Source organism: Streptomyces sp. GMY02 (assembly GCF_019056675.1).
In the GTDB taxonomy this organism is placed as follows: domain Bacteria; phylum Actinomycetota; class Actinomycetes; order Streptomycetales; family Streptomycetaceae; genus Streptomyces; species Streptomyces odonnellii.
In genome coordinates, this window is sequence record NZ_CP077658.1 from 5,178,149 (window position 1) to 5,235,819 (window position 57,671).

The window sequence follows — 57,671 nt, forward strand, 5'->3', positions numbered from 1 at the left end:
CGGGGCTCGGCACGCGGTGGCCGCTGCGCCCCGTCCGGTCGAACAGCAGGCCGACCGCGTACTGCTGGTTGCGCAGCTCCGTCTGCTGCTCGCGCAATTCCTTCGCCTCACGCCGAAGGGTTTCCAGATCGGTGCGCAGGCCGGACGCGGAACGTTGGATGCGCTTGTCCACCAGGGCTGCGGCGGGGCGGAGTATCCGCCTCGTGAGCCGGTTGCTCAGTAGGGATGACATGCGCGGAATGTACGCCCGCGCCACCCTCTCCAGGCCATCTGCGGATGGTGAACAGATGAAGTCTTGATGAGAGGCGAGTGGATAAAATGTGGAGGTGTGGTCGCTGAGTCGCGCGAAAGTGGCTGTGCCACACTCCTGAGGTGACGGTCCGGGTCCAGCTCTTCAGATTCGCCCTGGTGGGCGTGGTGAACACCGGTACGTACTACGTGTGCTACCTGACCATGCTGATCCGGCTCCCCTATGTCGTCGCGCATATTCTCGCGTTTCTTCTGAGCATGGTCGGCTCATTCTTCCTGAACAGCCGATTCACCTACCGGACCCGGCCGACCTGGCGGAAGTTCCTGCTGTTCCCGCTGACCAACGCGGCGAATTTCGTGATCAGCACGAGCGGGGTCTATCTGCTGGTGGATGTCCTGCACCAGAACAGCCGTTACGCGCCCCTGTTCGCGGCCGCGGCCGCCGTCCCGGTCACCTTTGTGGTCTCTCGTACGATCATGCTCCGCCCGGAGCGGTCGGTGTGACCGGCCGCTGAAACGCGGCGGTCCGGGTGCGCGCCGCGGAAGCGCGTACCCGGACCGCGGTCGGACCGTTCGGACGGGGATGAGGCGGGGATGAGGCGGGGCTCAGGCGTGGAGCTGGTGGGGCTCAGGCCCGGGCGGGGATCACGTCAGGACTTGTGTCCGTACCCGGTCCGCCTGCTTTTTCATCGTCCGCTTCAGCCGCGGCCCGAATGGCTTCTCCACCAGCTTGTGGATCAGCCATGCCAGCGTCAGCATCGACAGGATCGTCGCGATGAAGGTCAGCCTCGGCTCCAGGCCGAAGTGCCGGTGCAGAATGCTGATCGCGAACCAGCCGAGATGCTCATGGACCAGATAGAAGGGGTACGTGAGCGCGCCCGCGAAGGTCAGCCAGCGCCAGTTCGCCCAGCGCAGCCAGCCCAGGGCCACGGCCGCGACCGCCGCGAACGCGAAGGTCACGATGAGCAGGATCACGTACGGCGAGCGCTCCTGGAAGGCGGAGGTCGCGTTCGGGCTCCACAGTGCGGTCGTCGAGTAGCGCTGGCCGAGCAGCCAGCTCGTGGCGACGATGCCCCAGAGCAGCAGATCGCTCCCGTAACGGTGGATCAGATAGAGCGCCAGCCCGCCGATGAAGAACGGCGCGTGGTCGCGCATCACGAGCTCGTCGGTGAGCGGGTTGTCGGCGACCCGGGCGAACACCCCCGCCACCGTCCACAGGCAGCAGAAGATCACGACCCGGCGGTAGGTGACGCCCTTCCACACCACGAAGAGCGCGAAGAGCAGATAGAAGCGCGCCTCGACCCACAGGGTCCAGCACACTCCGAGCACCCGGTCCACGCCCATGGGCTGCTGAAGCATGGTCAGGTTCACCAGCACCTCGTTGAGGCGCAGCGGTTCGATGACCGAGGGCAGGGCGACACACGCGGCGGTGGTGAGGACGATGGCCGCCCAGTACGCCGGGTAGAGACGGGAGACCCGGGAGCGGAAGAAGTCCCCGAGCGACCGTCCCCAACTGCTCATACAGATGACGAAGCCGCTGATGACGAAGAAGAGCTGGACGCCCAGGGCGCCGTAGGTGGCGACCGCCGACAGATCGGGGAACAGCTCCTTCGGCGACTGGCCCCAGGCATGGGCGGTCTGGCCCTTCCCCGCGTAGTGGAAGACGCAGACCATGAGGGCCGCCAGGATGCGCAGCCCGTCCAGGGCCCGCATCCGGTCCTGCTTCGGCGCGGAGTCCTTCGGGGGCGCGGGGCGGCTCTCCGGCTCGGATACCGGTTCCGGATCCGGAACCCGAGCCAGTGTCGCTTGAGACATTCCGTATGTTCCGTTCGTTCACACTGCGGCGGCGGGGTGGGCAGGAGCTGCTGCCTGCCGAGGACGGTGCGGGCGTTCGCCGTGCGCGTGGCCGCCCCGGGGCCGTCGGTACCGGTAGTGGGTCGGTACGTCCGGTCCATCGCTCGGGGCGGGGCTCAGAAGGCCTGGTGAGTGGCGGCGCGGCAGCCCTCAGCGGAGCGACCCTAGGCGGCGACCGGTGAACGGTGCGACATCCACCGGGTGAACAGAATGATCGAACAGATGACTGTTCAGTGAACTTCCGGTGCCGGGGTTGGACTGTGCTCCGGGCGGTGCGCCGGGATCGGCTCCGGGGTGTGCGTGGGAGCGCGCGTACCCCAATCTCGCCGTTAATCGTTGGTCGAACCAGTGGCCCAGGCCACGCCGACTGCCTACCATCGATCACTGCAAGGCCTTGTGCATCGACGCACAATCACCGGGAGGCCCCCTTTGCACCGCCGCCGTCGCACCGCGCTCTCCGTCTCCGTCGCGCTTCTCGCCGCGGCCCCCCTGCTCACCGCCTGCGGCAATGACGCGCATCCCGGAGCCGCGGCGGTCGTCGGGGGCGAGCGGATCGAGGTCTCCGCGATCCAGGCCCAGGTACGGGAGGTCCGGGACGCGCAGGAGTCCACGCCGGACGGCGCGCAGCTCGTCAAGAGCACCGGGCAGCTCAGCCAGGCCAAGCTCAACAGCATGATCTTCGACCGGGTTCTCCAGGAGGCCGCGGACGAGGCCGGGGTGAGGATCACCCGCAAGGAGATCCAGACCACCCGGGAGCAGGCCGCCGCGCAGTCGGGCGGCGAGAAGCAGTTCGCCGCGATGCTGCTCCAGCAGGGCGCGCTCTCCGCCGGGCAGATCGACTCGGCGATCCGCCGTGAGGTCCTGCTGAACAAGCTGGCGCAGGCGCTCGGCGCGAACACCATGACCCCGGAGGGGCAGCAGGTGGTGCTCGCCGATCTGACCAAGACCTCGGAGAAGCTCGGTATCGACGTCAATCCGCGGTACGGGAGCTGGGACTACAAGCAGGTCCGGCTCGGCGAGGCGAAGCTGCCCTGGATCACGCAGGTCACCCAGCAGGCACCGGAGCAGGAGCCGTCGGACGCCTGAGCCCTGAGCCCTGAGCCGGGTGGGCCGTCGGCGCCCTGACTTTCGGGCGCGGCCGTCCGGCTTTGAGGCGTTGGTCGGCCGGCTTTCGGGCGCGGGCCGCTCGGTTTGCTGGCGCGGGCCGCCCGGTTTGCCGACGTGGGCCGTATGGCTCGTCCCGGCTCTCTGGGCCCGGTACGGCCAGGGGCGCCCGGTGCGGGCCGTCCGGCTCACGGGAGCTGTCCGGCCGTCGGTCACGGGGCCGGTCCGGCCGGAGGTAGGTTCGAGTGGTGACTGACGAAGTTCCCGCCGCCCCCGGCCGTATCGTCCTGCTGACCGCCAGCCACCGGGTCGCGCCCGGGCTGCTGTCCTGGCCGGCCTGGCAGACGCTGCGTGCCGCCGACCGCGTGCTGTGCTCCGACCGCGATCATCCGCAGCTCCCGTATCTGCGCGAGGCCGGCGTCACCGTCGAGCACCCCGCCTCCGTCGGTGCCCAGGACCTGGTCGACGCCTGCGCCGGTGGCCGTACGGTTGTGGTCATCCCGTCCAGCGGCGGTGACGGCGGCGGCGCGGGCGACGGCACCCTGACCGACGGTCTCGCGCGGCTGGCCGGGTCCGGCCGCGTGCAGATGCCCGACCTGGAGCTGCTCCCCGGCTCGTACGACCTGCCGGGCGCCCGGCTCCTCGATCTCGTCCATGTCATGGACCGGATCCGCCGCGAATGCCCGTGGTCGTCGACCCGGACCCACAAGGAGCTGGCCAAGTACGGCATCGAGGAGGCGTACGAACTCGTCGAGGCGATCGAGGACGGCGACGCCGACGAACTCCGCGAGGAGCTGGGCGATGTACTCCTCCAGGTCGTCTTCCACGCCCGCATCGCGCAGGACGGGCTCGACGAGGGGAGCGAGCCGTTCTCCATCGACGATGTCGCCGCCACGATCGTGGAGAAGCTGATCCACCGTCACCCCCATGTCTTCGGCGACGAAACGGCGGAGACCCCGGAGGAGGTCAAGGCGCACTGGCTCCGTACCAAAGCGGTCGAGAAGCAACGTGATTCGATCACCGACGGCGTCCCCCTCACCCAGCCCGGCCTCGCCCTCGCCTCCAAGCTCGCGGGCCGCGTCCGTACGGCGGGCCTGAACGTCCCGCTCCCGACGGGCGACAGCATCGGCTACGACCTGCTCGCCCTGGCCGCACAAGCCGAAAAGGCCGGTACGGACCCGGAGACGGCCCTGCGCGCGGCGGCTCGTACATACAGGGACGCGATCCGCGCGGCGGAAGAGGCGGAGAAGGGCTTCACCGCTGAAGAGAGCCGCGCCACTGAGTAACGTTGCGGCAGCGGCGAGTTGACGCCGGGCGGGTTGCGGGACGCGGGGGACGAGCGATGGGTACGGGCGGGGACGGCGGGCCGGAGCCGGACGCGGAATCGGGCGAACTCGAAATGGCTATCAGCAATCTCGAAGCGGCCGCCGGCGGGTTCGGCATCGAACGGGAGCGGGAGCAGCGGCGCAAGTCCACCAGTAACACGGTCTCCGGCGGCACGGTTCACGGGGGTGTCGTGCAGACCGGATCCGTCGGGTCGGTCTATCTCGGCGTGGGAACCCAAGGAACCAGCCTGCCCACGCTGGACGACTGGCCCCGGATGTACGACCTGCTGCCGCTCGACCTCGGCGTACGGACCTCCCGTACCTTCCGCGAGGAAATCGACCTGACGCCGTACGCGGAGCGGGACGGCGACGCGCGGCTCCACGGCCTGGTCCGGGACTGTGCCGCCCGGGGCGGGCTGGTGCTGGTGACCGGCGAGCGGCTGTCCGGCAAGACCAGAACCGCGTACCGGGCGCTGCTCAACAGCCTGGGCCGGCGTGCGAGGGTCTTCGCTCCCGGCCCCGGTACGGACCTCCAGGGCCTGCCGGCGCTGCTGCGCGGCCGGGGAAGCGGACCGTACGCGGTGTGGCTGGACGATCTGGAGGGCCATCTCGGCGAGCACGGGCTGACGCCCGGCCTGCTCACCCAGCTCATCCGGCAGCGGATGCTCGTGGTGGCCACGATGAGCGACCACGAGTACGAGAAGCACCGCTTCGGCACCTCCGCGAGCGCCCGGGTGCTGGCGAGAGCGGAGCCGGCCGAGCTGGCCTCGCGATGGAGCGACGAGGAACTGTCGCGGCTCGAAGAGCTGTCGTCGCGCGACCTCCGGTTGTCCGGCGCGATCGAATGGCGCGGCGACAGCGGTGTCACCGAATACCTCGCCATCGGTCCCGACCTCTGGGCGGAGTGGCGGCACGCCCGCCGCCCGAGCGCCCACCCGCGCGGCCATCTGCTGGTCCGGGCCGCGATCGACCTCGCGCGGTACGGGATCAGGGAGCCGGTGCCGCAGGAACTGCTCCGGTCCGTCCACGAGCTGTACGGCGCCGGGGGCGCGGGCGTGAGCCTGGAGCCGTTCGAGGAGGCCCTCGCCTGGGCCACCGAGATCCGGAACGGTGTCAGCGGGCTGCTGGTGGCGGGTCCGGAGGCGGGCACCTGGCGGGCGTACGGCTCGCTGGTCGCCGACGCGGTCCGGTCCCCGGACGCGGTGCGGCTTCCGTACCGCGCCTGGATGTACGTCCTCTCGGCGCTGCGGTCCCGCGCACCCGGCGCGGACGCGGTGCTGGCAGCGGCCCGGACCGCCCTGCTGCCGGACGCGGAGGCGGGTGACGCCAAGGCCATGTACTGGCTCGCCTCGGTCTGCCACGAGCAGGACAGGGCGGAGGCCGCGCGCTGGTACGCCGCGGCGGCGGACGCGGATCCGCAGTACGCCTATGAAGCGGGGAAGTACCTGGCCGAACGCGGTGACGTCTTCGAGGCCATGCCGTACCTCCGGACCGCCGCCGAGGCCGACAGCCGGCTCGCCGCCGCCCTTCTCGGCAGGCTCATGCGCGATCAGGCCGAGCACTGGCTGCGGGTGGCGGCCGAGGACGGCGACGAAGAGTCGGCGCAAGAGCTGAGCGACCTTGTCAGCAGGCCCCGCAGGGCGGAGTGGGCCGTGGTTTATCAGGCAGCGCAAGATCTGGCGCGCGACCTCTAGAGGCACGTCAACGCGCGCCCGGCCCGCCCGGCCCGCCCAAGGCCGGCCTCCTCCGCCCGGCCGGTTACCGTCGACCGGTGACACCGACGCCCCCCGCTCCCACCCCCACCGCCCCCGAACTCTTCACCTGGGAGTTCGCCAGCGACCCCTACCCCGCGTACGCCTGGCTCCGTGAGTGGGCTCCCGTCCATCGCGCCCGGCTTCCCAGCGGTGTCGAGGCGTGGCTCGTGACGCGGTACGGGGATGCCAAGGCCGCCCTCGCCGACGCGCGGCTGTCCAAGAACCCCGTGCACCATGCCGAGTCGGCGCACGCCAAGGGCAAGACCGGGATCCCGGGGGAGCGGGACGCCGCGCTCATGACGCATCTGCTGAACATCGATCCGCCCGACCACACCCGGCTGCGGCGCCTCGTGTCAAAGGCGTTCACACCACGGCGGGTCGCCGAGTTCGCCCCGCGGGTGCGGGAGTTGACCGACCGGCTCATCGACGGATTCGCCGCGGAGGGCGAGGCGGATCTGATCCATGACTTCGCCTTTCCCCTCCCCATTTACGCGATCTGCGATCTGCTCGGAGTGCCGGCCGAGGACCAGGACGACTTCCGCGACTGGGCCGGAATGATGCTGCGCCATACAAAAGGGGGGAACGGCGCCGGGCCGCGCGGCGGAGTGGCGCGGGCCGTCAAGAAGATACGGGGATATCTGGCCGAACTCATCCATCGCAAAAGGGAGAATCCCGGTGACGATCTGATCTCCGGTCTTATCCGGGCAAGTGACCACGGCGAGCATCTCACCGAGAACGAGGCCGCGGCGATGGCCTTCATCATTCTGTTCGCCGGTTTCGAGACGACCGTGAACCTGATCGGCAATGGCGTCTATTCGCTGATGCGCCATCCCGAGGAGCGCGCCCGGTTCCAGCGGTCGATCGACGCCGGCGAGACGGAACTGCTCGCGAGCGGGGTCGAGGAACTGCTCCGCTACGACGGGCCGGTGGAGCTGGCGACCTGGCGCTATGCCACCGAGCCGCTGACGCTGGGCGGGCAGCCGGTCGCGGCGGGCGATCCCGTACTCGTCGTACTCGCCGCGGCGAACCGCGACCCCGAGCGGTTCGCCGGACCCGACACTCTCGATCTTGCCCGGCGTGACAATCAGCACCTTGGCTACGGGCACGGAATCCATTACTGCCTCGGCGCGCCGCTTGCCCGCCTCGAAGGTCAGACCGCTCTCGCGACACTGCTGACCCGCCTTCCCGATGTGCGGCTTGCCGTGGATCCGGTGGATTTGCGCTGGCGCGGCGGGCTCATCATGCGGGGATTGCGCACACTTCCGGTGCAGTTCACGCCATTGTCCGGCTGATGGACGGCTGCCGGTTTCGCCGCCGTACCGCGTCTCGTCAAGCCCGAATAACTGACGGGTCGTCAAGACTGTGACTTTCACGTGATCTCCGCTGCATCGACTTGTGACAGGCGTTCGAGTACCGCTACGTTCACCGACGACTCAGCAGCACCATCGCCGTAGTCGAAACGACAGTCACACGGAAGGCAATCGCATGCGCTCCGGGAACGGCCGACACCGCAGACCACGCCAGGCTCCCGCTCTGATCGTCGCCGCGGGGGTGACCGGTTCGGCCATCGCCATCCCGCTGTTCGCCGCCTCCGGTGCCAGCGCCGCCGACGGTTCCACCTGGGACCGGGTCGCCGAGTGCGAGAGCGGCGGCATGTGGAGCGCGGACCTGGGCAACGGCCACTACGGCGGCCTCCAGTTCACCCAGGAGACCTGGGACGCCTTCGGCGGCGGGGAGTACGCGGCCCGGCCCGACCTCGCCAGCCGTTCCCAGCAGATAGCGATAGCCGAGAAGGTGCTCTCGGCGGAGGGCGTGAAGGCCTGGTCGAGCTGCGCCCCGGTCTCCGGTCTGGTGGACGCCCTGCTTCCGGACATCGACCTCGGCGGCGACTCGGACCGCGTCAAGGCCCCGAAGGGCAAGGCGAGCACCGGTCCGTCGGACGGCCCCTCGGCCACTCCTGGCGGCACGTCCTCCCCGTCCGCCGGCGCGAGCGCGCGGCCGGGCGAGTCGGTCCCCTCCGGTTCGGCCGTCGCCCCCACGCCCGGAGCCTCCGCTTCCGCCGAGGGCACGGACGGTACGGAGGGTACGCCCGGCGCCGACGGCATCGAGAGCGCCCTTCCCGGCGGCCTCGGCGGCACGGCGGTCGGCGGCAGCGACTCGGCCACCGGCAAGCACCGCGGCCCGGCGGCCCAGGAGGACGCCGTACCGGACACCTCGGGCGAAGGCTATGAATACGGTCGTCATGCCTCACGGGGTGACGGACTGTCACGGAGTACGGATGTCCTGCCGGACGCCTCGGACGCCTCCGGCGCCGCGGACGCCGACCGGCCCGCCGAGCGCAACTGGCTCATCGCTGACGGTCTGAAGGTGCCCGGCGGGTGGCTGTGAGGTGAACGGGGGTGGGCGTCGCCCGCCCCCGGCCCGCCCCGGGCGGGCCATTAGCTCGACCCGCGCTCGTCCGCCGCTCGTCCCCGGCTCGACCGGCGGCCCGTATGCCCTGGTCAGGGTCCTGATCCGGATGTGAAACAGAAGCCGTTCGCCGGGGAGCCGGCCCGGCTGTCGGCGGGGCGGTTCGCCGCTCTATGTCCTCTTCTGCGCAAGTGAGACAAGCGTCTCTTTGCGGCAACTGAGGACTTTTGACCTGTGCGTTGCGCCGACTTAGGTCCTCACCAGCCGAAACGCCTAAACCTGGAAGGTCGTTAAGGGGATTTTTGTCCCCGATGTACTTCTTTGATGAACCGATGGGCCTGTGATTACGGTCTGAACCGCTCGCACCGCGGGCCCCGTCGACCGTCACGCCGAATCCTGCCGGCGGCCGAAGGGAAGTAGTTCGCGTCAAGCGCCGGAGGCAGGAGCGGGGGAACCACGGTTTGTGCCGGGCCCGGCCGTCGAGAGACGGCCGGCGACCGGCTCGGGGTGAAGCCGGGTGCGCCGGGTGCTGTCCGTGGGACAGGACCCGTCACACCCGGCCGGGCAGCTCACAGCCCGAACCCGACAGCTCACCTCGTAGGCGTCGGTGAGGAGAGTTCCATGCTGCGTGCCAGTCGTGTCAGCCATGTCAGCGATGTCAGCGAAGCCGGCCGGTCCGGCCGTTCCGGCAAGGGCAAGCACCGTCGTCCCGCCCGCTCCACGACCGCCCGTTACGCCGCGCTCGCCGGGATCACCGGTGCCGCCGTGGCGGTCCCGCTGATCGGCGCCACCTCCGCCTCCGCCGCGACCGCGTCCGAGTGGGACCGGGTCGCGCAGTGCGAGTCCGGCGGCAACTGGTCCATCAACACCGGCAACGGCTACTACGGGGGACTCCAGTTCAGCAGCTCCACCTGGGCCGCCTACGGAGGTACGGCGTACGCGGCCAGGGCCGATCTCGCCTCCAAGTCCCAGCAGATCGCCGTCGCCGAGAAGGTCCTCGCGGGCCAGGGCAAGGGCGCGTGGCCCACCTGCGGGGTGAACCTCTCGGGCGCGGCGTACGACGGCGGCTCGGCCGGCTCGGGTTCGGGCTCCGGATCCGGCTCGGCTTCCGGGTCCGGCTCGGGCTCCGGTTCCAGCTCCCGTTCCGGTTCCGGTACGGGCGATCAGGCCGCCCAGCAGCGGACGCAGCCCCGGCAGGAGTCCGCAGGCAGCGGAGCCCGTAGCGGAGCGCAGCCCGCCTCGCGCGGCGAGAGCCGGGCCGCCACCGGCACCGGCACGATCAAGAAGGGCGACGGCGAGTACAAGGTCAAGTCCGGCGACACCCTGTCCAGGATCGCCACGGTCCACCATGTCAAGGGCGGCTGGAAGAAGCTGTTCGACCTCAACAAGGACATCGTCCGCGACGCCGACCTGATCTACCCGGGACAGCAGCTCCACCTCCGCTGACCGCCGGCCCGGCGCGGAACGGACCGGCCCGGCGCGGCGGTATCGCCGTACCGGTCCGTTCCGCCCGGCCCTCATCGGCCACCCGACCGCCCCGGCCCGGCGCGTGATCCCCCGTACGCGCGCCGGGCCGGGGCCTGTCCAGGAGCGCTCGGGTACTCATTCCGTCCCAGCGGGCGGGCGCCGACGGGCCCGTACCCCGGGGACGGTTAGGCTCTTGCCGCAAGGCCAATGAGGCCCTGCACTCCACGCGTCACATCCCAGAAGGAGATGCTCGTGCCGTCCATCGACGTCGTCGTAGCCCGGGAAATCCTGGACTCCCGAGGCAACCCCACGGTCGAGGTCGAGGTCGGCCTCGACGACGGCAGCACCGGCCGTGCTGCCGTCCCCTCCGGTGCCTCCACCGGTGCGTTCGAGGCCGTGGAACTCCGTGACGGAGACCCCAAGCGCTACCTGGGCAAGGGGGTCGAGAAGGCCGTCCTCGCGGTCATCGAGCAGCTCGGCCCGGAGCTGGTGGGCTACGACGCCACCGAGCAGCGCCTGATCGACCAGGCCATGATCGATCTCGACGCCACCGAGAACAAGGGCTCGCTGGGCGCCAACGCGATCCTCGGTGTCTCCCTCGCCGTCGCGCACGCCGCCTCCGAGGCCTCCGACCTCCCGCTCTTCCGCTACCTGGGCGGCCCGAACGCGCACCTGCTGCCCGTTCCGATGATGAACATCCTGAACGGCGGCTCGCACGCCGACTCCAACGTGGACATCCAGGAGTTCATGATCGCTCCGATCGGCGCGGAGTCCTTCTCCGAGGCGCTGCGCTGGGGCGCCGAGGTCTACCACACCCTCAAGAAGGTCCTGAAGCAGAAGGGCCTCTCCACCGGCCTGGGCGACGAGGGCGGCTTCGCGCCGAACCTGGAGTCCAACCGCGCCGCGCTCGACCTGATCCTTGAGGCCATCAAGGAAGCCGGTTATGTGCCCGGCCGCGACATCGCGCTCGCGCTCGACGTCGCCGCGTCCGAGTTCTACAAGGACGGCTCGTACGAGTTCGAGGGCAAGTCGCGCTCGGCCGCCGAGATGACGGAGTACTACGAGGAGCTGGTCGCCGCGTACCCGCTCGTCTCCATCGAGGACCCGCTCTTCGAGGACGACTGGGCCGGCTGGAAGGTCATCACCGACAAGCTCGGCTCCAAGGTGCAGATCGTCGGCGACGACCTGTTCGTGACCAACCCGGAGCGGCTGGCGCGCGGTATCGAGGAGGGCTCGGCGAACGCCCTGCTCGTCAAGGTCAACCAGATCGGCTCGCTGACCGAGACCCTGGACGCGGTCGAGCTGGCGCAGCGCAACGGCTTCAAGTGCATGATGTCCCACCGGTCCGGCGAGACCGAGGACGTCACGATCGCGGACCTGGCCGTCGCGGTGAACTGCGGCCAGATCAAGACCGGCGCCCCGGCCCGCTCGGACCGCGTCGCCAAGTACAACCAGTTGCTGCGGATCGAGGAGATCCTCGACGACGCGGCGGTGTACGCGGGGCGCAGCGCGTTCCCGCGGTTCCGCTCCGCGTAGGGTCCGACGGCCCGCGCGAGACGGCTCACGCGAGCCGACTCACGCAGGGCTTCACGGCTCACGCACGGCTCACACAGGGCTCGCGCTCCGCGTGAGCGCCCGCTCGCGACAGGGCGGGGCGGGGCATGGCTGCCGGGGGCATCCCGCCGGTGCCCTCCTGCCCGTCCCGTACCGCCCGTCGTCGTACGTCCCCGGCCCCGGTCCCGTACCGTGTCCGGGGACGTACGTACATGACAGGGGAGGCGAGCCATGGCAGGGAACCGGGACCGGTTCTCCACCGCGACCAGGCTGCGGCTGCTCGGCGAGCAGACGGCCGCCCGTGTCTACCGCTCGCAGAACCGCCGCCAGGACCGCCGCTCCCGGCTGACCGGCCGGGCCGCCTTTCTCGCCCTGGTCATGTGCACCCTGGTGGTGGCGCTCGCGTATCCGACACGGCAGTTCGTGTCGCAGCGGAACGAGATCGCCGAGCAGGAGCGGCTGACCCGCGAGGCCCGGCAGCGGGTCGAGGAGCTGCGCGACGAGAAGGCGCGGCTCCAGGACGACGCGTACATCGAGCGGCTGGCGCGGGAGCATCTCCACTATGTGATGCCGGGGGAGACCGGATACACCATGATCGACCCGGACGCGGCGCGGAAGCACCAGGAGGGCCGGGAGGCGACGGACCGCCCCTGGTACTCGAATGTCCTGGACGACGTGGACAACGCGGACCGTCCGGAGCGGTAGCACACTCGTAGACACTCGGGTGACACTCAGGCCGTACGCGATCCGGGACCGCACGGACACCCGGGACCGCGGGGACATATGCGTAACCGCACCCGCACCCGCACCCGCACTCGTACACGTACGCACAATCGCACACACGCAAGAACCAAGGCAGGCATGGACACCCCTCCTCCGCAGACCGAACGCACCGAGCCCACCCAGGCGGACATCGCCGCGTTCGAGGAACAGCTCGGCCGCCCGCCGCGCGGCCTGCGCGCCATCGCGCACCGCTGCCCCTGCGGACAGCCGGATGTGGTCGAGACCGCGCCCCGGCTCCCCGACGGCACGCCCTTCCCGACGACGTACTACCTGACCTGCCCGCGCGCGGCCTCGGCCATCGGCACGCTGGAGGCGAACGGTGTCATGAAGGAGATGACCGAGCGCCTCGCGGCCGACCCCGAACTGGCGGCGGCGTACCGCGCGGCGCACGAGGACTATCTCGCGCGCCGTGACGCCATCGAGGTACTGGAGGGCTTCCCCAGCGCGGGCGGGATGCCGGACCGGGTGAAGTGCCTGCACGTGCTGGTCGGGCACTCGCTGGCGGCGGGCCCCGGGGTGAACCCGCTGGGGGACGAGGCGCTGGCGATGCTGCCGGAGTGGTGGGCGAAGGGGCCGTGCGTGACGCCGTGCGTGGCCCCGGGGGTTTCCCGGCACGAGCAGGAGGGGCGCGCGTGACCCGGGTCGCCGCCGTCGACTGCGGTACGAACTCGATCCGCCTGCTGGTCGCGGACGTCGACGCCGGTACGGGCGAACTGACCGATCTCGACCGGCGGATGAGGATCGTCCGGCTCGGCCAGGGCGTGGACAGGACCGGCCGGCTCGCCCCCGAAGCGCTGGAGCGCACCTTCGAGGCGTGCCGCGAGTACGCGGCCGTCATCAAGGAGCACGGCGCCGAGCGGGTCCGCTTCGTGGCCACCTCCGCCTCGCGCGACGCCGAGAACCGCGACGAGTTCGTCCACGGGGTCCTGGACATCCTGGGCGTGGAGCCCGAGGTGATCACGGGCGACCAGGAGGCGGAGTTCTCCTTCACCGGAGCCACCCGGGAACTGCCGGGGCGGGACAGCTATCTGGTCGTGGACATCGGCGGCGGTTCGACCGAGTTCGTGGTGGGCGACGACCGGGTACGGGCCGCGCGCTCGGTGGACATCGGCTGCGTACGGCTCACCGAGCGGCACCTCCTGCGGAACGGCGTCATCAGCGATCCGCCCGGCGCGGCCGAGATCGCCGCCATACGCGCGGACATCGAGGCGGCCCTCGACCTCGCCGAACGCACGGTCCCGCTGCGCGAACCCTGCACCCTTGTCGGCCTGGCCGGCTCGGTGACCACGGTGGCCGGTGTCGCGCTGGGCCTGCGCGCGTACGACACGTCCGCGATCCACCACGCCCGTATCTCCTACGAGCAGGTCAGGTCCATCACCGACCACCTGCTCACCGCCACCCACGCCGAACGCGCCGCCATCCCCGTCATGCACCCGGGCCGCACCGACGTCATCGGCGCCGGCGCCCTGGTCCTGCTCGCGATCATGGAACGGACATCCGCCCCGGAAGTCGTCGTCAGCGAACACGACATCCTGGACGGCATCGCCTGGGCGGCCGCGGAGGACGCGCCCGGTCAGAGACCGCGGTAGCCCTCGCGGCGGTCGTTGCGCACACGCGCTGCGGTGTCCGGGAAGTCCTTTCGCGGGTGGGGTTTCGGGGGTGCCGGGGCGTTCGGGGTGGGGGGCGGAAGAAAGTTCGTGAAGTTCTTCACAAGGAATTCGATCCTCTTGGGTGCCATCGGCGATCCATGCGGCCCGTCAAGGGCGTTGGAGGAGTGCCGGGGCCTTATACCGGGCGGTTCCGGACTCGTTACGGGCGGATGAACCGGACGGGTGGTTCGGGGGCCCGCGAGGGCGGAGGGCCAGCTCACAAGGGGTGAGCAACGACCGGGCGGGGTGCGTGGTTCCCCGGGGTCGACATGATGTCGATCACGTGAGCCGCGCAGTGTAGCACCATAGAGCGATGACCTTGTGAAGGGGCTCACGAGCACCCCCTCCGAGGGGGGTGGATACTCGATGGCATGAGCACCACGGAGCGTCCCAGGATCCTCGTTGTAGGCGGTGGGTACGTAGGCCTGTACGCAGCTCGTCGCATTCTGAAGAAGATGCGCTACGGGGAGGCGACCGTCACGGTCGTGGACCCGCGCTCGTACATGACGTACCAGCCCTTCCTTCCCGAAGCCGCCGCCGGCAGCATTTCGCCTCGGCATGTCGTCGTACCGCTGCGACGCGTGCTGCCCAAGGCTGAGGTGCTCACCGGCCGAGTCACCACCATCGACCAGGACCGCAAGGTCGCCACGGTCGCCCCGCTGGTCGGCGAGGCGTACGAGCTGCCCTTCGACTATCTGATCGTGGCGCTCGGCGCGGTCTCCCGTACCTTCCCGATCCCCGGTCTCGCCGAGCAGGGCATCGGTATGAAGGGGATCGAGGAGGCCATCGGGCTGCGCAACCACCTCCTGGAGCAGCTCGACAAGGCCGACTCCACCACCGACGAGGAAGTCCGCCGCAAGGCGCTGACCTTCGTCTTCGTGGGCGGTGGCTTCGCCGGCGCGGAGACCGTCGGCGAGGTCGAGGACCTGGCGCGCGACGCGGCCAAGTACTACACCAGCGTCAAGCGCGAGGACATGCGCTTCCTGCTCGTCGATGTCGCCGACAAGATCCTTCCCGAGGTCGGCCCGAAGCTGGGCACCTGGGGCAAGGAGCACCTTGAGAGCCGCGGTGTCGAGGTCTACCTCAAGACCGGTATGGACTCCTGCGTCGACGGCCATGTCGTGCTGAACAACGGTGTGGAGGTCGACTCCAACACCATCGTGTGGACCGCCGGTGTCAAGCCCAACCCGGCGCTCACCCGGTACGGTCTGCCGCTCGGCCCGCGCGGCCATGTCGACACCAGCGAGAAGCTCCAGGTGCGCGGCACGGACTACATCTGGGCCGCCGGCGACAACGCCCAGGTCCCGGACGTCGCCGCCCGCCGCGCCGGGGTCGAGAACGCCTGGTGCCCGCCGAACGCCCAGCACGCCCTGCGCCAGGCCCGGCTGCTCGGCGACAACGTCATCTCCGGTATGCGGGGCTTCCCGCAGAAGGAGTACAGCCACGCCAACAAGGGCGCCGTCGCCGGTCTCGGTCTGCACAAGGGCGTCGCGATGATCGTCATGGGCAAGATGAAGATCAAGCTTCGTGGCCGGCTCGCGTGGTACATGCACCGCACCTACCACGGTCTGGCCATGCCGACCTGGAACCGCAAGATCCGGGTCTTCGCCGACTGGACGCTGGCGATGTTCCTCAAGCGCGAGGTCGTCTCGCTCGGTGCGATGGAGACTCCGCGCGAGGAGTTCTACGAGGCCGCCAAGCCCAACCCGCCGGCCGTCGCCGCCGTCGCGCAGACCCCGGAGAAGGCCAAGGCGTCCTGACGCCGGATCCGGCGACCGCGCACGGCACAACAGCGCCAAGTCCTGCACAACAGCGCCAACAGCGCGTACGGCACGACAACTGGCATACGACTACAAGAAGGGCCGCCCGCCATCCGTGGTGCGGGCGGCCTTTCTCGTGTCCGCCTCGCGACCGTCTCGTCTCCGCCTCGGATTTGCCTCGTATCCGCCTCGCGTCCACGCGCTGCCGCGGGGGACAAACGGCGCACACCGCGACGAAAGTATGTGGTGGGTGCAGCCATTTTGCCCGCCCATTGCGAGCTGCCGGGACTGCATCCGTACCCGACCGGTGTTTACGTGGTGTTGAGCATGTCCGTATCCGCCACCACGGAGGTGTGCGCCATGGCCGACGCCGCGCTGCGGCTGACCACTCTCGCCGAGGAGTTGCTGGGGGCCCCGCTCCCGGTCCGTATCCGTGCCTGGGACGGCAGCGAATCGGGTCCCCCGGACGCCCCGGCCCTGATCATCCGTAACCGCCGCGCTCTGCGCCGGGTCCTGTGGAAGCCGGGCGAGCTGGGGCTCGCGCGCGCCTGGGTGGCCGGTGAGATCGATGTGGACGGCGATCTGTACGTGGTCCTCGACCGGCTCGCCGGGTTCCTCTGGGAGCGCGGCCCCCACTCCAAGGAGGCGGTCCACCCCGTGCGCGACCCCCGGATGCGTGCCGCCGGGGCCGAACTGCTGCGGATCGCGGGCCCCTGGCCGCCGCCCGCCCCGCCGGCCGAGGAGGTACGGCGGCGCTCCGGCGCCCTGCACACCAAGCGCCGCGACAAGCAGGCGATCAGCCACCACTACGACGTGGGCAACGACTTCTACGAGCTGGTGCTCGGCCCGTCCATGGTCTATTCGTGCGCCTACTGGGACAACGGCAGCGATGGCAGCAGCGGCGACGGCGAGGGCGCCGGCGGCCGGGAGTTCACCCTTGAGGACGCACAGCGCGACAAGATCGACCTGATCTGCCGCAAACTCGCGCTCACGGAGGGCCAGCGGCTGCTCGACGTCGGCTGCGGCTGGGGCTCGATGGCCGTCCACGCCGCCCGCGAGTACGGCGTCCGCGTCACCGGGGTCACGCTCTCCCGGGAACAGGCGACCTACGCGCGCAAGCGCGTCGCGGAGGAGGGACTGGCCGACCTGGTCGAGATCCGCGTCCAGGACTACCGGGACGTCAGGGACGGCCCGTACGACGCGATCTCCTCCATCGGCATGGCGGAACACGTCGGCTCCGTCCGCTACCGGGAGTACGCCGACGATCTCTACGCCCTCCTCAAGCCGGGCGGACGGCTGCTCAACCACCAGATCGCCCGCCGCCCGGAACCCGACGAAGAGGCCTACCACATCGACGAGTTCATCGACGCGTACGTCTTCCCCGACGGCGAACTGGCCCCGCTCGGGCGGACCGTGGCCACGCTGGAGGAGGCGGGCTTCGAGGCCCGCGACGTGGAGTCCATCCGCGAGCACTACGCGCTGACCCTGCGCCGCTGGGTGGCGAACCTGGAGAAGCACTGGGACCGGGCGGTACGGAGCACCTCCCCCGGCCGCGCCCGGGTCTGGCGCCTCTACATGGCCGCCTCCGCGGTCTCCTTCGAGCACAACAGGATCGGCGTCAACCAGATCCTGGCCGTGAAGACCCCGGAGAGCGGGGTCTCCGGGATGCCGCGGCGCGCCCGCGTCTGGGGGGCATAGCCGGAAGGGCCGGACCCCGCACGGGGATCCGGCCCTTCGTACAGCTCGTACGGCGCGCGGCCCGTCGGCGCCTCGTACCGGCCGCCGGCTGTACCGCCGATCCGCTGTTCCGTGCCTACTCGGTCTTGATCGCCGTCAGCATGTTCAGCTTCGCGGCGCTGCGCGCCGGCCAGAGCGCGGCCAGCACCCCCACGACCCCGGCCAGCACCAGGAAGATCCCGATCCGGTCCCACGGGATGACCAGGGCGTACCCCGGCACATCGTCCTTGAAGGTCTCGCCGATCGCCCAGGCCAGGAAGGACCCGAGCCCCACGCCGATCACCGCGCCGAAGAGCGAGATCACCACGGCCTCCAGCCGGATCATCCGCTTGACCTTGCGGCGGTCCAGGCCGATCGCCCGCAGCATGCCGATCTCCTGCTGCCGCTCGAAGACCGACATCGCCAGGGTGTTGACGACTCCGAGGACCGCGATGATCAGGGCCATGGCCAGCAGGCCGTACATGATGTTCAGCGCGGTGTTGATGAAGCCGCCGAAGGTGTTCCTGATGTCTTGCTGGTCCTTGAAGTCGATGCCGGGGTTGTCACCCAGCGCGTCCACCAGCGCCTGCTCGTGGGCGTCGCTCGCGCCCCCGTCCATCTTCACCCAGACCTCGGGTATGTACGGCTTGGTCTCGTGCGGGGCGATCAGATCGCGGGAGACCAGCAGCGGCGAGAGGAACTCGTTCGCCTGGTAGACCGCGCCGACCTTCAGCCGGGCGGACTTGCCGTCGCCGTAGGTCACTTCGACGGTGTCTCCGGCCTTCCAGCCGTTGGACTCGGCGGTCTTGTCGGAGACCGCGATCGCGCCGTCCTTCAGCGAGGCCAGCGAACCGGAGACGCCGTTGAAGGCGAAGACCTGCTCGATGTCCCCGGGGGTGACCGCGGAGGCTGCGCGGAACTGTCCCTTGATCTCCAGCGAGGTGGCCTGCTGCGGGGAGACCGCGGTCACGCCGGGGACCTTCTCCAGCGCGGCCAGCGCCGACTGATCCAGCGGGCCGCCGCTCGCCATGGTGACCATGTAGTCGGCCTTGATGTTGTCCGTGGTCATCTTGTCCACGGCCTGGCCGATGGTGACACCGATCACCGTGAGACCGGTGACGAGGGTGAGCCCGATGGCCAGCGCGGAGGCGGTGGCTCCGGTACGGCGCGGATTGCGGACCGCGTTCTGCCCCGCCAGCTTGCCGGCGACCCCGAACACCCGGTGCAGCAGCGGCCGTACGAGCGCGATGACCGGCCGCGAGAGCAGCGGGATCAGCACGATGACACCGATCATCGTCAGGAACGCGCCGCCGCCGATCAGCAGCCGGCCGTTGTCGGCGCCCGCCGCCGCGCCCCCGACGATCAGGGCCGCGCCGAGCAGGGTCAGCACGCCGCCGATGGAGTTCCGTACCACCAGCGACCGGGTGGTGGCCACCGCGTGCACACTGCTCATCGCCGCCACCGGCGGGATCTTCGCGGCCCTGCGGGCGGGCAGCCAGGCGGCGAGCAGGGTGATCAGGACACCGACCGCGAAGGCCGCGCCGACCGCGGTCGGCGAGACCACCAGCGGACCGGCGGGCATCCGGGCGCCGAACGCGCCCATCACGGCCCCCAGTCCGCTGGCCAGACCGAGACCGAGCAGGAAGCCGACCGCCGAGGCGATCGCGCCGACGACCGCCGCCTCGGCCAGCACCGAGCGCTTGACCTGGCGGCGGGAGGCGCCGACGGCCCGCAGCAGAGCCAGCTCCTTGGTGCGCTGGGCGACCAGCATGGTGAAGGTGTTGGAGATCAGGAACACCCCGACGAACAGGGCGATCGCGGCGAAGGCGAGCAGCATCTGATTGAGGGCGGAGAGCCCCGACTCGATGTCCGCGGCCTGCCGGTCGGCGAGTTCCTTGCCGGTCTGCGCCTCGGCGTTGTCGCCGATCAGGCCCTTGACCTGGCTCAGGATCGCGCTGTCGGAGGCGCCGGGCGCCGCGGCGACCGTGGCGTTCATGAAGTAGCCGGGCTCCAGATAGAGCTTCTGCGCGACGGCGGTGTCGAAGAGCACGAGGCTGCCGCCCGCGTTGACCGCGCCGTCCTCGGTGGTGAAGATTCCGGCGAGGGTGAACTCCCGTACCGGACCGTTGGTGGCGACACGCACGCGGTCGCCGACCTGGTACTCGCCCTTCGTGGCCGTGGCCTTGTCGAGCGCGATCTGGTCGTCGCGGACGGGGCCCGAGCCGGTGGTGAAGGTGTACGCGGGGTCCTTGCCGTCCGCACCGGGCGCGAAGTTGCCACCGGTGGTGGACCAGCCGTTGCCGATGAGCTTGCCGTCCGGGTCGGCGACCCCGGCGAAGCCGTCGACGCGGCCGGTCACCGAGGCGACGCCCGCGACGGTCCCGATCTTCTTCAGCGTCTGCTCGCTGAGGCCGGGACTCGTCTCCTCCGCGCCCTTCTTCTCGCTGTTGACGGGGCGTTTGCCGTTGTCGCGGTTGTCGTGCGACGAGACGGCGACGGCGACGTCCTTGTAGCTCTTGGCCGACTGGTTGCGGAAGGCGTTGCCGATGGTGTCGGTGAAGACCAGGGTGCCGGAGACGAAGGCCACGCCGAGCATCACGGCGAGCACGGTCATCAGCAGTCTGGCCTTGTGCGCGAGCACAGTGCGCAGGGCGGTACGGAACATGGTGGGAGTCCTGGTGGAATGGGCCGGGCGAGTGAGGTACGGAGGGGGAGCGCGCGGGTGCGTGAAGGGCGCGGGCGTCCGCCGCGGGTGCGCGGGTTACGGGTACGGTGCGGGGCCGCGGGTGATGGTGCGGGGGGCGTACGCGGGTGTGCCGGTGCGGTGCCGCCGGTGCCGCGGGTGAATGGTTCCGGGTGACCCGGCGTCAGCTCGTACGGCCCTTGGCGTCGAAGGCCTTCATACGGTCGAGTACGCCCTCGGCGCTCGGGTGGAGCATCTCGTCGACTATCTGTCCGTCGGCGAGGAAGATCACCCGGTCGGAGTAGGACGCGGCGACCGGGTCGTGGGTCACCACGACGACCGTCTGCCCCAGCTCCCGTACCGAGTTGCGAAGGAAGCCCAGCACCTCGGCACCCGCACGCGAGTCCAGGTTGCCGGTCGGCTCGTCGCCGAAGATGATCTCCGGCTGGGAGGCGAGCGCGCGGGCGACGGCCACCCGCTGCTGCTGGCCGCCGGAGAGCTGGGTGGGCCGGTGGCTGAGCCGGCCGGCCAGACCGATCATCTCGATCACCTGGTCGAGCCACTGCTTGTCCGGCTTGCGCCCCGCAATGTCCATCGGAAGCGTGATGTTCTCCAGGGCCGTCAGCGTCGGCAGCAGATTGAACGCCTGGAAGATGAAGCCGATCTTGTCCCGGCGCAACTGGGTGAGCTGCTTGTCCTTGAGCGTCGAGAGTTCGGTGTCACCGAGCCGTACGGACCCGCTGCTGAAGCTGTCGAGACCGGCGACGCAGTGCATCAGGGTGGACTTGCCGGAGCCGGACGGCCCCATGATCGCGGTGAACTCGCCCTGGACGAAGTCCACGGTGACCCGGTCGAGGGCGACCACCTGGGTCTCGCCCTGTCCATAGACCTTCGACAGCTCGGAGGCACGCGCGGCCACCGCGGTGGCGCGGTGGGCGATCGGGGTGGTGGTCACGGGGGAACTCTCCTGTCGGATGCGCTGTGGGAACGCCTCCATCCTCTGGGGCGCCGGAGCGCGAGTCGTCCGTCCCGATGCCCGTTCCCGGGGCCCTCTTGGGTCTGACCGCCGGGCGCCGCCCTCCTCCTGCGGTATGACACCGCCCCTGAGTCACCTTCACCCTTAGTCGGATGCCCCTCGCGGGGCCGGCGGCCGGCCCCTGTGGGACCGGCGGCGGACCGGCGACTGTGCCAAATGAGTGACCGGGCGGCGACTTTTCGTCATTCCTGCGGGCAGGAGGACGAGATGACCACCCGCGTCCGGCATGTGCGGATGGCTCCGTACGTGCCCTGACGCACCCTCAGACGTCAATAAAATAAGACAACATCGGGTTGCCGCTCGGCTGTTCGAGTGGTGTGTCCCGATAGGCTCATGTGCCAACGCGGCTTCGCGCGTGCCCGGATGGTGGAATGCAGACACGGCGAGCTTAAACCTCGCTGCCCCTCGGGGGCGTACCGGTTCAAGTCCGGTTCCGGGCACACTTCCGACATTCCGGGCACGCTTCCGGTGGTGACTCCGGCCTCTGGAACGGCCGGTGCGCGGGGCACACGGGGCCGGTGTGACGTCACGATCCCGGAAAGATCCTCCCCCAGCACTAGGGCGTACCCTTTGCGTCCCTATTACTCTTGTGGCAAGGCCGCGCAGGGTGGCCATGGAGGAGTGAGATGAGGAGCAGCAACCCGGTCTTCTCGCGACGGGGCTTCAGCCGCGACAACGGTCACGCGGGCTTCAACGCGGCGCCGGCCGGGGGCCCCGCCGCAGGAACCAACCCGTACGCGACCAACCCCTACGCGACCAACCCGTACGCCCCGCAGCAGGGCGCTCCGTACGGCGCGGGTCCGCAGGCGCCCGCGCGCACCGACGTCATGACGATCGACGACGTCGTGACCCGTACCGGCATGACGCTGGGCACGGTCGTCCTCACGGCGGTCCTCTCGTGGGTCCTTCTGCCGGTCGACGAGGCCAACCTCGGCAAGTCCTACGGCATCGCGATCGGCGCCGCCGTGGTCGCGATGGTCCTCTCGCTGATCCAGTCCTTCAAGCGCCGGCCGACCCCGGCGCTGATTCTCGCGTACGCCGCCTTCGAGGGCGTCTTCCTCGGCGTCATCAGCAGCGCGGTCAGCACGTACATCGCGCCGGGCGTGGTGGTGCAGGCGGTCATGGGCACGATGGCGGTCTTCGCCGGTGTGCTGTTCGCGTACAAGATGCGCTGGATCCGGGTCACCCGCCGCTTCTACGGCTTCGTGATGGCCGCGGCCATGGGCTTCCTGCTCCTGATGGCCGTCAACCTGCTGTTCAGTGTCTTCGGCGGCGGTGACGGCCTCGGCTTCCGCAGCGGCGGTCTGGGCATCATCTTCGGCATCATCGGGATCATCCTCGGCGCGTGCTTCCTGGCGCTCGACTTCAAGCAGGTCGAGGACGGCATCGCGTACGGCGCTCCGCGCGAGGAGTCCTGGCTGGCGGCCTTCGGCCTCACGCTGACCCTGGTGTGGATCTACCTGGAGATGCTGCGGGTGCTGTCGATCCTGCAAGGCAACGACTGACACGGCGACAGACCAAGAGGAAGGGGTCCGTGGGCGACAAGCCCGCGGACCCCTTCCGCTGTCTGTCCATCGACCGGCCGGTTCAGAGCAGGCGGCGGGCCGCCCGCCTCAGGTCGTACTCATGGACGATCGCCTTCGCGTGTCCATAGGCGAGGTTGTGCTCGCTCCTCAGCCAGCTCACCTTCTCCTCGAAACGGATGAGGGCGGGGCCTTCCTCGACGGCGCGCAACCAGTCGGAGATCTCGCGACCGGTGCAGTGAGGGATGCGGGAGAGCATATTGCGATGGGTTTCTTCGGAGAAGACAAGGGACATCGGCGCCTCCGGACGCTCTGCGCGTACTGGTCCTTAACGCCACCGTGCCCGAGCATTGGCCTGTTGGCAACAGTCCCGTAGCCGTTGGCGGCACCGGGCGCCGCCGGGCGGACGGGCGCGTAGGGTCGGCGGCGTGCTCGATACAACGTCGCTGACGGCCGCCGTGGACCGATTCGCCGACCGGTTGCGGGCCGCTCCGCAGAGCCGGCTCCGGCGCGGGGCGGCGGCCGAGGCACTGGCTCTGGCCAGGGAACTGTCCGTACGCGCCCAGCGGCTGGACGCTCCCGGTGAGGAGCCGCGGATCATGCCGGACGCGGGGGTGTTCGCGGTCGCGGACCAGCTCACCGTCGCGGCCGGGGATCTGGCCGAGGCACTGCGGACGGCCCCGTCCGTGGCGGAACTGGACGAGGCCGTACGGTCGGTCGAGCGGGTGGCCCGCCGTGTGACGCTGTGACAGCGGCCCGCGGGCCGTGCACTCGTGCGGGTGATGGTCAGAGCGAGGCGATGACGCGGTCCGCGAGGATGTAGACGTGCTCGCCGGTCTCCTCGCCGCCGCTTCCGTCGGCGTGCCGGTCCGGACCGCCGCCGTACGAGAACGTCAGGGTGTACGCGCCGGAGACACCCGATCCGCCCAGCAGGTACGGGGCGTCGCCCGCGCGCACCGCCTCGGCGAGCCGTTCGGCGGTCTCGCGGTGGCCCGGGGTCATGCAGAGCGTCGTACCGTCGGCGAACACATAGACGTCGAGCGTGCCCAGCGGGCCGGGCCGTACGTCGGCGAGCGCGGTCCGGGTCTCCGCCAGCTCTTCGAGCCGGGTGATGGTGCGCTCATGGTCGGTGACGACGGGCGTCTGCACCGGTACGAAGTCGGGGTGCGAGGGGTGCCTGCGCCGGGCGGCGGCCAGCTCCGGCGAGTCCTCCGTGAACTCGCCGGCCTCGCCGACACCACCGGTACCGCCCACACCGCTCACCTCATTGACCTCGCTCACCTCGTTGATCTCACTGTTGATCCCGCTGGGGTCCGGGTACCCCGTGAACTCGTCGAGCGCCTCGGCGGCTTCGAGGTCCAGGGACTCGAGACCCACGAAGTCCATCTGGCGCGGTACGTAGAACGGCCCGTCCTCGGCGCCCAGACCGCCGAGCCCGCCCAGCAGCGAGGGGGTGTCCGCGGCGTCCCGCGCCTCCTGCGCGGCCCAGAAGGCGCGCGCCTCGGCCAGCTCGCGCTCGCGCTCCTCAGCGAGGGCCTCGGCCACGGCGGTGCGTATGGCGTCGGTATGGCTGACGTGGTCGGCGTTGCGGGCCTGCGGTACGGAGGCGGTGAGACCGCCCGGGTTCGCCGCGGCCAGTTCGCCACGCAGGGCACTGACCTGCCTGCGCAGCCCGTGGGCGGCATGGAGGGCGGCGACGCCCACGCCGGTGGCGGCGGCTGTGGTCAGCAGCAGGGCAAGAGACATGGCGCTCACTGACTACTCCCGTTCCGATCGATACCCCCGACTTCCTACCTCAGCTTGTCGTGGGCGGGATCCCACTGTCAGTGCATTACGTCACGAAATGGACAGGTCTTTGGGCCTGCTGTTTAGCCTCATTGTGGCGCTGACCTGGACAAACAAATCTCCCCCGGGACTAGGTCACATCCTGGGGGAGATTCAGTCACGACTGGGGATCGGTGTGGTTCATCCACCCGATTCCGGACGGTGCGGCTACTCTCCGCGACCGCGGCGCCGAAATGCCCTGCGCCGGGCGGCTCCGGCCGTCGCTCAGCTCAGACGCTCGATGACCATGGCCATGCCCTGGCCGCCGCCCACGCACATGGTCTCCAGGCCGAACTGCTTGTCGTGGAACTGGAGGCTGTTGATCAGTGTGCCGGTGATCCGGGCACCCGTCATGCCGAAGGGGTGGCCGACGGCGATGGCCCCGCCGTTGACGTTCAGCTTCTCCAGCGGGATGTCCAGGTCCCGGTAGGAGGGGATCACCTGGGCCGCGAAGGCCTCGTTGATCTCGACCAGATCGATGTCGCCGATGGTCAGCCCGGCGCGGGAGAGCGCCTGCCGGGACGCCTCGACCGGTCCGTACCCCATGATCTCCGGCGACAGGGCGGTGACCCCGGTGGAGACGATCCGGGCCAGCGGGGTGAGTCCCAGTTCGCGGGCCTTGGTGTCGGACATGATCACGAGGGCGGCGGCGCCGTCGTTGAGCGGGCAGCAGTTGCCGGCGGTGACCAGGCCGTCGGGGCGGAAGACGGGCTTGAGGCCCTGTACGCCCTCCATGGTGACGCCCGGGCGCGGTCCGTCGTCCTTCGCGACGACCGTGCCGTCCGGTGTCGTCACGGGCGTGATCTCCCGCTCCCAGAAGCCGTTCTTGAGGGCCTCCTCGGCGAGGTTCTGGGACCGTACGCCGAACTCGTCCATCTCCTGGCGGGTGATGCCCTTGTACCGGGCCAGGTTCTCGGCGGTCTGGCCCATCGCGATGTACGCGTCGGGTACGAGTCCGTCCTCGCGCGGGTCGTGCCAGTCGGCGCCCTCGCTCTGCGCGACGGCGGCGGTACGGGCCTCGGCGTCGGCGAAGAGCGGGTTGTGGGTGCCGGGCATGCCGTCGGAGCTGCCGTTGACCTGGCGGGAGACCATCTCGACACCGGCCGAGATGAAGACGTCGCCCTCGCCGGCCTTGATCGCGTGCAGCGCCATCCGCGAGGTCTGGAGGGAGGAGGAGCAGTAGCGGGTGATGGTGCAGCCGGGGAGGTGGTCCATCCCGAGCTGTACGGCGACGATCCGGCCCAGATTGTGCCCCTGCTCGCCACCGGGCAGACCGCAGCCGAGCATCAGATCGTCGATGTCGCGCGGATCCAGCTCGGGGATCCTGGCGAGCGCGGCCTCGATGATCGTGGCGGTGAGATCGTCGGGCCGCACCTCCTTGAGCGACCCCTTGAAGGCCCGGCCGATGGGGGAGCGGGCAGCAGAAACGATCACGGCTTCGGGCATCACGGCTCCTGAAGGAGAGAGGGCGGGCTGAGGTGGAAGTTACCGGCCCGTAGGTCGGGGGTCACCGGGCGGGACGTGTGATGAGGACCTCTTTACTGAGCGCTTGCTCAGGGGGGCGGCGCGGCGGGGGCTTGGTGGCCGGCGGGCGGGGGCTCGGCCTCCGGTTCCCGGGTCCGGAGGCCGAGCCCGAGGGCCGGTCTTCGGGGTTCCGGGCTCGCGGGCCGGAGCCTCCGGGCCTGAGGCCCCTGGGCGCGGTCCCATGGACCGGCGCCCGGGCCCCGGTCCGCAGGACCTTCGGCCGGTCGGAGACCGGGCCGATCGGCCCGAGGCCCGGGCACGGAGCCACCGGCCCCGGCGCCGGGTGTGCGGCTCGTGGTCCTGTGTTTCGTACGCCGGGCCGTGCCTGGGCGGGGTGGTACACCGGGACTTGGGCCCCGCACGGGCGGGTCGGCGTCGGGCGTCGCACGGTTGGCCGCGCCCCCGGCTCCGGGGCACCGGCCCGGGTCGGGGGTGGGCGTGTCGTAGCGCCGCGTCGCCGTTTGGCTCATACCTCGCGGGGCACCTCGCTCGGTTTCGTCGGGGTCGCTTCCGTGGGGGTGGGGAGGTGGCGGCGTTTGCGGTGGCGGAGGAGGGCCCAGGGGGCGCGGGCCGCCGTCACCTCCGTACCGGCTTCGGAGGCCGCCGCCGAGGCCGCCTGTGCCACCGGCAGCATGTCCTCGTCGCGCGCCGCGTCCAGGCGGTCCGACTCCGGCCAGACGCCCAGCACCGCGCAGAGCGTGGGCAGGACGGCCATCGCGGCGGTCGCGTATCCCTCCGCCGAGGGGTGGTAGTTGTCCGGGCCGAACAGCTCCCGCGGATTCGCCGCGAACTCCGGCCCCAGCAGATCGCCCAGCGAGACCGTACGCCCGCCCTGCTCGACCGCCACGATCGTCTGCGCTGCGGCGAGCTGGCGGCTCACCCGGCGCGCCAGCCAGCGCAGCGGCTGGTACACCGGCTCGATCGTGCCGAGATCCGGGCAGGTGCCGACCACCACTTCCGCGCCGGCCGTGCGCAGCCGCCGTACCGCCGCCGCGAGATACCGCACCGAACGCGTCGCCGGCATCCGGTGCGTCACATCGTTCGCGCCGACGATGATCACGCAGACGTCCGGGACCCGTGCCGAGTCCGACAGGAGCTGGGTCACCTGGCGGTCCAGATCGTCCGACTGGGCGCCGGGCAGCGCCACGTTCCGCAGATCCACGGGCCGCTCCGCGACCGCCGCGAGCCCCGAGGCGAGCAGCGCCCCCGGGGTCTGCCCCGCGCGCCGTACGCCCTGTCCCGCCGCCGTGGAGTCGCCGAGCATGCCCATCCGCAGCGGCTCGGAGTGCCCGTACGCCAGTCCGTACCACCCGTCGCCGCTCGGCGGTACGGGTGCCACCCCGCCGCCCACCGACCGCTTCGCCAGTTGCAGCTCCGCCAGCACCACTCCGACGCCCGCCGCTCCCAGCAGGCCGATGCCGCCCCCGCCGTAGGCCGCGCCCGCGGCGATCCGCCGTGCCACCCTCGCTCTCGACACAGTCCGAGTCACCTCCTCCTCGCCGTACGCACACGTTCGTACGTACTCGCCGTACGTACGAGTATGGGTACGTACGCACACCAGCTAACTGCCCCGCGGGGACTGCCGCCCAATCTCGCCCGCGTACGCATACCCTGGCCGCACCATCACGGAGACCCCGGAGACTACGGTGCAATTCCACGACTCGATGATCAGTCTGGTTGGCAACACCCCCCTGCTGAAGCTCACCAGCGTGACAGCAGGCATTCAGGCGACCGTCCTCGCCAAGGTCGAGTACTTCAACCCCGGCGGCTCGGTCAAGGACCGGATCGCCCTGCGCATGATCGAAGCCGCCGAGCAGAGCGGTGAACTGCGGCCCGGCGGCACGATCGTCGAGCCGACGAGCGGCAACACCGGCGTCGGCCTCGCCATCGTGGCCCAGCGCAAGGGCTACAAATGCGTGTTCGTCTGCCCTGACAAGGTCTCCACGGACAAGATCAACGTGCTGCGGGCGTACGGCGCCGAGGTCGTGGTCTGCCCCACGGCGGTCGACCCCGAGCACCCCGACTCGTACTACAACGTCTCCGACCGGCTGGTCCGGGAGACACCGGGCGCCTGGAAGCCCGACCAGTACAGCAACCCGAACAACCCGCGCTCGCACTACGAGACGACCGGCCCCGAGCTGTGGACGCAGACGGACGGCCGGATCACCCATTTCGTCGCGGGCGTCGGTACGGGCGGCACGATCACCGGCACCGGCCGCTACCTCAAGGAGGTCAGTGACGGCCGGGTACGGATCGTGGGCGCCGACCCCGAGGGGTCGGTCTACTCCGGCGGCTCCGGGCGGCCCTATCTGGTCGAGGGCGTCGGCGAGGACTTCTGGCCGACCGCGTACGACCGTACGGTCACGGACGAGATCGTCGCCGTGTCCGACAAGGACTCCTTCCAGATGACGCGGCGGCTGGCCAAGGAGGAGGGCCTGCTCGTCGGCGGCTCCTGCGGAATGGCGGTCGTGGCGGCGCTGCGGGTCGCGGAGGGGCTCGGCCCGGACGATGTGGTGGTCGTCCTGCTGCCGGACAGCGGCCGCGGCTATCTCAGCAAGATCTTCAACGACGAGTGGATGAACGACTACGGCTTCCTGGACCAGGACGGCGGCGCGGCCAGCGTCGGCGATGTCCTGCGGCACAAGGAGGGCGCCATTCCGACGCTCCTCCATATGCACCCGGAGGAGACGGTCGGGCAGGCAATCGAGGTGCTGCGGGAGTACGGCGTGTCGCAGATGCCGATCGTGAAGCCGGGGGCCGGGCATCCGGATGTGATGGCCGCGGAGGTCATCGGGTCGGTCGTGGAGCGGGACCTGCTGGACGCGCTCTTCACCCAGCGGGCGTCGCTCGGCGACCCGCTGGAGAAGCACATGTCCTCGCCGCTGCCGCAGGTCGGCTCGGGCGAGCCGGTGGCGGATCTGATGGCGGCGCTGAGCGGTTCGGACGGCGCGGACGCGGCGATCGTCCTCGTCGAGGGGAAGCCGACAGGGGTTGTGAGCAGGCAGGATCTGCTGGCGTATCTGTCCAAGGCCTGATCTCGCCGGTTGCGTGGCGGGTGGTGCAATGGGCGGTGGCGCGTATCCGCGAAAGTGGTACGAGCGCGACACGTCCGCGCAGCACCCGCTTAACACGCGTCCTGCACAGTAGTTGTTGTCGGCGTCAAGGACCTCCGGAGCGGCTCCCGGACCTCCATGGACGCCCGGACACGCACACCGGCCCTGACCCGGACCGTGTCCCTCGCGGGGACCGCCGTCGTCCCGCCCCCCGGTAACGGGGGTGCGGCGGTCCCCGCGACTATCTCTTTCGCGCCCGTCCGTGCGCCGTTCCGCGCCTGTCCTCGCGCTCACTCCTCCCAGTCGGAGGAGCGGCGCCGCCGCCTGCCGGGTATCCAGGGCAGGCCGCGGGAGGCGTGGACGGCGTTGACGCCGAAGATGCCGAGCCAGCAGACGACCAGGCCCTGGATGTCGGCGTTCACCGCGGCGATGGCGGAGAGCGGGATCGCGAGGATCAGCGAGATCACGCCGAACCCGAAGCGCTCCCCGAACCCCTCGCCCTGGCCGGGCTTGGCGTTACCCCGGGCGGCGGCCATCTGCCGCTCGGCCATCTCACGCCGGACACGGACGTCGACCGTGCCGTCCAGGCGCTGTTCGATCTTCTCCAGGAACGACTCGACGAGCGCGGGCTCATACTCCGCCCCCAGCTCATGGCGCGCACGCAGGGTGGCGTCGAGTTCCTTCTTCAGCTCAGGGTCGCGGGCTTCCATACCCGCCACGGTACGAACACCCCCGCCCCGGGGTCATTGGGGCTAACCCCCGACATTCCTTCGGGTCCGCACCACCGCGGGCCGGTCCGCACCGGCCCGGCCCGGTCGGTCCGTACCAGCCAGGCCCGGTCGGTCCGCGTCCGCCCGGACGGTCACTTCTTGGTCAGGCCGTGGGCGGTGGCCCAGGTCCGCGCCACGTCTTCGGGGTCCTTCTTGTCCTTGTCCACCTGGCGGTTGAGTTCGGTCAGGGCTTCTGTGGTGAGGGCGTTGCCCAGCCGGGCCAAGGCCTTGCGGACCGTGGGGTCGGCCTTGCGGTCGGCTATGAGAGGGACGATGTGCTGGCCCGGGACGAGGTTCTCGGGGTCTGCGAGGACCACCCAGCCTTCGGTGACGATGTCGGTGTCCGTGGTGAAGAGGTTGGCGACGTCGACGTCGCCCTTCTTGAGCGCCGCCTTGACCAGGGGGCCCGAGGAGTCCAGCGACTTGAACTCCTTGAACTCCACTCCGTACACGTCCTTGAGCCCGACCACGCCGACCACCCGTGTCTTGACCTCCGGTGCGGCTCCGATGACGAGCTGCCCGTCGCGTTTCCTCAGGTCGGCCAGAGTGGCGAGGCCGTACTTGTCGGCGGTCTCGCGGGTGACGACAAAGGCGTCGGAGTCCTCCGCCTGGCCGTACGGGAGGACCTGGAGGCCGGGCGGGAGGGCGATGGCGAGGGCGTTCTGCATCTCGCCCTCCTCCGTCGCGGTCGCCTTCGGGTCGAGGTAGTGGAGCAGCGCGCCCTGGTACTCGGGAAGCAGATCGATGTCGCCGCCCTTGAGCGCGGGGATGAGGATCTCGCGGGTGCCGAGGTTGGGGCGGACGGTCGTCCTCACACCGGCGGCTTCGAGGACGGCCGCGTAGAGGAAGCCCAGGATCTGGTTCTCGGTGAAGTTGGCCGTGCCGATCGTGACGCCGCCCGCGCTGGAGCCGGCGCCGCCGCTGCCGGTGTTCTGGCCGTCGAGGGAGGTGATGCCGGTGCTGCACGCGGCCAGTACGGGGACGGAGGCCGCCGCGAACAGACCGGCCAGGACGGTCCTGCGGGTCATTGGTGAGGTCATCGGAGTTGTCTCCCTAAGCATGCGGTGCCGCCGGACAGGGACTACGCGGCGGTGCGGTGGCGGAACAGGAAGCGCTGGAGGCCCGACAGCGCCAGGTCCAGCACGACGGCGACGACCGCCACCAGCACCGCCCCGCCCAGCACCTGGACGAGATCGCGCTGGGCCAGGCCGTCGAAGACGTACCGCCCGAGCCCGCCGAAGCTGACGTACGCGGCGATGGTCGCCGTCGCCACCACCTGGATCAGCGCCAGCCGCAGCCCGGTCATGATCAGCGGCAGCGCGAGCGGGATCTCGACCCGGAACAGCACCTGGTGGCCGCGCATGCCCTGGCCGCGCGCGGCGTCCCGTACCTCGGGATCGACGGCGGACATCCCCGCGTACGTATTGGTCACGATGGACGGGACGGCGAGGGCGACCAGCGCCACGTACACCGGCGTCATGGACAGACCGCTGGCCAGGAAGACCAGCACGACCAGGCCGACCGTGGGCAGGGCGCGCCCGAACGAGGCGAGGTTGATCGCCAGGAACGCGCCCCGGCCCGTGTGCCCGATCAGCAGGCCCAGCGGCAGCGCGATCGCCGCGGCGATCAGGGTCGCGAGGAGGGAGTACTGAAGGTGTTCGGCGAGGCGGTGCCCGATGCCGTCCGGGCCCGTCCACTGTTCGCCCGACACCAGCCAGGCGCCCAGGTCCTTGAGGAGTTCGTACATCGTGTGTCAGGCCCTTCCGCGCGCCGGGCGCGCCTGCCGCCCGGCCCGCCCGGGTTGTCTCCGCCAGGGGGTGAGGACGTACTGCACGGCCACCAGCAGCGTGTCCGCGACCAGCGCGAGCAGCAGGGTCAGTACCACGCCCACCGCCACCGGGGTCGGGAAGTCCCGCTGGAAACCGTCGGTGAAGAGCTGGCCGAGGCCGCCGTCACCGATGTAGGTGGCGACGCTGACGAGCGAGATCGACATGACGGTGGCGATCCGTACCCCCGCCATGATCACCGGGAGCGCCAGCGGCAGTTCGACGGTGAGGAGCGTACGTAGTGGTCCGGTGCCCATGGCGATCGCTGCCTCGCGGGCCCTGGCGGGTACGGAGTCGAGTCCTTCGACCGTGTTCCGGAGCAGTACGACCAGGGTGTAGATGGTCAGGCCGATGACGGTGGTGGTCCTGGTCAGCCCCGAGACCGGCAGCAGGAGGACGAAGACGGCGATGGACGGGATCGTGAACAGGACGTTGGAGAGCCCGAGGAGAAAGCCGCGCAGGGGGCGGACGCGATGGGTGAGCACGGCGAGGGGGAGGGAGATCAGCAGACCGAGGAGTACGGCGGTGAGGGCGGCCTGGAGGTGGGAGAGGGTGAGGGTGGTGAGATCGCCCGCGTGATCGGATATCCAGCCCCATTCGATGGTCATACGGCCCCGCCCGGGGTCGGGCCGGCGCCGGTGGCGGCCCCCAGGGCGCCGGTGCCGGCTCCCAGGGGCGCGGCTGCTTCCGCCGCCCCCTTCGCCGCCTCCCGGTGGTTCCGTCCCGCGTGCTCGTGGATCGTTTCGCGCGCGGTGACCCCCGTCAGGACACCTTTGGCGTCGACGCGCGCGATCAGGCCCGTCGGGGAGGCGATCGACTCGTTCAGCGCCGCGAGCAGCGAGTCCGTGTCACGCAGCGCACGCACCGGCACCGGCACTCCCGAGCCGCCCGGTTCCGGATCGAGCCAGCCCAGTGGTTCGTTCCCCGCCGACACCACCAGATACGGTCCGCCGTCCGCCCGCGGTGCCGGCTCCCCCTCCCGTACCACCCGCGCCCGCTCCACCGGCACCTCGGCCAGCGTTGTCAGCGACAGCAGTTTCAGCTCCCGCTCGGCGCCGAGGAAGTCCGCGACGAAGCCGTCGGCGGGACGGGCCAGCAGCTCCGCGGGCGAGGCGCACTGGACGAGATGCCCGCCCGTACGGAACACCGCGATCCGGTCGCCGAGCCGTACCGCCTCGTCGATGTCGTGCGTGACAAAGGCGATGGTCTTGTTCAGCTCCTTCTGGAGGCGCAGCAGTTCGTCCTGGAGCTGGGTCCGTACGACCGGGTCCACCGCACCGAACGGCTCGTCCATCAGCAGCACCGGCGGATCGGCCGCCAGTGCCCTGGCCACCCCGACCCGCTGCTGCTGGCCGCCCGAGAGCTGGTGCGGGTAGCGCTTGCCCGCCTCCGCCGTCAGGCCGACCGTCTCCAGCAGTTCCGCCGCTCGCGTACGGGCCTTTCTGCGGCCCCAGCCCAGCAGCAGCGGCACGGTCGCGATGTTGTCGAGGACCGTGCGGTGCGGGAAGAGCCCCGACTGCTGGATGACATAGCCGATACCGCGCCGCAGCTCGGCGGCGTCCTGCTCCAGCACGTCCCGGCCGCCCAGCCGGACGGTGCCCGAGGTGGGCTCGACCATCCGGTTGATCATGCGGAGCGTGGTGGTCTTACCGCATCCGGAGGAACCGACCAGGACGGTGATTCCGCCCTCCGGCAACTCCAGGGTGAGGTCGTGAACCGCCGTGGTGCCGTTGGGGAAGCGTTTGCTCACCGCGTCGAATCTGATCATCAGTCGTCCCTTGCCCGGCCTGCATATAGTCATGCAGAGTTCTTGGTGGCTGAATAGATTGTCAATGCCCCGAGGTAAATCACTCGTTACTGGTGGTCGCGGGGTGAGACGTAACGTCCGGAATGGAGGCGTTCGCGCATGATGTCGTCCCACATGGTGGACCCGTCGGGTGGGCTTGCACCGGTCCCGGCAGGTACTTCCCTCGTCGTTCTGGACGGACAGAGCCTCCCGGTCGCCGATGTCGTCCGGCTCGCGGACGGCGCCGCACGTCCCGTACCCGGCACCGAGGCGATGAAGCGCGTCGAGCAGAGCTGGCACGCCGCCCGCGAGCTGGCGGCCTCGGGCCGGGTGTACGGGCGCTCCACCGGCGTCGGCGCCAACCGCACCGAGGCCGTGCCCACCGAGGCCGCCGCCGACCACGGGCTGCGGCTGCTGCGCAGCCATGCCGGTGCCATCGGCGAGCCCCTGCCCGCACGGCAGGTCCGCGCCATGCTCGCCGTACGGGCCAATCAGCTTCTGGCCGGCGGCGCCGGGCTGCGCCCGACCGTCGTCACCGCGCTGTGCGAGGCGCTGGAGTCCGGCGCGTACCCGGTCGTCAACGAGTACGGCTCGGTCGGTACGGGCGACATCGCGGCCCTCGCGCAGATGGGCCTCGCGCTCGTCGGGGAACACCCCTGGGAGCAGGCATGGGAGTACGGGGCGCACGGGGAGCACGGAAAGTACGACGCGCGGAATGGCCACGCGGCCGGCGGCGGTGGCCGGCGGGCCCCGGCGCCCCAGCCGCTGGACAACAATGACGCCCTCGCCCTGATCAGCAGCAACGCGCTGACGCTCGGTCAGTCCGCCCTCGCCCTGCATGAGCTGCGCGGTCTCGTGGCCGCCACCGAACTGGTCGCCGCCCTCTCCCTGCTGGCCGTCGACGGTTCGTACGAGGCGTACGCGGAGCCCGTGCACGCCGCGCGCCGCCACCCTGGTTCGTACGCCGTCGCCGCCGACATGCGGCGCCATCTCGGCGCCCCCGAACGGCCGGGCCCGCCGCTGGGCCGGATCCAGGACCCGTACGGCTTCCGCTGTGTGCCGCAGATACACGGCCCCGCGCGCGACGCCGCCGACGCGCTGGAGCGCGTCCTCTCCGTCGAGATCAACTCGGCTGCCGAGAACCCGCTGATCTGTCCGGGCACGGACGCGGACCCGGTGCCCGCCGCGTACCACCACGGCGGTTTCTATCTCGCCCAACTCGCCCTGGCGCTGGATCATTTCCGGCTCTCGCTGGTGCAGACCGCGCGGCTGTCTACCTCCCGGCTCTCCGCGCTGAACGAGCCCGCCCTCACCCGGCTGCGGCCCTTCCTCGCCGACGCCGAGCCCGCCAGCTCCGGTGTGATGATCCTGGAATACGCCGCCGGGGCCGCCCTCGGTGATCTGCGGGCGTACTCGGCGCCCGCCTCGCTGGGCCACGCGGTACTGTCCCGGGGCGTGGAGGAGCAGGCCAGCTTCGCCTCGCTGGCGGCGCGTCAGACGCTGCGGGCGGGGAGCGCGTACCGGCTGGTCGTCGGCTGCGAACTCGTCGCCGCCGTACGGGCCCTGCGCCAGCGCGGACTCCGTCCCGAGCCCGGACTGCCGGCCGGGCAGGCCTTCGCGCTGGCCGAGACCGTACTCGACGAGGAGGTCGGCGACCGTCCGCTGACCGATGATGTGACGGCGGCGGCCGCGCTGCTGGACCGGTTCACCGAACTGGCCGCCGAGTCCGCGCGTACGAGCATTGCCGCCGCCACCCGCACGAGTACCGATCAGACAAGGGGGATCGCATGAGCGACAGCCCTGCCGCCCGACTCCAGCAGCTCTTCGAGGGCCACCGGCTGACCCCCACCCAGCGGCGCATCGCGCACAGCATGGTGCGGCGGGCCGGGGACGCGCCGTTCCTGTCCAGCGTCGAACTGGCCGAACTGGCCGGAGTCAGCCAGCCGTCCGTCACCCGCTTCGCGGTCGCCCTCGGCTTCGACGGCTACCCGGCCCTGCGCAGGCATCTGCGCGAGGTCGCGCCCGGCGCGCCGGCGGCGGGCGAGGCCGACCGCAACGAGTACCAGCAGGCCGTACGCGGCGAGATCGAGAATCTGCGGCAGCTCGCCGATCTGCTCGCCGACCCCGGTCCCGTCGAACGGGCCGGCCGGCTCCTCGCCGCCTCCCGTCCGCTGCCGGTGCTCGGGCTGCGTGCCGCGTCCTCGCAGGCGCGCGGCTTCGCGTACTTCGCGGCCAAGGTCCATCCGGACGTACGGCTGCTCGACGAGGGCGGCACGATGCTCGCCGACCGGATCGACGGCGCGCGCGGCGCGGGTGCGAGCACCCTGCTCTGCTTCGCGCTGCCGCGCCACCCCAAGGAGGTCGTGGACGCGCTGGCGTACGCCCGGGCGGCCGGGCTGACGGTGGTGACGGTCGCCGACTCGGCCTTCGCGCCCGTCGCCAAGCACAGCGATCTGCTGATCCCGGCGGCCGTCGGCACCGGGCTCGCGTTCGACACGGCGTGTGCGCCGATGCTGCTGGGGCGGGTGCTCCTGGAGGCGATGTGCGACGGGCTGCCGGAGGCGCAGGCGCGGCTGGAGGAGTTCGACGCGCGGGCGGCGGCGCGGGGGCTGTTCGCGGAGTAGCGGGAGCAGCGGGGCGAGCTGGCGGGGCAGGTAGTCGGTCGGGGGCCGGGTGGCCGGTCCGGGGCCGGGTCCGCTGGCCGAACCGTTCCCGGCGTGGCCGAAGCCTGCTGGAATCTGGCCGTTCTCAGGAAATGTTCAGAGAACGTCATTAATCTGCCCGCCAAACTCACCGGTACGGGCCGGTACGAGGCTCCAGGTATGAGGAGGCGGGCAGTGGGGCGTGGAGGGCAGTCTCTGGCACGCGTGGCAGTGATCGTACGGGCCGGTGCGGTCCCGTTGTGGTGGCTCGGGGTACTGGCCGCCGCGTTGGGCGTGCTGCTGCCCGGGCTGACCGGCCGCAGGATCGGTGTCTACGCGGGGGCCGCGCTCTTCGTGGTGTGCGCCGCCGCTGTCGCCCTCGTACGGCGCGGCCGGTACACCGCGTGGGCGGCGCGCGCCGAGCGGGCCGGTACGTACGACTTCCTCCAGGACCGCGCCGTGACCGCGCGGAACTGGCGGCGGGCGCACCGCTGGTGGCTGCTGGCCGCTTTCCTCGCCGCCGTCGCGAGTTCGCTGGCGCTGCCCGCCGCCGGAGGCCTCGCGCTGGCGGGCGCGGGTGCCGGGCTCTGGCTCAAGGCCGGCTGGCTGGGGCGGCGCGAGCGCCGTGACGACCAGTTGCTGTGGGTACGGACCGACTGGGCCGGTACGGGCACGCCGGTCGGCAAGCGCGTCAAGGGCTACCGGGCGACGGGCGTCGGCGCCGGCGACGCGGCCCCGGGCGGCAGCCGCCGCTGAGGCCGCCGGGCGTCCAGCGCCGTCAGGCCTCAGGTGCCGGACGCGCCCTGAAGCAGCGCGTCCGCGTACGCGCCGCCCGACTCCACGACGATCTCGTCGGCCGTCTGCGGTGCCCGTACGGTCATGAAGCGCACCGCGCCGCCCGGCTCCGCACCACCGTCGTCCCGCGGCAGGACCGTGAAGCCCTGGACGCCGGGCCTGACAAGGCTGTTGTAGGCGTAGTGGTTGGTGAAGTAGTACGCCCCGGTGTCCAGCGCGGCGACGAGATCGCCCTGCTCCAGCAGCGGCAGCGGGCGGTTCTCGGCCAGCAGGTCGCCCGCGAAACAGGCCGGGCCCGCAATGTCCTGAGCGACGTCGGGCCCCGGCTTGGGCCGTCCCTCCGCGTCGTACGCGGCGATCCGCAGCGGCCAGGACGCGGGGTTGTACACCGTACGGGTCGCGATCTGCGAGCCCGCGTGCGTCACCGCGATGGGGCGGCCCCCTGCGGACTTGGCGTACTCGACCCGCGCGAGGACCGTGCCGTGCTTGGCGAGCAGCGAGCGGCCGAACTCGGTCACCAGCCCGTACCGCCCGTCCAGCAGTCCGGGGACGGTGTCCTTGAGGAGCCGGGCGTACTCCGCGTACGTCGGCGTCACCTCGTCGGAGGCGAAGTTGACCGGCAGCCCGCCGCCTATGTCGATCGTGTCGATCTGCCGCCGCCCGGCCGCCGCGTTGATCTCCTCGGCCAGGCCGTGGACCTCCCGTACGCCCCGAGCCATCAGCTCCAGCGGCAGGCCCTGCGAGCCGGAGTGGGTGTGCAGCCTGCTGAGCCAGGGGCGGTCGAGATACGCCCGTACGACCCAGGCGCGCGCGCCCTCGTCGCGCAGCGCGACGCCGAACTTCGAGGTCGCGGTCGCGGTGGACAGCGCGCCGATCGCACCGCCCCCGATCTGCGGATTGACCCGCAGCCCGAAGGGCGAGGCGGCCGGGCCCCGGCCGACCAGGGCGTCGATACGGTCCAGCTCCTGCGGATTGTCGGCGTTGACGGCGATCCCGAGGGCGATGGCCTCGCGCAGCTCGGCGGTGGTCTTGGCGGGGGAGTCGAGGACGATGCGCTCGGCCCGGATCCCCGCCGCGCGCGCGAGCGCCAGCTCGCCGGGACTGGCAACCTCGGCGCCGATGCCCTCCTCGTCCAGCAGACGCAGTACGGGCACGAGCGCGGTCGCCTTCACGGCGAAGGCGTGCAGGACGGGGGTGCCGGGCGGGGTGACCTCGTCGAAGGCGGCGCGGAGCGCGGCGGCGGACAAGCGGATTCCGGCCACATCGAGCAGCGCCACGACCGGCTCTGCCTCGCTGACCAGCCCCTGCGCCACGGCTGCCCGTACGGCCAGGTCCCGGCGCGCGGCGGCGCCGGTACGGGGATCCGTGCCGTCGGTACGGGCGTCCGCACCGGTACGGGTGTCCGCGCCGTGTCGTGCGTCGTGATCCGTGTTCCGGCTGTTGTGCTGAACCGAGGCCATGGGCTCCAGCCAATCATCCGGCGGGCGGCCACGCACCGGTTGACTACAACTATTCATCCGGACAGGATGTGAATAGATCGGCCAACATTCGAGGCACATCGAGGAGGCGACATCGCCATGTCGGGACCCCGCCCCGTACGGGCACCGCGCGGTACGGAACTGAGCGCCCTGGGATGGCAGCAGGAGGCCGCCCTCCGCATGCTCCAGAACAACCTCGACCCCGAGGTCGCCGAACACCCCGACAAACTCGTCGTGTACGGAGGCACCGGCAAGGCCGCCCGCGACTGGCGCTCCTTCGACGCCATGGTCCGTACGCTGCGCACGCTCAAGCAGGACGAGACGATGCTCGTCCAGTCCGGCCGCCCGGTCGGCGTGATGCAGACCCACGAGTGGGCGCCGCGCGTGCTGCTCGCCAACTCCAATCTGGTCGGCGACTGGGCGAACTGGGAGGAGTTCCGGCGCCTCGAAGCCCTGGGGCTCACCATGTACGGGCAGATGACGGCCGGGTCCTGGATCTACATCGGCACCCAGGGCATCCTCCAGGGCACCTATGAGACCTTCGCCGCCGTCGCCGCCAAGCTGCACGCGAGCGGCAGGACGAGCGGTGCGGGGGGAACGGACGGGACGCTGGCGGGGACGATCACCCTCACCGCCGGTCTGGGCGGGATGGGCGGCGCCCAGCCGCTGGCCGTGACCATGAACGGCGGAGTCGCGATCTGCATCGACTGCGACCCGCGTGCCATCGAGCGCCGTATCGGGCACCGCTATCTCGATGTGAAGGCCGACAGCCTGGCGCACGCCCTCCAGCTCGCGACCGAGGCGCGCGACGCGCGCCGGCCGCTCTCCATCGGCCTGCTCGGCAACGCGGCCGAGCTGCTGCCCCGGATGCTCGCCGAGGGCGCCCCGGTCGACATCGTCACCGACCAGACCTCGGCGCACGACCCGCTGGCGTATCTGCCGACCGGCGTCGACTTCGACGACATGGCCTCGTACGCCGCCTCGAAGCCCGCCGACTTCACCCGGCGCGCCCGTGAGTCGATGGCCCGGCACGTGGAGGCGATGGTCGGCTTCATGGACGCGGGCGCCGAGGTCTTCGACTACGGGAACTCCATCCGCGGCGAGGCCCAACTCGCCGGATACGACCGGGCCTTCGCCTTCCCCGGCTTCGTACCCGCCTATATCCGGCCGCTGTTCTGCGAGGGCAAGGGACCGTTCCGCTGGGCGGCCCTGTCCGGCGAGGCGTCCGACATCCACAAGACCGACAAGGCGATCCTCGATCTCTTCCCGGAGAACGAGTCGCTGCGCCGCTGGATCACCATGGCGGGCGAGCGCGTCCACTTCCAGGGCCTGCCCGCCCGGATCTGCTGGCTCGGCTACGGCGAGCGTGACAAGGCGGGCGAGCGCTTCAACGACATGGTCGCCTCCGGTGAACTCGCCGCGCCGGTCGTCATCGGCCGCGACCACCTCGACTGCGGCTCGGTCGCCTCCCCGTACCGCGAGACGGAGGCGATGCTCGACGGCTCCGACGCGATCGCCGACTGGCCCCTGCTCAACGCCATGGTCAATGTCGCCTCCGGTGCCTCCTGGGTCTCCCTCCACCACGGCGGGGGTGTCGGCATGGGCCGCTCGATCCACGCGGGCCAGGTCACCGTCGCGGACGGCACCCCGCTCGCGGGCGAGAAGATCCGCCGCGTCCTCACCAACGACCCCGGCATGGGCGTCATCCGCCATGTCGACGCGGGCTACGACCTCGCGGAGTCGGTCGCCGAGGACCGCGAGGTCCGAATCCCGATGCGCGAGCACGCCGCCGCGGGCACGTCCCAGGAAGGCCCGGCGTGACCGCCGGGACCCCGAACGACACGGCTTCCGCCGCCGGCACGCCCGTCCCGGGGCCGGAAGCCCGGGGCACGGCGGCGTCCGGCCCGGCGGCCCCAGGAGCGGGGGCCACCGGAGCCGGGACAGCCGGAGCCCGGACGGCCGAGGCGGGGGCCGCCGGAGCAGGGGCGTCCGGAGCGGGGGCGGTCGGCTCCCCGCAGGGCGACCAGTCGGTGGCACGGGCCTCCTCCTTCCATGAGATGTGGCGCGAACTCGCGCCGCTCGGGCGGGACTCCGGCAGCGGCGGCTACCGCCGCTACGCGTGGACCGGTGCCGATGCCGACTGCCGGGCATGGTTCCGGGCGCAGGCCGAGAGCCGGGGGCTGGGCTACGAGGTCGACCGGAACGGCAACCAGTGGGCCTGGCTGGGTGATCCGCTCGCCGGCGACGCCGTGGTCACCGGCTCGCATCTCGACTCCGTACCGGACGGCGGCGCCTTCGACGGACCGCTCGGCGTGGTGTCCTCCTTCGCCGCGCTCGATGAACTGCGCCACAGGGGAGCGCGGTTCACCAAGCCGGTCGCCATCGCCAACTTCGGCGACGAGGAGGGCGCCCGCTTCGGGCTCGCCTGCGTCGGCTCCCGGCTGACCGCCGGACAGCTCACCGCCGACCGGGCCCAGGAACTGCGCGACGCCGACGGTGTCCCGCTGCCCCGGGCGATGGAGGCCGCTGGCCACGACCCGTCCGCCATCGGGCCCGACCCCGAACGGCTCGCCCGTATCGGCGCGTTCGTCGAGCTGCATGTCGAACAGGGCCGCACCCTCGACCTCTCCGGCGATCCCCTCGGTATCGCGTCCGCGATCTGGCCGCACGGCCGCTGGCGGTTCGACTTCCACGGCGAGGCCAACCACGCGGGCACCACCCGTCTCGCCGACCGCCGCGACCCGATGCTGACATACGCCGAGACCGTCCTCGCCGCCCGCCGTGCGGCCGAACTCGCCGGAGCCGTCGCCACCTTCGGCAAGGTCTCCGTCGAGCCCAACGGTGTCAACGCCATCCCCTCCCTCGTCCGTGGCTGGCTGGACTCCCGGGCCGCCGACCAGTCCGTGCTGGACACCGTGGTCGCCGGGATCGAGGCCGCCGCCCGCGACCATGCCGAGCGGGCCGGTATCGGCCTGCGGGTCGTACGCGAGTCCTTCACCCCCGTCGTCGAATTCGAGCACGCCCTGCGGGACGAACTCGGCCGGATCCTGAGCCACCGCACCGGCGTCCCCGTCCCGGTGCTCGGCACCGGCGCGGGACACGACGCGGGTATTTTGTCCGGCTCCATCCCCACCGCCATGCTGTTCGTACGGAACCCGACCGGCGTCTCGCACTCCCCGGCCGAGTCCGCGGCCGAGGACGACTGCGTGGCCGGGGTCCTGGCACTCGCCGACGTACTGGAAGGACTCGCGTGCACATGACGCACCCGGCACCAGCGGCACGAGCGGCGGCACCGAACACCCCCCGCGCGGCGGCCCAGTCCAGGCCCGCGCGGCCCACCGCGGCACCCGGGCGGACCCGGATCATGGCGCCCGGCGAGATCGCCGAGGCCACCCAGATCACCCCGGCCACCGAGGTCACCCGGGCCACCGGGGGCGCCCCCGACCCCCGCCCGGCCCAGGACACACCCGGCGCGCCCGGAGTCACCTACTGGCTGGAACACGCCTGGCTCGACAGCCATGTCGAACCGGGCGTCGCCGTCCGCGTCAACACGGGGAACGGGCGGATCACCGAGGTACGCACCGGTGTCACCACCCCGCCCCCGGCGCGGCCGTACTGCGCGGACTGACCGTGCCCGGCCTGGCCAACGCCCACTCCCACGCCTTCCACCGCGCCCTGCGCTCCACCGTCCAGGTCGGCTCCGGCACCTTCTGGACCTGGCGCGATGTCATGTACGGCTTCGCCGCGCGGCTCACCCCCGACTCGTATCACGCGCTGGCCCGCGCCGTGTACGCGGAGATGGCGCTGGCCGGCATCACAGCCGTCGGTGAGTTCCACTATCTGCATCACGCGCCGGACGGCACGCCCTACACCGACCCGAACGCGATGGGCGAGGCCCTGATCGCGGCGGCCGCCGAGGCCGGGATCCGGATCACGCTCCTCGACACCGCCTATCTCTCCTCGGCCATCACCAAGCGGGTCGGCGGGGCACCGCCCGAGCGCCACCAGCTCCGCTTCTCCGACGGCACCGCCGACGCCTGGGCCGAGCGTGCCTCCGCGCTCAAGGACAGCGACCACGCCCTGATCGGCGCGGCCGTCCACTCCGTGCGCGCTGTCCCCGCGGACCAGCTCGCCACCGTCGCCGCGTGGGCGGAGGCGCGCCGGGCCCCGCTCCATGTCCATCTCTCCGAACAGACCGCGGAGAACGAGGCCTGCCTGTCCGTGCACGGCCGTACCCCTGCCCGGCTCCTCGCCGACCACGGTGTCCTGGGCGCCCGCACCACCGGCGTCCACAACACCCATCTCACCGACGAGGACATCGCGCTGCTGGGCACCTCCCGTACCGGCACCTGTATGTGCCCCACCACGGAACGCGATCTGGCCGACGGCACCGGTCCCGCGGGCCGCCTCCAGCGCGCGGGCTCGCCGCTGTCGCTGGGCAGCGACAGCCATGCCGTGATCGACATCCTCGAAGAGGCCCGTGCCATGGAGCTCAACGAGCGGCTGCGCTCCCGCACCCGCGGCCACTGGACCGCGGCCGCCCTCCTGCACGCCGCCACCGCGGGCGGCCACGCTGCGCTCGGGCGCCCGGAGGCGGGCCGGATCGAGACCGGCGCGCTCGCGGATCTCGCGACGATCGCGCTGGACTCGGTCAGAACAGCGGGACCGCTGCCCCGGCTCGGAGCGGAGACCGCCGTATTCGCCGCCTCCGCGGCGGACGTACGCCACACGATTGTGGGCGGCCGCCACCTCGTACGCGACGGAGTCCACTCCCTCGTCCCCGACGTGCCCGCGGCCCTCGCCGCGGCCGTCGGAGCCCTGCGCGGCTGACCCCGCCCGTACCGTCCGTACCGCCGACACGCCCCACCGCGCCCGTGACGCGGCTGCCGAAGCCGCCGGAGGAGAGAACCCCCGCCATGAGCAGCCCCAGCACGGCCGTCACCACGGCCGCGACGACCACCGCCATCACCAACATCGCCACTCTGGTCACCAACGACCCCTCCCTCGGTGACGGAACCCCCATCGGTCTGATCCAGGACGCGGCAGTCGTCATCGACGGCGACCGCGTCGTCTGGGTCGGTGAATCAAGCAAAGCACCCGCCACTGACAATGCCGTCGACGCGGGCGGCCGGGCCGCCGTCCCCGGCTTCGTGGACTCCCACTCCCATCTCGTCTTCGCGGGCGACCGCACCCAGGAGTTCAACGCCCGGATGTCCGGACGCGCCTACTCCGCGGGCGGCATCCGCACCACCGTCGCCGCCACCCGCGCCGCCACCGACGCCGAGCTGGACGCCAATGTCGCGCGCTATCTCGGCGAGGCGCTCCGCCAGGGCACCACCACCCTGGAGACCAAGTCCGGTTACGGCCTGACCGTCGAGGACGAGGCCCGCGCCCTCCGTATCGCCCGCGAGCGCACCGAGGAGGTCACCTACCTCGGCGCGCACATCGTCGCGCCCGAGTACGCGGACGACCCCGCCGCGTATGTCGCCCTCGTGACGGGCGAGATGCTCGACGCCTGCGCCCCGCACGCCCGTTGGATCGATGTCTTCTGCGAGGAGGGCGCCTTCGACGGCGACCAGGCCCGCGCGATCCTCGCCGCGGGCCTGGCCAGGGGGCTGCACCCCCGCGTCCACGCCAACCAGCTCTCCTACGGCCCCGGTGTACTGCTCGCCGTCGAACTGGACGCCGCCTCCGCCGACCACTGCACCCATCTCACCGACGCCGACATCGACGCCCTCGCCCACGGCGGCACCGTGGCCACCCTGCTCCCCGGCGCGGAGTTCTCCACCCGCGCCGCCTGGCCGGACGCCCGACGGCTGCTCGACGCGGGCGCGACCGTCGCGCTCTCCACCGACTGCAATCCGGGCTCGTCCTTCACCTCGTCCATGCCGTTCTGCATCGCCCTCGCCGTACGGGACATGGGCATGACCCCGGACGAGGCGGTCTGGTCGGCCACCGCGGGCGGCGCGGCGGCCCTGCGCCGCCAGGACATCGGCCGTATCACCCCCGGCGCCCGCGCCGATCTCGTCCTTCTCGACGCCCCGAGCCATGTCCATCTCGCCTACCGCCCGGGAGTCCCCCTCGTCTCCTCCGTCTGGCAGCGCGGCATCCGTACGCACTGACGCGCAGACGCACGCCCCCGACCTGAACCGCCTGCCCCCTGCCCCCGACCCGTCGACGCCGGCCCGTCGACGCCGGTCCGTCGACGCCGGCCCGCCGGCCCGGAACCGGCGCCGTCGGACCGGCCGGTTCAAGTCACCCTTTCAGTACGGCGACCTCGTCGATCCTCGGCCGCAGCCGCTGCACCGCGCGTGTCTTCGCGTACGGCTTCAGCCGCCGCCGCATCGTTTCGAAGTGCTCGTCTCCGCGTGCCGAGGACACGTGTTCGTAGTCGTCCAGGAACTGCCACCAGCTTCCGCACGCGGCCTCAAGATGGCCGAGTTCCAACTGGCGCTGGGCCAGTACGGCGAGGAAGTGCACCCTGCCCTGGCGCTCGTTCTTCTGCTGTGCCTTCAACGACTGCTGGAGCGCCGAGATCGATCCCGGCAGGTCCTTGAACTCGTAGAGCACGTGCGACACATGGAAGAGATAGGCGGTCTGGTCGTAGCCGCCGATCGAGTCGCGCCGGTTGTCCGCCTTGGTCAGCGCGGTCTCGGTCTCGCGCAGCCGCGTGAAGGCCTGGCGCTTGTCGCCGACCATCGAGGCGGCATGGGCCTGCTGCCCCGACAGAAACGCCTGAAGGCGCGGCTCCGCCTTCGGGGAGGCCTCGGCCGCCGAGTCGGCGAGTTCCAGGGCGCGTCTGCCGTACCCCAGATTCGACGCCTGGAGGGACATGCCGCGCAGGGTGCGGCAGTACGTGACGTGATCCCCGGCGGCCCCCGCCAGTTCGAGCGCCCTGAGGTAGTACCGCTGCCCCAGACCGTGCGCGCGCTCGTACATCGCCATCCACCCCGTCAGATAGACGAGATCGGACGCGGCGGCCAGCATGTCGTTCCGTACCCCCTCCGCGGCCTCCGCTTTCAGCCATGGCATCACCGTGTTCACCAGGAACGCGGCGGCCATCGGGCGCGCGTGACCGCCCCCGAGTTCATCCAGAATGTTGGCGATCCGGTCCGTCATCGTGCGTACGGCCTGCACTTGCGGCGCCCCGATCCGGACCGTCCGCTTCCCCGGGGCGGCCGGCGGCGGTGTGGCGGCCTGTGCCAGATCGGGAAAAAGCGGTACGACCACGGCGGCCGAGAACAGACCCGCCGCGATCAGGCCACGACGCGACGGATCCATGTCCGCCCGCCCCATGTCCACAAGTTCTTCGAGCGTGTTGACACGGGCCTGGTCGGGGCCCGTCGGCGAGGTGTGAATCGACGTTTCTGCAGACCCGTGCGAAGCCGGTCGACCCGCGGAATGGCCGGTCGAAGCCACCGCGAGACCGGCTTCCGAGTGGGTCACCGGCCGGTTGAGCTTGCGGGCGAACGCCTCCAGTATCAGCGGTCTGACCTGCTCCTTCGGCATGGTGCCCGCGACCCAGTGAGACACCGCCGACTGGTCGTAACGAAGTTCGAGACCAGCTTCCGCCCCCATGCGGTTGATGATCTGTGCGAATTGTGAACGGGACCACTTCGCCTGCTCAAGCAGGCAGGCCAGCCCGGTATTGGGTGTGCGTGAGTTACTCGCCATGCTCTCAACTCCCCCAGTGCGTTCATGGCTTTCATTCTCAGACCTTCTTCCACGGTACTCGTGAAGGCTGATAACGCGGTTTTCTCTTCGTAGACGCCGATCACACGAAGACGGGGGCCAGGGTGACCACAGTGACAGACCACAGAGCCGGCAGCACAGACGAAAACGCGCACACCGAGGCCATGGCCCACGATGCCATCGCCATAACCGTGGCCTTTGACGCGATCGCCTTTGACGCCGACCGCGCCCTGGCCCCCCACCGTCTGATGCCGCCGCCGGAGGAGATCGCCGATCTCACCGACCGGCTCATCGCCCATGGCGCGCGGCTCGTGGGCGTTGTCAAGACCGTCCCCGAGGCGGAGCACTCGGTACGGGCCAAGGGCGCGCTCAAGGACTGGTACGACCTGACCGAGAGCGGCCCCGGCCACGGGGCCATGGCCAACTGGGTGCACATGCGGGCCATGGCCCGGATGTGCCGCACTTTCATGGACTATCTGCGTGAGCGCGAAGGGCGAGGCCGGCCATGACTCCCGAGGCGAAGCATCAGACCTGGTTCGTCGTGGCGGTCTGCACGCTCGGGCTGACGATCGCGCTGGCCGTGGGGCTGCGGCTATGACATCCGGGACCAGGGGTGTCGGTAACTGTCAATGACGTCCATGACTACCCGAGATCTATGACTACCCGAGATGAGTACAGTCGGATGAGTACGTGAGCTGACTGACCACCCGGACCGGACTGGGGACCGACTGCCCGGACTACCCCAGCGTTACGGGCAGTTCGCGCACGCTGTTGCCCACGAAGCTCCGCTGACGCGGCAGTTCCGCTTCCTCGGCCGCTACCTTCAGGTGGGGGAAGCGGGTGAACAACCGCCTCAGGGCGATCGTGGTCTCCAGCCTCGCCAGAGGTGCTCCCAGGCAGTAGTGCACGCCATGACCCAGTGAGAGATGGCGGGTCATGGCGGATGACGGGCGGCCGGTGAGAGTGAAACGGTCCGCGTCGGGCCCATGGGCCGACGGGTCGCGGCCGGCCGCCGAATAACCGGCCAGGACCGGAGTGCCGCGCGGGATCAGCGTGCCGGCCACGGTCAGATCGCGCGTCGGATAGCGGAACGGGAAGTAACTCACCGGACTGTCCCAGCGCAGGGTCTCCTCCACCGCGTCCGCCCAGTCGGCGCGGCCCGCCAGCAGCAGATCGAGCTGCTCGCGATGGGCACAGAGCGCGCGGACGGCGTTGGTGATCAGGTTCAGGGTGGTCTCATGCCCCGCGACGATCATCAGGAGGAGCGTGCCGAGGAGTTCGGACTCGCTCAGCCGGTCGGTGCCCGCGCGTCCGGCCGTGTCCGGGTCTGTTTCCAGGGCTTCCGTGGCCTCCGCGGCTTCCGCCGCTTCCGTACGCACGGCTATCAGCGCACTCGTCAGGTCGTCGCCCGGCTCCGCCCTGCGCGAGGCCACCACCGCGCCCAGCATCGCCACCATCTCCCGGTTGGCGGCCATCGCCTCCTCGGGGCCTATGTCCGTACGCACCAGGTCGGTCGACAGGACATGCAGCCGGTCCCTGAACTCCGCGTCCACGCCCAGCAGTTCGCTGATCACATTCATGGGCAGCGGAAGCGCGAAGCGTGCGCGCAGATCGACCACGCCGCCGCTCGCGCCGGCAGCCGCCGCGGCCATGCCGTCCAGCAGCTCGTCGGTCAGCTCCTCGATCCGCGGCCGCAGCGCCTCCACCCGCCGCGCGGTGAACGCCGTGCTCACCAGTGAACGCAGCCTCCGGTGGTCCGCTCCGTCCGCCGTCGTCATGCCCCGTACGGTCGCGAAGGTCTTCAGCGGCCAGCCGTCCGGAATCCGCCCCTCCCACAGCGCCGTGAAGTGCTCGGGGCCCTTGGCGACATCCGGGTGGCCGGTGAACTCCTTCAGCGCCTCGTGCCCGAGCACGGCCATCGCGGGTATGCCGCCGGGAAGCACGACCCGGGCCACGGCCCCCTCTGTGAGCAGCGCGGCATTGGTGGCGTGCGGACAACCGCCCGCCGGATCCATGTGGTGTGGCGCGGTCAAGGGAACCTCCTCCCGGGCGAGCGAGCTGTGCGGTCACATGACTCCTGGAACCATTCCTGCGGGTCGATCCTATGAGCGATCGGGCCGCTTCGGACAGTAGTTGTTCGGCCTCTGGCGAATGGCCGCCATGGTCTATCCGGGAATGATTTGGGTCGGTACCGTCCTTTCGGTGGGGTTGGGGACCGGGGGGTCGAAATGAGTGAGGTACGCAGCGCCGCGCGCGGTCGGGCGCGCATTCGGATCACCGCGCCGGGGGAGCTGGACGAGACCGAGATCGCGGCCTGGCGAGCGTTACGGGCCAGGTCCGGGGCGCCCGCGAACCCCTTCATGGAACCGGAGTTCACCCGTGCCGTCGGCAGCGTGCGGCCCACGGCGCGCGTTGCCGTCATACGGGAGGGCGGGGACGGATCCGGACACGGCGGCTCGTACGGAGATGGGTACGGCGGCGCGGACGGGCGGGGGTACGGCGAGCCTGTCGGCTTCTTCCCGTACGAGACAGGCCCGTTGGGGCAGGGCAGGGCCATCGGCGCGGGGGTGTCCGACGCACAGGGGGCCGTGTGCCGTGCCGGTCTGCGGCTGTCGGCGCCCGAACTGCTGAAGGCATGCTCGCTCTCCGCCTGGGAGTTCGACAATCTGGAGGCGGGCCAGGAGCTGTTCGTGCCTTCGGCGGCCGAGGAGTTCGAGTCCCCGGTCATCGATGTCCGCGAGGGGTACGAGGCGTATGCGGCGGGGCTGCGTGCCCGGTCGCCCAAGTTCTTCAGGACGACGGCCGCGAAGGAGCGCAGGCTCGGCCGCCAGACGGGCGAGGTCCGCTTCGTCTTCGACGAACGCGATCCGGCGGCGCTGCGCACGCTCATGGAGTGGAAGTCCGCGCAGTACCGCAGGACGGGGCGGCGCGACCGGTTCGCCAAGGAGTGGATCAGCGCGCTCGTACGGCAGTTGGCCCGGACCAGGACACCGGGCTGCTCGGGGGTGCTCTCCGTGCTGTACGCGGCGGAGCGGCCGGTCGCCGCGCACTTCGGGCTGCGTTCGCGCACGGTGCTGGCCTGCTGGTTTCCGGCGTACGACCCGGAGTTCGCCAAGTACTCGCCGGGGCTGATCCTGCATCTGCGGATGGCCGAGGCCGCGGCGGAGGCGGGGATGGGCCTGCTCGATCTGGGGCGCGGTGCCGCCGAGTACAAGGACGCGCTGAAGACGGGCGGGCTGCGGGTGTACGAGGGCTCGGTGGCGCGGCCGGGCGCGCGGGCGGCCCTGCACTGGCTGAGCAGGGAGCCGTCCCGCCGGGCGCACAGCTTCATACGGAACAGGCCGGGGCTGGCGGGGTATGCGCGGCGCACGCTGAACCGGGTGGGCCGGCTGCGCGCGAAGTGACCGGGGGACCGGCCGACCGGGGGAGAGGCCGCCGCGAACGAGGGGGGAGTCGATGACGTACACATCCAGCGCATCCAGCACATCCGGCAGCTCCAGCACGGTGCGGACACCCAGCACCGCACGGACATCCGGCGGTGCGCGTCGGGGAGCGCGGCGCGCGGTGGCCGAGCTGCCGCCCATCGCCGTCGCCGAACTCGATCTCGACGGACCGGACGGCCAGATGCTCTCCCTGGACCCGGCGCCGGGCGGTCCGCCGCTGGGTGCGGGGGACGTCTTCGCGCTCGTACGGTTACGGGGGCGCCCAGCCGCCACCGTCCTGGCGCATGTCGGGTCGGGGGAGGACCCGGCCGAGGTGCTCGCGGCGGCTTTCCGCGCCCGGAGGGATCCGCCGGGCGCCCGGACAGGGCCTGAGCCACTCGTACCCGAAGCGCCCGCGCCGGGGCCGCCTCCGGCCGAGCCGCCCGTGTCCGACGAGTCCGCCGCGCCTCCTCGTACCACCGTGGTCGTTGCGCCTCCTCGCACCACCGTCGTCGTCGCCACCCGGGAGCGGGCCGGGCAGCTCGGGCGGGCGCTGGACTCGCTCCTCGCGCAGGACCATCCGGACTGCCGGGTGCTGGTGGTCGACAACGCGCCCGTCACCACCGCCACCCGCGATCTGGTCGCCTCGCGCTATGCCGGCCGGGTCGGCTATGTCCGGGAGCCGCGGCCCGGACTGGCCGTGGCGCACAACCGCGGTATCGCCGCCGCCGGTGCCGACAGCGCGGTCATCGCCTTCACCGACGACGACGTGGTCGCGGACCCGCACTGGCTCACCGCGCTCACCGAACCCTTCGCGGCCGATCCCGGGCTCGGCTGTACGACCGGGCTGATCCTGCCCGCCCGGCTGGCCATCACCGCGCAGATCCTGCTGGAGAGCCATGGCGGCTTCGCCAAGGGCTTCGAGCCCCGGCTGTACGACCCGGCCAGGCCGCCCGCGGACGAACCGCTCTTCCCGTTCACCGCGGGCAGTTTCGGCTCCGGCGCGAACATGGCGTTCCGCGCGGGAGCGCTGCGGGCCGTGGGCGGTTTCGATCCGGCCACCGGCACCGGCACCCCCGCCAGGGGCGGCGACGACCTCTACGCGTTCGTACGGATCCTGGCCGCCGGGCACCGGCTGCGGTACACCCCCGAGGCGCTCGTCTGGCACCACCACCGCGAGACCTGGCAGGACCTGAGGAACCAGGCGTACGGCTACGGCGCCGGGCTGACCGCCTATCTCACCGCGATCCTGGTCCGCTGCCCGGACCTGCTGCCCGCCCTGCTCGTGAAACTGCCGCGCGGCCTCGCCCACGCCCGCGCGATCACGGCCCACCGCCCGGACACGGCGGATGATCCGGCCGGCGAACCGGGAGGGGAGGTGGCGCCGGGCGCCCATGGCGCGCGGGCCCATCCCTGGCCGCGCGGTCTCTCCCGACTGGAGCGCCGGGGCATGCTGTACGGACCGCTCGGCTACGCGAAGGCGCGCGCACGCGTACGCCGCCAGGCACGCGATGAGCAGCATGAGGCACGGCGGGAGCACCACCGGATACGCGGGGGGCGCCCATGAGCGGCAGCCGGCGTGGTCCCTGGCCCGCCCCCGCCCCGATCCCCGTGCTTCTCTATCACGCGGTGATGGACGACCCGCCCGACTGGATCGCCGAATTCACCGTCACCCCAAGGGACTTCGCCGCCCATCTCGACGCGGTCACCGCCAGCGGCCGTACGCCCGTGACGATCAGTGCCCTCACCGGCCGGGGCGAGGTCCGTGGCGGCCGGACGCCCCGACCGCCCCTGCCCGCCCGGCCCGTGGTCCTCACCTTTGACGACGGCTTCGCCGATCTCCCCGGCCCCACCGCCGAGGCGCTCGCCGCCCGCTCCCTGCCCGCCACCGCGTATCTGACCACCGGAGCGATCACGCCGGGCCTGACCAGCCTGCTGCCGCCCGGTCCGATGATGACGCTCGCGCGGGCACCGACGCTGGAGGGGTACGGCATGGAGGTGGGCGCCCACACCGTCACCCATGCCCAGCTCGACACGCTCACGCCCGCCGCCCTCCACCGCGAACTGCGGGACGCCAAGGCCGCGTTGGAGGACACCCTCGGCCATGAGGTCGCACATCTCGCCTATCCGCACGGCTACAACAGCCGCGCGGTACGGAGAGCCGCCGCGCGCGTCGGATACGCCTCCGCCGTCGCCGTACGCCATGCGCACACCTCGGAGGGGGACGAGCCGTACCGCATCGCCCGGCTGATCGTGCGCCGTACGCACACCGCGGCGGATGTGGAGTCCTGGATGGCGGGCGGTCCCGCGGCGGGCGAGCGGGCCAGGACCGCGCCCTTTCCCGACTCGCCGCTCACGGCGGGATGGCGGCTGTACCGGCGCGCGCGGGCGCGGATACGAGGCCCGGAGTTCGCCGGTTAGCCCGAGTCCGAGTGCGCGAGTCGGCCCGAGTTCGCGGGTCGGCCGGGGGAGGGAGACCTGAAAGAAACGAAACAAACACACCGAGAGTTCCTATACTTCGCTTCAGGGACAGCGGCGTGACGGCCGCGACCACATCTGTGGGGGGAGTCGCACTGTGCAGCAGCCCGTGCCCGTACCAGAGCTGCGACCCGCGCACGAGCCGCCGCCGGCCGCGCCACAGCCCCCGCGCCGTACCGGTCCCGGCCGGACCGCCGCCGGTCTGTTCCGTCCTCAACCGCTGTTCTCCTGGCTGCCATTGGTGGTCGCGGCCGCCCTGTGGAGCTGGTCCTTACCCCGTATCGACTTCCACGGCATGGGGGACTTCGGCCTCCTCGACCGCTTCCCCCTCGCCTACTACGCCGCGCTCGCCGTACTCACCGCCGGCTTCCTGGCCGGTCTGCGCCGGGCCGGGACCGCCCCCTGGTGGCCGCTCGCCCACTGCGTCGCCCTGCTCGTGGCGCTCAAGGCGCCGCCCGCCCTGCTGTACGACTCGGTGCGCTACCCCTGGGCGTCCAAGCACGACGCCGTGATCGACCGCCTGCTGGCCGAGGGCACCGTCCACCCGACCGTCGAACTCTCCGGCGGCATGTCCGCGTACGACCAGTGGCCCGGCTTCTTCTCGCTCAACGCCGCACTGGTCCGCGCCTTCGGGACGGAGGGCGCGGCCGGCTACACCAACTGGGCGCCCGTCGCGTTCGGTCTGCTGCTGATTCCGGTCCTGGTGCTCATCTACCGCACCTTCACCGACGACTGGCGCCTGGTGTGGACCGCGGTCTGGATTTTCCAGCTCGCCAACTGGGTGGGGCAGGACTATCTCTCTCCGCAAGGGTTCGCCTATCTCCTCTTCCTGACCGTGTTCACCGTGGTCGTGCGGCATTTCGTCCGGCCGGGGTCGGCGCGGCGGCTGCGGGACCGGTCGTATCTGGACCCGGCCGCGGCCTCCGTACCGCCGCCCACCGGGCTCCGGCAGCGGGCGGTCTGCGTGGTGGTCCTCGCGCCGCTGATCGCGGCCGTCAACGCCTCGCACCAGCTCACCCCGGTCATGCTCGTGATGACCCTGTCGGCGCTCTGCCTCACCCGCCGCTACCGCAATCTCGGGCTGCTCGCGGTCACCGGGGTCATCATGCTCGTCTGGGATCTGACGATGGGGCGGGTGCTGTTCCTGGAGACGCTGGGCTCGCTGCGCGAGACGGCGGGAGATCTGCTGGGCAACTCCCGCGCCGGGTTCGCGGGCGAACCGACCGGGCCGGGGCCCGAGCTGGTGGGCGACGCCAACATCCTGATGGTGCTCGTGCTCGGCGGACTGGCCGGTGCGGCGGTGCTGCTGCGGCGCGCGCTGACCCGGAGCGCGCTGCCGCTGCTGCTGGCCGCCGCCGCGCCCGTACCGCTGTTCGCGGTCAACGACTACGGCGGCGAAATGCTGTTCCGGGTCTATCTGTTCGGGCTGCCCGGTACGGCGTTCTTCGCCGCGGCGGCGCTCGTTCCGGCCGCGACGGGCACCGGGAGGGCGCGCCTACTGGCCCGGCGGACCGGCGCCGTGGCACTGCCGGTCGCGCTCATCGCGCTGCTGGCGGGCTTCCTGCCCTCGTACTACGGCAAGGAGGCGATGCAGTACGCGCCGCCGGTGGAGACCGCGCTGGTGGAACGGGCGTACGACCGGGCCCCGGAGGGTGCGCTGATCCTGGCCACGACCGGGTCCTTCCCCGGCGCGTACCACCGCTACGACCGGTACGAGCGCTGGTTCTTCACCGAACAGGAGGTGCCGGAGAACCTGAGGATGCTCAAGGACCCGGCCGGATATCTGGCGGCGGGCATCCCGGACGACCGCCCGGCCTATGTGATCCTCACCCCGGCCCAGGACAGGGCCACCGCCGGCGAGGGCTATCTGCCCCCGGGCGGCTTCGCCCGGCTGCGCGAGGCACTGAAGGCGTCGCCGCGTTTCCGGGTCGTGGAGGAGAGCGAGCACGGACTCGTACTGGAACATGTCCCCACGCCGGAAGCCGCCCGATGAACGACGAGGAGGCCGGCCGATGAGCGACGAGCGGGAAGCGGCGGTGCCCGGCGACAAGGCGGAGGCCGTGGTGCCCGGCGAGAGGAGGCAAGCTGCGGTACCCGGTGAGGGGAAAGGGCCGTCGGCGCCCGGCGAGGGGAGGCGAGCAGCGGTGCCCGGCGAGGGGAGAAGGCCCTCGGCCCGGTTCTGGCCGCGCCTCGGGCTCGCGCTGTCCGGGTGGGGTGCCCTCGCCGTCACCGGCCTTCCCGGGGGCTCGCCTCTCCGCTGGATCCCCGTCCTGCTCTTCGTCGCCCTCGGGCCCGGGTTCGCCCTGCTGCTGCCCCGGCCGCCCGGTGCGCGACTGCGCCCAGGCGCCCGGCTGGAGGTCCTCGCGCTGGCCGCGCCCCTGAGTCTCTCGCTCGCCGTCCTTCTCGCGACGGCCCTCTACGTACTGGCCGTCTTCTCGGTCCCGCTCTTTCTGGGGACGCTCGCCGCCTTCTGTACGGTGGCGGCTGCGCTGCCCGCCGTACCGTTGCCCGCGAGTGCCGTACCCGGCCCCCGGAAGGGCCCATGACCGGGGAAGGGCCCACGACCGGGCGGGGGTTCACCCGCCTCGTGCTCGTACTGGCCACGGTGGGCGCCCTGTTCGCCGGGCTCGCGGTCTGGCTCGGCCGGACACGACGCCGCCGGGCGGCCGGTGCGCGCCGGACGCCGTGCTGGAACCGCACTGCGGCGCCTGGTGGGGCGCCTACGTCCCGTACGCCGAGAACGGCTCCCTCAAGGACGCCGTCCTGGACTTCGAGCAGAAGATCGGCCGCAGACTCGATCTCGTCTACAACTACCACGACATGTCGAACACCCCGCGGGACGGAGTGCTCCTCACCCCCGACGAGCGCGAACTCGGCCGGGACCGGATGCTGATGCTGGCCTGGGAGTCCACCGTATGGACCGAGCCGCACCACGAGAACTGGACCGAGACCCAGCTCGGCTGGCGCGAGGTCGCGGCCGGGACCTTCGACGAGGAGATCATCGATCCGCAGGCCCGCCGGCTCAGGGCGTACGGCAAGCGGGTCTTCCTCTCCTTCGACCAGGAGACCGACTTCCGCACCCCGGACGCGGGCACGCCCGAGGAGTTCATCGCCGCCTACCGCCATGTCCACGACCGCTTCCGGGAGCTGGGCGTGGACAACGTCGTATGGGTGTGGACGGTCTCCGGCTATCTCGGCAACGCCGCGCTGATGAAGTCCCTGTATCCCGGTGACGACTACGTCGACTGGATCGGCATGGACCAGTACAACTACTTCGCCTGCCACGACTCCGACGACTGGCTGGACTTCGAGCGCAGCCAGCGGCCGTCGTACGAATGGCTGCGCGCCAATGTCTCCGACCGCAAGCCCGTCATGCTCGCGGAGTTCAGTACGGCGCCGGACCCGGCGCGTCCCGACCGGCAGCGCGGCTGGTACGAGGAGATCCCGCAGGCCGCGCCGACGATGCCCCGGGTGCGGGCGCTGGTGCACTGGAACCGGCCGGTGCCGGGCGAGCACTGCGATCTCACGGTCAACAAGGGTCCGGCGCTGGAGGGTTACCGGGAGGCGGGCCGCGCCCCCTACTTCCGTCAGCCCGTTCCCTCGCGCTGACCGTGTGAGCGGCTTCGGCGGCCCGGGCGGCGACGGGCGCTGCTTGGACGGCCTCGGCGGCTTCGGCGGCGTACTGAGCGTCGGTGGCGTACTGAGCGTCGCCGGTTGCGTACGGCGAGGGCCACCACCGCCACCCCGCACAGCCCCGCCGACACCGGCAGCGCCATCGCCGCGAACGGATGCTGTCCCGCCCAGCCCGCCACCGCGAGCCCCCACACCGCGCCCGCGACGACCCGTCCGTCCGTACCCAGCGCCCACAGGGCCAGCGCCGCCAGCCCCAGACAGAGCAGTTGCAGCGCTACGGGCAGGGCACGCAGCACCCCGTCGGGGCTCGCCGGCCACGCGGCCCGGGAGAGCAGGTCCGCGACGTGCGTGTGCCAGGGACCGGACAGCCGGTCCGGCGGTACGCCCAGGAGTACGGGCGCGGAGTGCAGCGCGGCGAAGAAGACCAGCGGGCCGAGCGCCAGCAAGGCCGGGCCCGGCCGGTCCAGCGAGACGGCGGCGCACTGGACGACGATCAGCAGCAGGACGGCGGCGAGGGCCAACGGGGGCAGCGCGTCGATGAACTGGACACCGGTGAGCCGGTCACGGCCGACATCCGCGGCCAGGGCGAGCGGTGGCCAGAACAGTCCGGCCGCGACCCCCAGCAGCAGCCACAGCACACTGACCGCACCGCTCTCCTCGTCCGGGACCTGGGCGGACACCTGAGGGGGCGGGGCCGCCGCCCGGCGCGCCCACTCGGTGCCGTACTGGTCCGCGCGCTTCCGGCGCCCCGTTGCCCGGCGCCCCCTTGCCCGGTGTCTCGCGGTCCGGTGTTTCGAGGCCCGGTGTTCTGTACGGCCAGTACCGGCCGTACGGCTCGTACGGCGGTGACCGTCCCATACCGCCGCCCGCAGCCCCGGCGCCGCCACCAGCGCGACCAGCGTCATGGACAGCAGCATCGCCAGCCCCGCGCCGGAGATCCCCGTGGGCCCCAGCAGAAGCAGCGCGCTGCCCAGGACCAGGACGCACATGGCGCCCTGGAGGGCGGCGAGCATGCCCGTGCGCCCCTGGACCCGCAGCACCCCGATGTACAGCTCCACGACGACCCGGGGCAGCGTGGCGGCGGCCAGCAGCCGCAGGACGTCCGTGCCGTGGCGCGCGTAGTCGTCGCCGAAGGGGGCGAGGACCTGCGGCGCGAAGAGCACCAGGACCAGCACCACGGGCACCAGCAGCATCGTCATCCGGCGCAGCGCCCCCCGGACGCCCTCGGCGAGCCGGTCCGGGCTGTGCGAGGCGTGCGCGGTGAGCGAGGAGGCCATGTTGATGGCCATGAACTCCATCGTGCCGCCGACCGTGTAGGCGGTGTAGAAGAAGGCGTTGTGGGCGGCGTCGAAGCGGACCGCCACCAGCACCGGCAGCAGATTGATCATCGCCAGACTGAACAGGGCCCCGACCGAGTCGCCGGCCAGGAACCGCCCGATGTCGGACGCGCGCGGCGGCTCCCGGTCCCGGTCGGCCGCCGCCTGCCGGGGGATGAGCCGGCGGAAGACCAGCCAGCCGAGCGGTACGACGGACAGGGCGATGGCCGCCGCCCAGGAGACGAAGACCCCGAGGACGGGCAGGGCGGTGGCGAAGACGATGAGCAGCAGCAGCTTGCCGATGGAGAACACGGCGTTGCCGACGGGCACCCAGAACGCCTTGCGCAGCCCGGTCAGGACGCCGTCCTGGAGGGTGAGCAGCGCCCAGGCGACACAGGAGGCGGTGAAGAACAGGCCCGCCGTGACCCCGTCGAGCGGCGCGTAGCTCGGGCCCCACAGATCGAGGGTCAGCAGGAACACCACGCAGGCGGCGCACACCACCAGCGAGCTGATGGCGTACGCACGCCACACCAGTGGTCCGGTGGCCCGTCCGGCCCGTGGGACAT

Annotated in this window: 46 protein-coding genes, 1 tRNA gene, 1 pseudogene and 1 riboswitch (2 of these 49 running past the window's edge); of the genes and pseudogenes, 31 read left to right on the plus strand and 17 right to left on the minus strand. The window is 71.3% G+C overall.

All coding sequences use genetic code 11. The annotated features are described in order from the left end of the window. On the minus strand, positions 1-232 hold the beginning of the coding sequence (locus KQY30_RS21940) for a class I SAM-dependent methyltransferase (RefSeq protein ID WP_217308309.1). Its footprint begins 707 nt before the window's first position; the window shows 232 of its 939 coding nt (coding positions 1-232); it begins with the start codon at positions 230-232; its stop codon lies beyond the left edge, outside the window. Between the two features lie 140 nt (positions 233-372). On the opposite strand from KQY30_RS21940, the gene KQY30_RS21945 reads away from it, so the two are divergent. Beyond that, a complete protein-coding gene (locus KQY30_RS21945; RefSeq protein WP_217308310.1) occupies positions 373-753 on the plus strand; it encodes a GtrA family protein in 381 nt (126 codons plus the stop codon). 141 nt (positions 754-894) lie between these two features. On the opposite strand, the gene KQY30_RS21950 is transcribed toward KQY30_RS21945, so the two are convergent. After that, on the minus strand, positions 895-2,064 hold the full coding sequence (locus KQY30_RS21950) for an acyltransferase (protein ID WP_198533911.1): 1,170 nt from the start codon (positions 2,062-2,064) through the stop codon (positions 895-897). Between the two features lie 468 nt (positions 2,065-2,532). Here KQY30_RS21950 and KQY30_RS21955 point away from each other — a divergent pair, with 468 nt between their 5' ends. From KQY30_RS21955 to KQY30_RS22010, 12 genes are all read left to right on the plus strand, one after another. After that, positions 2,533-3,189, plus strand: coding sequence for a SurA N-terminal domain-containing protein (locus tag KQY30_RS21955; protein WP_217308311.1), 657 nt, complete (start codon positions 2,533-2,535; stop codon positions 3,187-3,189). Between the two features lie 266 nt (positions 3,190-3,455). Further along, positions 3,456-4,493, plus strand: a complete 1,038-nt coding sequence (locus tag KQY30_RS21960) for a nucleoside triphosphate pyrophosphohydrolase (RefSeq protein WP_217308312.1) — start codon at positions 3,456-3,458, stop codon at positions 4,491-4,493. 56 nt (positions 4,494-4,549) lie between these two features. Further along, positions 4,550-6,226, plus strand: a complete 1,677-nt coding sequence (locus KQY30_RS21965; RefSeq protein WP_217308313.1) for a sel1 repeat family protein — start codon at positions 4,550-4,552, stop codon at positions 6,224-6,226. A gap of 77 nt (positions 6,227-6,303) precedes the next feature. Beyond that, the gene (locus tag KQY30_RS21970) at positions 6,304-7,578 is read left to right on the plus strand and encodes a cytochrome P450 (RefSeq protein WP_217308314.1); all 1,275 of its coding nucleotides are present in this window, start codon (positions 6,304-6,306) and stop codon (positions 7,576-7,578) included. 193 nt (positions 7,579-7,771) lie between these two features. Continuing rightward, positions 7,772-8,674, plus strand: a complete 903-nt coding sequence (locus KQY30_RS37170; RefSeq protein ID WP_302185329.1) for a transglycosylase family protein — start codon at positions 7,772-7,774, stop codon at positions 8,672-8,674. Between the two features lie 442 nt (positions 8,675-9,116). After that, positions 9,117-9,314: riboswitch (cyclic di-AMP (ydaO/yuaA leader) on the plus strand. A gap of 2 nt (positions 9,315-9,316) precedes the next feature. After that, positions 9,317-10,141, plus strand: coding sequence for a transglycosylase family protein (locus tag KQY30_RS21980; protein ID WP_217308315.1), 825 nt, complete (start codon positions 9,317-9,319; stop codon positions 10,139-10,141). A 267-nt stretch (positions 10,142-10,408) separates the two neighbouring features. Next, positions 10,409-11,698 (plus strand): phosphopyruvate hydratase, encoded by a 1,290-nt coding sequence (eno, locus tag KQY30_RS21985; RefSeq protein ID WP_217308316.1) that lies wholly within the window; start codon positions 10,409-10,411, stop codon positions 11,696-11,698. A 249-nt stretch (positions 11,699-11,947) separates the two neighbouring features. Continuing rightward, complete coding sequence (locus tag KQY30_RS21990; RefSeq protein WP_217308317.1) at positions 11,948-12,421, plus strand: septum formation initiator family protein; 474 nt, start codon at positions 11,948-11,950, stop codon at positions 12,419-12,421. A gap of 156 nt (positions 12,422-12,577) precedes the next feature. Then, the gene (locus KQY30_RS21995; RefSeq protein ID WP_217308318.1) at positions 12,578-13,135 is read left to right on the plus strand and encodes a DUF501 domain-containing protein; all 558 of its coding nucleotides are present in this window, start codon (positions 12,578-12,580) and stop codon (positions 13,133-13,135) included. Beyond that, positions 13,132-14,088 carry a Ppx/GppA phosphatase family protein gene (locus KQY30_RS22000; protein WP_217308319.1) on the plus strand — a complete coding sequence of 319 codons (957 nt, stop codon included), beginning with the start codon at positions 13,132-13,134 and terminating at the stop codon, positions 14,086-14,088. Before KQY30_RS21995 ends, KQY30_RS22000 begins: the two co-directional genes overlap by 4 nt. A 431-nt stretch (positions 14,089-14,519) precedes the next feature. Further along, a complete protein-coding gene (locus tag KQY30_RS22005) occupies positions 14,520-15,908 on the plus strand; it encodes an NAD(P)/FAD-dependent oxidoreductase (protein WP_217308320.1) in 1,389 nt (462 codons plus the stop codon). Positions 15,909-16,268: 360 nt separating this feature from the next. Then, the gene (locus KQY30_RS22010; RefSeq protein ID WP_217311234.1) at positions 16,269-17,606 is read left to right on the plus strand and encodes a cyclopropane-fatty-acyl-phospholipid synthase family protein; all 1,338 of its coding nucleotides are present in this window, start codon (positions 16,269-16,271) and stop codon (positions 17,604-17,606) included. 115 nt (positions 17,607-17,721) lie between these two features. Here the strand turns inward: KQY30_RS22010 and KQY30_RS22015 are convergent, their stop codons facing one another. Together KQY30_RS22015 and KQY30_RS22020 are read right to left on the minus strand one after the other, a co-directional pair. Beyond that, positions 17,722-20,289: an ABC transporter permease gene (locus tag KQY30_RS22015; RefSeq protein ID WP_217308321.1), complete on the minus strand. Its 2,568-nt coding sequence runs from the start codon at positions 20,287-20,289 to the stop codon at positions 17,722-17,724. Positions 20,290-20,491: 202 nt separating this feature from the next. Next, complete coding sequence (locus KQY30_RS22020; RefSeq protein WP_217308322.1) at positions 20,492-21,262, minus strand: ABC transporter ATP-binding protein; 771 nt, start codon at positions 21,260-21,262, stop codon at positions 20,492-20,494. A gap of 438 nt (positions 21,263-21,700) precedes the next feature. On the opposite strand from KQY30_RS22020, the gene KQY30_RS22025 reads away from it, so the two are divergent. Both KQY30_RS22025 and KQY30_RS22030 read left to right on the plus strand, forming a co-directional pair. Next, a tRNA-Leu gene (locus KQY30_RS22025) sits at positions 21,701-21,783 on the plus strand. A 186-nt stretch (positions 21,784-21,969) separates the two neighbouring features. Beyond that, positions 21,970-22,848, plus strand: coding sequence for a Bax inhibitor-1/YccA family protein (locus tag KQY30_RS22030; protein ID WP_217308323.1), 879 nt, complete (start codon positions 21,970-21,972; stop codon positions 22,846-22,848). An 82-nt stretch (positions 22,849-22,930) separates the two neighbouring features. Here the strand turns inward: KQY30_RS22030 and KQY30_RS22035 are convergent, their stop codons facing one another. Next, the gene (locus KQY30_RS22035) at positions 22,931-23,161 is read right to left on the minus strand and encodes a DUF4287 domain-containing protein (RefSeq protein WP_217308324.1); all 231 of its coding nucleotides are present in this window, start codon (positions 23,159-23,161) and stop codon (positions 22,931-22,933) included. 133 nt (positions 23,162-23,294) lie between these two features. On the opposite strand from KQY30_RS22035, the gene KQY30_RS22040 reads away from it, so the two are divergent. After that, positions 23,295-23,615, plus strand: coding sequence for a hypothetical protein (locus KQY30_RS22040; RefSeq protein WP_217308325.1), 321 nt, complete (start codon positions 23,295-23,297; stop codon positions 23,613-23,615). A 37-nt stretch (positions 23,616-23,652) separates the two neighbouring features. On the opposite strand, the gene KQY30_RS22045 is transcribed toward KQY30_RS22040, so the two are convergent. The 3 genes from KQY30_RS22045 to KQY30_RS22055 form a co-directional block, all read right to left on the minus strand. Further along, positions 23,653-24,612, minus strand: a complete 960-nt coding sequence (locus KQY30_RS22045) for a hypothetical protein (protein WP_217311235.1) — start codon at positions 24,610-24,612, stop codon at positions 23,653-23,655. 303 nt (positions 24,613-24,915) lie between these two features. After that, positions 24,916-26,136 (minus strand): acetyl-CoA C-acetyltransferase, encoded by a 1,221-nt coding sequence (locus KQY30_RS22050; RefSeq protein ID WP_217308326.1) that lies wholly within the window; start codon positions 26,134-26,136, stop codon positions 24,916-24,918. Positions 26,137-26,680: 544 nt separating this feature from the next. After that, a complete protein-coding gene (locus KQY30_RS22055) occupies positions 26,681-27,676 on the minus strand; it encodes an SGNH/GDSL hydrolase family protein (protein ID WP_217311236.1) in 996 nt (331 codons plus the stop codon). A gap of 184 nt (positions 27,677-27,860) precedes the next feature. Between KQY30_RS22055 and KQY30_RS22060 the strand changes: the two genes are divergently transcribed. Beyond that, the gene (locus tag KQY30_RS22060; RefSeq protein WP_217308327.1) at positions 27,861-29,249 is read left to right on the plus strand and encodes a cystathionine beta-synthase; all 1,389 of its coding nucleotides are present in this window, start codon (positions 27,861-27,863) and stop codon (positions 29,247-29,249) included. Positions 29,250-29,557: 308 nt separating this feature from the next. Here KQY30_RS22060 and KQY30_RS22065 read toward each other — a convergent pair whose 3' ends face one another. The 5 genes from KQY30_RS22065 to KQY30_RS22085 all read right to left on the minus strand — a co-directional run bounded on the left by KQY30_RS22065 (position 29,558) and on the right by KQY30_RS22085 (position 33,631). Further along, the gene (locus KQY30_RS22065) at positions 29,558-29,977 is read right to left on the minus strand and encodes a hypothetical protein (RefSeq protein WP_217308328.1); all 420 of its coding nucleotides are present in this window, start codon (positions 29,975-29,977) and stop codon (positions 29,558-29,560) included. A 152-nt stretch (positions 29,978-30,129) separates the two neighbouring features. Beyond that, positions 30,130-31,065, minus strand: coding sequence for an ABC transporter substrate-binding protein (locus tag KQY30_RS22070; RefSeq protein ID WP_217311237.1), 936 nt, complete (start codon positions 31,063-31,065; stop codon positions 30,130-30,132). A gap of 53 nt (positions 31,066-31,118) precedes the next feature. Next, entirely contained in the window at positions 31,119-31,784 is a 666-nt protein-coding gene (locus tag KQY30_RS22075; RefSeq protein ID WP_046504357.1) for an ABC transporter permease, read from the minus strand. A gap of 6 nt (positions 31,785-31,790) precedes the next feature. Then, complete coding sequence (locus KQY30_RS22080; RefSeq protein WP_217308329.1) at positions 31,791-32,471, minus strand: ABC transporter permease; 681 nt, start codon at positions 32,469-32,471, stop codon at positions 31,791-31,793. Beyond that, entirely contained in the window at positions 32,468-33,631 is a 1,164-nt protein-coding gene (locus KQY30_RS22085) for an ABC transporter ATP-binding protein (protein WP_217308330.1), read from the minus strand. Before KQY30_RS22085 ends, KQY30_RS22080 begins: the two co-directional genes overlap by 4 nt. A gap of 141 nt (positions 33,632-33,772) precedes the next feature. On the opposite strand from KQY30_RS22085, the gene KQY30_RS22090 reads away from it, so the two are divergent. The 3 genes from KQY30_RS22090 to KQY30_RS22100 all read left to right on the plus strand — a co-directional run bounded on the left by KQY30_RS22090 (position 33,773) and on the right by KQY30_RS22100 (position 37,047). Beyond that, positions 33,773-35,440 carry an aromatic amino acid ammonia-lyase gene (locus KQY30_RS22090; protein ID WP_217311238.1) on the plus strand — a complete coding sequence of 556 codons (1,668 nt, stop codon included), beginning with the start codon at positions 33,773-33,775 and terminating at the stop codon, positions 35,438-35,440. Continuing rightward, entirely contained in the window at positions 35,437-36,273 is an 837-nt protein-coding gene (locus KQY30_RS22095; protein WP_217308331.1) for a MurR/RpiR family transcriptional regulator, read from the plus strand. Before KQY30_RS22090 ends, KQY30_RS22095 begins: the two co-directional genes overlap by 4 nt. 213 nt (positions 36,274-36,486) lie before the next feature. Further along, the gene (locus tag KQY30_RS22100) at positions 36,487-37,047 is read left to right on the plus strand and encodes a hypothetical protein (protein ID WP_217308332.1); all 561 of its coding nucleotides are present in this window, start codon (positions 36,487-36,489) and stop codon (positions 37,045-37,047) included. Between the two features lie 29 nt (positions 37,048-37,076). Here KQY30_RS22100 and KQY30_RS22105 read toward each other — a convergent pair whose 3' ends face one another. After that, positions 37,077-38,546 (minus strand): diaminopimelate decarboxylase, encoded by a 1,470-nt coding sequence (locus KQY30_RS22105; RefSeq protein WP_217308333.1) that lies wholly within the window; start codon positions 38,544-38,546, stop codon positions 37,077-37,079. A gap of 117 nt (positions 38,547-38,663) precedes the next feature. Here KQY30_RS22105 and hutU point away from each other — a divergent pair, with 117 nt between their 5' ends. The 4 genes and pseudogenes from hutU (at position 38,664) to hutI (ending at position 44,686) form a co-directional block, all read left to right on the plus strand. After that, a complete protein-coding gene (gene hutU, locus KQY30_RS22110; RefSeq protein WP_217308334.1) occupies positions 38,664-40,385 on the plus strand; it encodes a urocanate hydratase in 1,722 nt (573 codons plus the stop codon). A gap of 209 nt (positions 40,386-40,594) precedes the next feature. After that, on the plus strand, positions 40,595-41,824 hold the full coding sequence (locus KQY30_RS22115) for an allantoate amidohydrolase (protein ID WP_302185368.1): 1,230 nt from the start codon (positions 40,595-40,597) through the stop codon (positions 41,822-41,824). A 104-nt stretch (positions 41,825-41,928) separates the two neighbouring features. Next, positions 41,929-43,394 (plus strand): annotated as a pseudogene (locus KQY30_RS22120) (formimidoylglutamate deiminase). An 86-nt stretch (positions 43,395-43,480) separates the two neighbouring features. After that, positions 43,481-44,686 carry an imidazolonepropionase gene (gene hutI / locus KQY30_RS22125; protein WP_217308335.1) on the plus strand — a complete coding sequence of 402 codons (1,206 nt, stop codon included), beginning with the start codon at positions 43,481-43,483 and terminating at the stop codon, positions 44,684-44,686. A 133-nt stretch (positions 44,687-44,819) separates the two neighbouring features. Here the strand turns inward: hutI and KQY30_RS22130 are convergent, their stop codons facing one another. Further along, a complete protein-coding gene (locus KQY30_RS22130; RefSeq protein ID WP_217308336.1) occupies positions 44,820-46,238 on the minus strand; it encodes a hypothetical protein in 1,419 nt (472 codons plus the stop codon). 131 nt (positions 46,239-46,369) lie between these two features. On the opposite strand from KQY30_RS22130, the gene KQY30_RS22135 reads away from it, so the two are divergent. Further along, entirely contained in the window at positions 46,370-46,765 is a 396-nt protein-coding gene (locus tag KQY30_RS22135; RefSeq protein ID WP_217308337.1) for a DUF6415 family natural product biosynthesis protein, read from the plus strand. Between the two features lie 228 nt (positions 46,766-46,993). Here the strand turns inward: KQY30_RS22135 and KQY30_RS22140 are convergent, their stop codons facing one another. Continuing rightward, positions 46,994-48,271 carry a cytochrome P450 gene (locus KQY30_RS22140; RefSeq protein ID WP_217311240.1) on the minus strand — a complete coding sequence of 426 codons (1,278 nt, stop codon included), beginning with the start codon at positions 48,269-48,271 and terminating at the stop codon, positions 46,994-46,996. Between the two features lie 213 nt (positions 48,272-48,484). On the opposite strand from KQY30_RS22140, the gene KQY30_RS22145 reads away from it, so the two are divergent. The 6 genes from KQY30_RS22145 (at position 48,485) to KQY30_RS22170 (ending at position 55,765) form a co-directional block, all read left to right on the plus strand. After that, positions 48,485-49,660, plus strand: a complete 1,176-nt coding sequence (locus KQY30_RS22145; protein ID WP_217308338.1) for a GNAT family N-acetyltransferase — start codon at positions 48,485-48,487, stop codon at positions 49,658-49,660. 220 nt (positions 49,661-49,880) lie between these two features. Next, on the plus strand, positions 49,881-51,245 hold the full coding sequence (locus tag KQY30_RS22150) for a glycosyltransferase family 2 protein (protein ID WP_254407653.1): 1,365 nt from the start codon (positions 49,881-49,883) through the stop codon (positions 51,243-51,245). Further along, a complete protein-coding gene (locus KQY30_RS22155; RefSeq protein WP_254407272.1) occupies positions 51,242-52,099 on the plus strand; it encodes a polysaccharide deacetylase family protein in 858 nt (285 codons plus the stop codon). Before KQY30_RS22150 ends, KQY30_RS22155 begins: the two co-directional genes overlap by 4 nt. Before the next feature lie 154 nt (positions 52,100-52,253). Next, entirely contained in the window at positions 52,254-54,149 is a 1,896-nt protein-coding gene (locus KQY30_RS22160; protein ID WP_254407273.1) for a hypothetical protein, read from the plus strand. Positions 54,150-54,168: 19 nt separating this feature from the next. Next, entirely contained in the window at positions 54,169-54,702 is a 534-nt protein-coding gene (locus tag KQY30_RS22165; RefSeq protein WP_254407274.1) for a hypothetical protein, read from the plus strand. Positions 54,703-54,841: 139 nt separating this feature from the next. Next, positions 54,842-55,765 (plus strand): glycoside hydrolase family 26 protein, encoded by a 924-nt coding sequence (locus KQY30_RS22170; RefSeq protein ID WP_254407275.1) that lies wholly within the window; start codon positions 54,842-54,844, stop codon positions 55,763-55,765. Here KQY30_RS22170 and KQY30_RS22175 read toward each other — a convergent pair. Further along, on the minus strand, positions 55,744-57,671 hold the 3' portion of the coding sequence (locus KQY30_RS22175) for a lipopolysaccharide biosynthesis protein (RefSeq protein ID WP_254407654.1). It continues 187 nt past the right edge of the window; 1,928 of the gene's 2,115 nt are visible here — the last part of the coding sequence; its start codon lies beyond the right edge, outside the window; its stop codon occupies positions 55,744-55,746. The genes KQY30_RS22170 and KQY30_RS22175 overlap by 22 nt on opposite strands.

Bases quoted from the DNA above. Each gene is read 5' to 3' on its own strand.
- KQY30_RS22095 (WP_217308331.1), top strand. From the start codon at position 35,437: ATGAGCGACAGCCCTGCCGCCCGACTCCAGCAGCTCTTCGAGGGCCAC.
- KQY30_RS22075 (WP_046504357.1), bottom strand. From the start codon at position 31,784: ATGTACGAACTCCTCAAGGACCTGGGCGCCTGGCTGGTGTCGGGCGAA.
- KQY30_RS22080 (WP_217308329.1), bottom strand. From the start codon at position 32,471: ATGACCATCGAATGGGGCTGGATATCCGATCACGCGGGCGATCTCACC.
- KQY30_RS22015 (WP_217308321.1), bottom strand. From the start codon at position 20,289: ATGTTCCGTACCGCCCTGCGCACTGTGCTCGCGCACAAGGCCAGACTG.
- KQY30_RS22070 (WP_217311237.1), bottom strand. From the start codon at position 31,065: ATGACCCGCAGGACCGTCCTGGCCGGTCTGTTCGCGGCGGCCTCCGTC.
- KQY30_RS22030 (WP_217308323.1), top strand. From the start codon at position 21,970: ATGAGGAGCAGCAACCCGGTCTTCTCGCGACGGGGCTTCAGCCGCGAC.
- KQY30_RS22010 (WP_217311234.1), top strand. From the start codon at position 16,269: ATGGCCGACGCCGCGCTGCGGCTGACCACTCTCGCCGAGGAGTTGCTG.
- hutU (WP_217308334.1), top strand. From the start codon at position 38,664: ATGTCGGGACCCCGCCCCGTACGGGCACCGCGCGGTACGGAACTGAGC.
- KQY30_RS21950 (WP_198533911.1), bottom strand. From the start codon at position 2,064: ATGTCTCAAGCGACACTGGCTCGGGTTCCGGATCCGGAACCGGTATCC.
- KQY30_RS22145 (WP_217308338.1), top strand. From the start codon at position 48,485: ATGAGTGAGGTACGCAGCGCCGCGCGCGGTCGGGCGCGCATTCGGATC.
- KQY30_RS22065 (WP_217308328.1), bottom strand. From the start codon at position 29,977: ATGGAAGCCCGCGACCCTGAGCTGAAGAAGGAACTCGACGCCACCCTG.
- KQY30_RS37170 (WP_302185329.1), top strand. From the start codon at position 7,772: ATGCGCTCCGGGAACGGCCGACACCGCAGACCACGCCAGGCTCCCGCT.
- KQY30_RS21990 (WP_217308317.1), top strand. From the start codon at position 11,948: ATGGCAGGGAACCGGGACCGGTTCTCCACCGCGACCAGGCTGCGGCTG.
- KQY30_RS22130 (WP_217308336.1), bottom strand. From the start codon at position 46,238: ATGGCGAGTAACTCACGCACACCCAATACCGGGCTGGCCTGCCTGCTT.
- KQY30_RS22090 (WP_217311238.1), top strand. From the start codon at position 33,773: ATGTCGTCCCACATGGTGGACCCGTCGGGTGGGCTTGCACCGGTCCCG.
- KQY30_RS22050 (WP_217308326.1), bottom strand. From the start codon at position 26,136: ATGCCCGAAGCCGTGATCGTTTCTGCTGCCCGCTCCCCCATCGGCCGG.
- KQY30_RS22150 (WP_254407653.1), top strand. From the start codon at position 49,881: ATGCTCTCCCTGGACCCGGCGCCGGGCGGTCCGCCGCTGGGTGCGGGG.
- KQY30_RS22140 (WP_217311240.1), bottom strand. From the start codon at position 48,271: ATGGATCCGGCGGGCGGTTGTCCGCACGCCACCAATGCCGCGCTGCTC.
- KQY30_RS22005 (WP_217308320.1), top strand. From the start codon at position 14,520: ATGAGCACCACGGAGCGTCCCAGGATCCTCGTTGTAGGCGGTGGGTAC.
- eno (WP_217308316.1), top strand. From the start codon at position 10,409: ATGCTCGTGCCGTCCATCGACGTCGTCGTAGCCCGGGAAATCCTGGAC.
- KQY30_RS21995 (WP_217308318.1), top strand. From the start codon at position 12,578: ATGGACACCCCTCCTCCGCAGACCGAACGCACCGAGCCCACCCAGGCG.
- KQY30_RS21980 (WP_217308315.1), top strand. From the start codon at position 9,317: ATGCTGCGTGCCAGTCGTGTCAGCCATGTCAGCGATGTCAGCGAAGCC.
- KQY30_RS22045 (WP_217311235.1), bottom strand. From the start codon at position 24,612: ATGTCTCTTGCCCTGCTGCTGACCACAGCCGCCGCCACCGGCGTGGGC.
- KQY30_RS22155 (WP_254407272.1), top strand. From the start codon at position 51,242: ATGAGCGGCAGCCGGCGTGGTCCCTGGCCCGCCCCCGCCCCGATCCCC.
- KQY30_RS22165 (WP_254407274.1), top strand. From the start codon at position 54,169: ATGAGCGACGAGCGGGAAGCGGCGGTGCCCGGCGACAAGGCGGAGGCC.
- KQY30_RS22035 (WP_217308324.1), bottom strand. From the start codon at position 23,161: ATGTCCCTTGTCTTCTCCGAAGAAACCCATCGCAATATGCTCTCCCGC.
- KQY30_RS22085 (WP_217308330.1), bottom strand. From the start codon at position 33,631: ATGATCAGATTCGACGCGGTGAGCAAACGCTTCCCCAACGGCACCACG.
- KQY30_RS21965 (WP_217308313.1), top strand. From the start codon at position 4,550: ATGGGTACGGGCGGGGACGGCGGGCCGGAGCCGGACGCGGAATCGGGC.
- hutI (WP_217308335.1), top strand. From the start codon at position 43,481: ATGAGCAGCCCCAGCACGGCCGTCACCACGGCCGCGACGACCACCGCC.
- KQY30_RS22105 (WP_217308333.1), bottom strand. From the start codon at position 38,546: ATGGCCTCGGTTCAGCACAACAGCCGGAACACGGATCACGACGCACGA.